We start from the raw sequence: 54,673 nt of genomic DNA, 5'->3' as shown, positions 1-54,673 counted from the left end.
CGGCGCCGAGATCGATTTCACCCCGACCGGCACCTCGGCGACGATCACCAACACATTCCGCATGATACTCGACAACAATACCGTGCTCGACGGCATCGCCATGTGGACCGAAGGCTCGGCCGGCCGGCCGCACGGCTCGCTAATGTACAAATGCCCGACCGGCGACGTCACCGGCGAGGAGCTCGCCGCCTGCACAGTGTGGGAAGGCGTGATCTACGGTGTCGATGACCAAGGCACCATCGGCCTGCTGCCGGCCGAGGGTGCCGACGCGCCGAAGAGCCTGATTTTTCCCGATCTCGGGCCATCGCTCGAAATGTCGGCCGCTTACGGTCCCGCCGGCTTCTCCAAGGTGCCGTGGGACGTCTTTGCCCTGAAAGGCTGCCAGGAATGAATGCCGACAAGAAGACGCTGCTGGTCACCGGCGGCAGCCGCGGCATCGGCGCTGCCATCTGCCGGCAGGCCGGGCGGGCCGGCTATCGGGTGGCGATCAACTATGTCTCCGACCAGGCCGCTGCCGAGGCGCTTGCCGCCGAGCTCGAAGCCGCGGGCAGCGAGGCTTTCGCGGTCAAGGGCGATGTCGGCAACGAGGCCGATGTGGTGGCGATGTTCGAGGCGGTGGACAAGGCCTTCGGGCGGCTCGACGCCTTCGTCAACAATGCCGGCATCGTCGACGTCAAGGCGCGTGTCGACGAGATGAGCGCCGAGCGGGTCGAGCGCATGATGCGCATCAACGTCGTCGGCTCTTTCCTCTGCGCCCGCGAGGCTGTCAAGCGCATGTCGACACGGCACGGCGGCAAGGGCGGCGCCATCGTCAATCTCTCCTCGGCGGCGGCAAGACTGGGCTCGCCCGGCGAATATGTCGACTACGCCGCTTCCAAGGGCGCGATCGACACGCTGACCGTTGGTCTGGCGCGCGAGGTGGCCCTGGAAGGCATCCGCGTCAATGCCGTCAGTCCCGGCATCACCGAAACCGACATCCATGCCTCCGGCGGCCAGCCGGACCGCGTGGCGCGGATGCAGGATCTGCTGCCGATGAAGCGCGCGGGCACGGCCGACGAGGTCGCCAGCGCGGTTCTCTACCTTTTGTCGGACGCGGCCTCCTATATAACGGGCGCGATCCTGAATGTGAGCGGCGGCCGCTAGAGCAATTCCAGGAAAAGTGCTCAGCGGTTTTCCGTTTCGGAATTGCGTACAGAGAAATACCTGGAGCGGTTCGAACTCGAACCGCTCCAACGCCAGACCAGAAGGACACCATCATGGCTTATGACGTGGTAATCATCGGATCGGGACCGGGCGGCTATGTCTGCGCCATCAAGGCCGCACAGCTCGGCCTGAAGACGGCGGTGGTCGAGAAGAACGCCACCTTCGGCGGCACCTGCCTCAATATCGGCTGCATCCCCTCGAAAGCCCTGCTCCACGCCTCCGAGATGTTCGCCGAAGCCGGTCATGCCTTCGATATGCTCGGCATCGAGGTCGGCGCGCCGAAGCTGAATCTGAAGAAGATGCTGGCGCATAAGGACACGACCGTGGCCTCGAACGTCAACGGCGTCGCTTTTCTCTTCAAGAAGAACAAGATCGACTCTTTCCGCGGCACCGGCAAGGTGATCGGCGCCGGCAAGGTCTCGGTCACCGGCGAGGACGGCAAGGTCGAGGAGATCGAGACGAAGAACATCGTGATCGCCACCGGTTCCGATGTCGCCGGCATTCCGGGCGTCAAGGTCGACTTCGACGAGAAGGTGATCGTGTCCTCGACCGGTGCGCTGTCACTGGCCAAGGTGCCCGGCAGCCTTGTGGTGGTCGGCGGCGGCGTCATCGGGCTCGAGCTCGGCTCGGTCTGGGCCAGGCTCGGCGCCAAGGTCACGGTCGTCGAGTTCCTCGACACCATTCTCGGCGGCATGGACGGCGAGGTCTCGAAGCAGTTCCAGCGCCTGCTGTCCAAGCAGGGCTTCGAGTTCAAGCTCGGCGCCAAGGTCACCGGCGTCGCCAAATCCAAGAAGGGCGCCAGCGTGACGTTCGAGCCGGTCAAGGGCGGCGCGGCGGAAACCATCGAGGCCGATGTCGTGCTGGTCGCGACCGGACGTCGCCCCTATGCCGACAGCCTTGGATTGAAAGAAGCCGGCATCGAGATGGACGAGCGCGGCCGGGTCAACACCGACGGCCATCTGAGGACCAATGTGCCCGGCATCTATGCCATCGGCGACGTAATTGCCGGGCCGATGCTGGCGCACAAGGCCGAGGACGAGGGCGTGGCGGTAGCCGAGACGATCGCCGGCCAGGCCGGGCATGTGAATTACGACGTTATCCCGAGCGTCGTCTACACCAGCCCCGAAATCGCCTCCGTCGGCAAGACCGAAGAGGAGCTGAAGAAGGCCGGCATCGACTACAAGGTCGGCAAATTCCCGTTCAGCGCCAATGGTCGCGCGCGCGCCATGCTGCACACCGACGGCTTCGTGAAGATCCTCGCCGACAAGGCGAGCGACCGCGTGCTCGGCGTTCATATCGTCGGCTTCGGCGCCGGCGAGATGATCCACGAAGCCGCGGTGCTGATGGAGTTCGGCGGCTCTTCGGAAGACCTCGCCCGTACCTGCCACGCCCACCCGACCATGTCGGAAGCGGTCAAGGAAGCGGCGCTGGCCACGTTCTTCAAGCCCATTCATATCTGACCGCGCGTACTGCGCCGAACGCTCGCGAGTTCGTCATCCAGGGCGGAGCAAGGGAGCGAAGCGCCGCGCGCAGACCCGCCGCATCCCAAAACAAAACGGCCCGCCTTTCGGCGGGCCGTTCGTCGTTGAGCTATAGCCTGATCACGGAGACGGCGCAGGTGCCGGAGCCGGGGCAGGCGTCGGAGTGGGCGCAGGTGCCGGGGCTGGCGTAGGAGCTGGAGCAGGCGTTGCGGGCGCTGGTTCAGGCGTTGCAGGCGCCGGGGCCGGCGTCGTCGCGGCCGGCGGCTCGGAAGTCGTCGGGGCGTGCTCGCCGCCGGTTCTGCCAAAAACATAATACGCAACAATGGCCAGGATAATGACAACTAGGGCGATCAGCCACCCGCTGCCGCCACCTCCGCCCCGCGAGGGCGGCGTGCTCGACGGGGTGTAGGGGTCGTTAGGGTTCGCCATGAAACGTGTCCTCCTTGGAATGAAAGGCATCAATAGCAGCCATCAACGCGCGGATCCCGTAATGGGTTTCACGCAGGCGGACGGAAAGCGCTGAAAAACCGGCATTTTCCGCTCCCCAGCCGCCAGACGACTCAGTTGACGGCGGTAACACTATACCCCGCTTTGCGGAAATCTTCGACCAGTCCGTCAGGGCCGGGCAGATGCAGCGCGCCAACCGCCATGAAGGCATTGCCCTTGGTCAGAATCGGCATGGCATGCGCGACCATGACCTTGTTGCGGCTGGTGATCATGGTCTGCTCGAAGGCGGCATAGCCGGCCTGGTCGTCCGCTGTGTCGGGCAGCACGGTGCGAAATAGCGGCCAGAACATGCCGACCTCGCCACGTTGGTAGAGCACGATCATGGTTTCGTTGACGTCGTTCACCTTGTCGCCCAGCTTCAGCGTCTCGACCAACCCCTTCATGTGGTAGGCGAGCGGCAGCGAGGCCATGGCGCGCAGTTGGTCGACGGCGGTTTCCAGACCCTCGACGTTCTTGCCGGACGCTTTGGCGTCGGCGGCCAGCTTGACATCCAGCACCGGCGCGCCGGCGCTCTGGCGCGCCACCTCGCAGGCCGGCAGCGCCACCATGGCCGACAGGATCCACGGCTTCATCTTGGCCACCGTCAGAGGCGGAATGCCGCGTGCATCGAGCCCCTTGTTCAGGACCGCCGCATCCTCGGGCGACAGCAGCGAGGACAGCGTCGTGTTGTCCGTGAACATCATCAGGCCAGGCTCAGCGGCCATGGCGGCCATCATCTTGGCCTTGTCGAGGGCGTCGGTGGTTTCGATGATGATGGTGTCGGCACCGTCATAGGCTTTTTGGGCCGCGGCCGGCAGCGTGGTGACGCGCGCGTCCGTCATGTGCATGGTGCCGAAAAGATAGGACGGCTTCTCGCCCGGTTTCTCGAGCTTCCACAACAGGCCCCGGCCGTTCGGAACGGCGGCGGCTTCGGTCTCGACCTTCTTGAAGGCGGCGGGATCGCTCTTTGCAAGACTTGCCAGCAGGTCGCTGCCGCCACAGGCGGGCGCTTCGGCATGCGCGCGGCCGGCCAGCAGCAGCACGACCAGGAACGACAGGAAAAACAGCACGTTGAGCGCTGCGAGCAGCTTCAACGAGACGAGGGCCGCGCGGTCGGCGATGGCGATAACGCGTTTCATGGTGACCTTTTTAAGCGCAAAAAGCGGCAAAACGGTTAATCGAGAGCCGAAATTGTTGTCGATCCGTTCGGAGTCCCGGCGCGGGGTTTGACGGGTGGCCCTGCAGCGACATGGAAATCCGTGGCAAATCTCAATCCGCCGGTAGTTTCGATCCTCCCCTGCGGTCGAAGCGGCCCAACCCGCTGCTGGATTTGACGGGAGCGATTGCGCCGAAAACGCCGATCCCCTAGATCATGCGACCTGAAAGCGCCGGCAGGGGACCCCGTGTGATCATCGACAACGCCGCCTTCGAGCGCTACCGGCGCTCGCCGAACGACAAGACCACCCTGCTCCGGCTCCTGCTCGGAACCGCGATCGTCGTTCTCTTCTGGCTCGCCATGACGCTGGTCGTGCTCGTCGCCGGCACCGCCGCCTTCATCGTCTTGCGCCTCCCCGGCCCGGCGACCGGACAGCCGATCCAGGATTTCCTTGCCTCGCCCGCCGGCATCCTCACCGCGCTGGCGTCGTTTGCCGGCATATGGATCGGTCTTTGGGCGGCGATGCGCTTCGTTCATGGCGAGCCGCTCTCGGCGCTGATCGGCGCAGACCGCCGCATCTCGCGCGGCGGGTTCCTCAAAGGCCTGGTCGCGGTTCTGATCACCTCCTTGTTCTCCGAGGTGCTGCTCTATTGGCTGCAGCCGGAGATCGTCCGCGGATCGATCGCCTTCTCGTCCTGGCTGCTCTTCCTTCTAGCGATCGTGCCGCTCGCCTTTCTGCAGACCTCATCCGAGGAGGCTCTGTTTCGTGGCTATCTGCAGCGTGGCCTCGCCAGCCGCTTTGGCAGCCCGCTGATCTGGGCCGCGCTGCCGGGGCTTCTGTTCACCGCCTTGCACTGGAGTCCGGCCTCGACGCTTGCCATCAACGCCTGCGTGCTGGTCTCGATCGCCGCCTTCGCGCTGCTGCTGACGCTGCTGGTCTATGTGACCGGCAATCTCGGCGCTGCATTCGGTGCCCATCTCGGCAACAACCTGACCGGCTTCCTGCTCATCTCGCACCAGCAGAGCTACAATTCCTTCGCCCTGTTGAACGCCAAGCCGCTCGAAGGCCCTGGCTGGACCAATTGGGACGCCGTTCTGATCGCCGCGATCGGCATCGTAAGCACGCTGCTGACTCTGCTCTTGCTTCTGCATCGCCGCTCCCCCCTGAAGGTCGGGCCGGACGAGCCATGATCCAAAAAAGCGGAAACCGGTTTCTGGATCGGATCATAATCAAGCAGAAAACCTACGGGCTAACCTGATGCGCATCACGCTTGTGGCGGAGCGCACCATCCCCTGCAAAGGCTATGGCGGCACTGAGCGGCAGGTCGACTGGCTGGCAAAAGAGCTTTCGCGTCTCGGCCACAAGGTGGTCCTGATCGCCGGTCGCGGCTCGAGCCATCCGCTATGCGAAGTGCGGCAGGCGTCTTCGGCCGCCGAATGCCGCGCCGCGATTCCGGCCGACACCGACATCGTGCATTTCAATGGCTGGTACATCGAGGTTTCGCGACCGGCGCTCTATACGATGCACGGCTTTGACCCGAAATTCACGGAAAGCAGGCAGAACTGGAACTTCGTCAGCGCCAGCCATGCGCGCAACCACGGGCGGGCAACCTTCGTCTATAACGGCTTTCCGGTCGACGCCTACCGGCTGTCCGCCGGCAAGACGGACAGGCTGCTGTTTCTGGCTGGCATCGCCCGCGCCGGTAAGAACCTCAACCGGGCTGTCGATCTCGCGCGCGCCTTCGATTTCCAGCTCGATATCGCGGGCGGCTCGCGCTGGCAGCTCCTGCAGCGCACCAAGGTTCGCCGCCAGGGTGTCTTCTTCAAGAGCCTCGGCCGTCGGTTCCGCTACCACGGCACCATCGACGGCGATGAGAAGCTGCGCCTGCTCGGAGAAGCCAGGGCTTTTCTCAACCCGATCGCCTGGGAAGAGCCGTTCGGCATGGCGCCGGTCGAAGCGATGCTGTGCGGCACGCCGGTGCTGACGACGCCGCGCGGGGCGCTGCCCGAAATCGTCGACGACGCCACAGGACGCCTCTTCGACGCCGATGCCGAGTTCGCCCAGGCCTTGGCCGACATCGCCGGCTTGTCGCCTGAGCAGTGCCGTGCATCCGCCGCCGCGCGGTTTCCGATCGCGAAGACGGCAAACGGCTATCTCGATCTCTATGCGCGTATCCTGGATGGCGAAGAGCTGCCCTGAACCGCCTCTGGGCGCGGCGCTTTTGGTCTTCAAAACGCCCCCAGCCTTGACTCTGCCGCCGATTTCCTGTCTAGACACGCACGAATTCCGCGACGAGACCCTCTCCGCGAAAGCCGACCAGGACGCCGAAGCCTCTTTTGAGGCGAGAGCCGTAAACCGATCCTGGAGGCCAACACCCGGCAGCGCGATGCGCCCCCGGGTGCTTTTTGGCTTTGTGCTTTGCTTGGCGACCTGGCGCGAACGCACTACCTCTCGGGTCGAATGACCCGAGATCGAAGGAAGCAAGATGTTTGAATCACTGCAGGAGCGCACAAGAGGCGTGGAGGGCCGCAGGCCCGACAGGCATCGGCATGAATCCAAGGCGCTCTCGCACGGCGGTCTGATCAATGTTTGAGTCCCTGCAAGAGCGCCTTGGCTCCATCCTGAACGGCCTGACCGGCCGCGGTGCGCTGTCCGAGGCGGATGTCTCGGCGGCGCTGCGCGAGGTGCGCCGCGCGCTGCTTGAGGCCGATGTGGCGCTGGAGGTGGTTCGCTCTTTCACCGACAAGGTGCGCGAGAAGGCGGTCGGCGCCGCGGTGCTGAAGTCGATCAAGCCCGGACAGATGGTCGTCAAGATCGTCCATGACGAGCTGGTCGATATGCTCGGTGCCGAAGGCGTCGCCATCGACCTCAATGCGCCGGCGCCCGTCGTCGTCATGATGGTTGGCCTGCAGGGTTCCGGCAAGACGACGACCTCGGCCAAGATCGCAAAGCGCCTCACTGAGCGTCAGAACAAGAAAATCCTGATGGCCTCGCTCGACACGCGGCGTCCGGCCGCGCAGGAGCAGCTGCGCCAGCTCGGCGAGCAGACCAAGGTGGCCACGCTGCCGATCATCGCCGGCCAGAGCCCGGTCGATATCGCCAAACGCGCCGTGCAGGCGGCCAGGCTAGGCGGCCACGACGTCGTCATCCTCGACACCGCCGGCCGCACCCATATCGACGAGCCGCTGATGGTCGAGATGGCCGACATCAAGAAGGTGTCGTCGCCGCACGAGATCCTGCTCGTCGCAGACTCGCTGACCGGCCAGGATGCCGTCAATCTCGCCAAAAGCTTTGACGAGCGCGTCGGCATCACCGGCCTTGTGCTGACCCGCATGGACGGCGACGGCCGCGGCGGCGCCGCGCTTTCCATGCGCGCCGTCACCGGCAAGCCGATCAAGCTGATCGGCACCGGCGAAAAGATGGACGGGCTGGAGGAATTCCACCCCAAGCGCATCGCCGACCGCATCCTCGGCATGGGCGACATCGTCTCCCTCGTCGAGAAGGCCGCCGAGACCATCGACGCCGAGCAGGCGGCGGCGATGGCCAAGAAGATGCAGTCGGGCAAGTTCGACCTGAACGACCTTGCCGCGCAGCTTCAGCAGATGTCGAAGATGGGGGGCATGGGCGGCATCATGGGCATGATGCCCGGCATGGGCAAGATGAAGGATCAGCTCGCCGCGGCCGGCTTCGACGACAAGATGTTCCGCCGCCAGCTCGCCATCATCTCCTCGATGACCAGGGCCGAGCGCGCTAACCCCGATATCCTGAAGCACTCGCGCAAGAAGCGCATCGCCGCCGGCTCCGGCACCGACGCGGCCGAGATCAACAAGCTCTTGAAGATGCATCGCGGCATGGCCGACATGATGAAGGCGATGGGCGGCAAGGGCAAAGGCGGCGGCCTGATGCGCGGCATGATGGGCGGCCTGGCCTCGAAGATGGGCCTTGGCGGCATGATGCCCGGCGGCATGGGGGGTATGCCGGATCTCTCGAAGATGGATCCCAAGCAGCTGGAGGCGTTGCAGAAGCAGGCCCAGGCTGCCGGTCTCGGCAAAGGCCTGCCGGGCGGCCTGCCCGGCGGACTTCCGGGCGGCGGTGGGTTGCCGGGCCTGCCCGGCGGCATGAAACTCCCGGGCCTTCCCGGTCTCGGCGGCGGCGGGCTGCCTGGCCTTGGCAAGAAGAAGTGAGGGGGCAGATGAACGAGGAGAAGGACATGGCCGAGGCACGCGCCGTTCTGGCGGGCTACCGCGCTTCGATCGACAACATCGACGCCGCCCTCATCCATATGCTGGCCGAGCGCTTCCGCTGCACCAAGGCGGTCGGCGTGCTGAAGGCCGAGCATGGCCTGCCGCCCGCCGATCCGGCGCGCGAGCAGCAGCAGATCACCCGCCTGCGCCAACTGGCGAAGGATGCGCATCTCGATCCGGATTTCGCGGAGAAATTTCTGAACTTCGTCATCCGCGAAGTCATCCGGCATCACGAACAGATCGCCGCTAACAACGGCGTGACGAAAACCGGCTGAAGCTGGTGCATGTCGCCCAAAACTGAGCAGCGGTTTTGGGATAACGACTTGCACAAGGACAAAGCCGCAACCGATCAACGAACTCAGAGCTTGTTAGGAGATAAAGAATGGCACTGAAGATCAGACTGGCCCGTGCGGGCTCGAAGAAGCGTCCCTACTACCACGTCGTCGTCGCCGACGCCCGTTCGCCGCGCGACGGCCGTTTCATCGAGTCGCTCGGCTCGTGGAACCCGCTGCTGCCGAAGGACGGCGAGCGCGTCAAGGTTGACGCCGACCGCGTCAAGCACTGGCTCTCGCACGGCGCCCAGCCGACCGACCGCGTTCTGCGCTTCCTCGACGAGGCCGGTCTCGCCAAGCGCGAAGCCCGCTCGAACCCGAACAAGGCACAGCCCGGCAAGAAGGCGCAGGAGCGCGCCGCGCTGCTGAAGAAGGCGCAGGAAGACGCCGCCGCTGCCGTTGCGGCCGCGTCCGCAGCACCCGCCGAGGCGGAAGCCGCGACCGCCGAGTAATCTCGGCCCCGGTCAAAAGGACGGCGGGCTGACCCCGCCGTTCTTTTTTGATCGGACCTGTTGAAACCTCAATATCCCGACGGGCAACGAGCGATATAGACGCGCCCGTAGCGGTCCCGATAACGGCATTTGCCGCTTTCGCTGGCACGGCCGATCAACGCGCCGGCCACGGCGCCGACAGCGCCACCGACCACTGCGCCCTCGACCGGGTCATTGGCGACGGCCGCACCGACCGCAGCACCGCCCAAGCCGCCGATCGCCGCTCCTTTTTCCGTCTGCGAACAGGCGCCCAGCGCCACCGTCAGCACCAGAATGGTAATCGCTTTCTTCATTTCAGTTCCTCTCTCACGGGATCGCCGTCCTCGCCGCCAAGCTTTAACTCGCAAACGGCTAATTTGATCCCGAAGGGAACGAATATTGCTGTTTCGAACGCCGGCGCGAGTTGCGCCAACCGGCCTCGACAGCGTTGAGAGTGCTGACGAATTAGCGTTCGGTAACGCAGCTTGGCACAGCCGGCTTCAAAGCCCTTGCGGTCGCCGCAGCCGGTGGGATCGCCAGAATGAGCCGCCTCAGCGGCTGAACGGGATCAGCGCGCGCACTCTGGCGTCGCGCAGATAGAGGCCGCCCCACAGGACAACAGCAAGATAGACGCCGAACAGCGTGTGCGAGAGAAGCGGGTTTGCGATGCGCACATGCGTGGAAATGGCGCCGCCCATATAGGCGGTGAGCAGGATGGCGCCGAGCACGGACGTGCGCGGCAGCGCATAAAGCGCGGTCGAGATCAGCCCGACGATGCCGAGCAGCCGCGCGATGTTTGGGTCGGCTGGCCAGCCGAGCTGCGTCATCGTCTCGGTGACGACTTGCAGTGGCGGCAGCTTGATGAGCCCGTCGAAGATCATGAAAAGGATGACAATGGCGCTGAGCACGCGCCCGGTCCACAAGGCGCCGTTCGAAACCGGCGCGGCTTCTGAAATGCTCATCGGTGTTCCCTCCTTTGTTGGAGCCTGGCTGTTTTGCCAGCTTCGAGCCAAGGACGGCGGCCGGGGCGGCAATCCGACAAGGGTCGGTGCGCTTTTTTCAAACGCGTGGTTGAATGAGAATGGAAGGAGCGAAAATGACCGGCGAGACCAATCTGCAAAGGCTACTGGCGTCCATGACGCCGCAACTGCTTCCCGATGTCCATGTCTTCGCGACGCTGGCGCCGGGTTTGGCCGTGCCCGTCGGCCTCGACCCGGTGATGGTCTTTCGCGAGCGGGAGGGAACGACGCTGATCGTCGCCGAGGAGCAGGCCTGGGCGGCCGGCCTCGACGGCACGTTCCGCTGCCGGATGATCACGCTCGACATCCATTCCTCGCTGGAGGCCGTCGGCTTTCTCGCCGCGATCACGACGCGGCTCGCCGCCGCTGGCATGGGCGTCAATCCGGTCTCGGCCTTCTATCATGACCATCTGTTCGTCCCGGCCGACCGGGCCGAGGAGGCATTGGCGATGTTGAAGCAGTTGGCGCAGGACGGCGGTGCGGAAACTCAGCGTCGCAGCACGTAGAGAATATCTGGCGGCATCCGAGCTTCTGGCTAAGCGCAGCAAGATTAAGCTAAACTGGACATGCCGGCGCTGCCCCTCATCCGCCCTTCGGGCACCTTCTCCCCGTTGAACGGGGAGAAGGAAGAAGGCGCCCCGGCCGAAGGCCGAGCCCGCGACCGCGGGCCGCCGGTCGTCCGGCGCCCTCGCGGAGGGCCAGCCGCGAAGCGGCGGTGCGGCGCGTGAGCGAAATTAAGCCGCCTTCTTCTTCGGCTGGATGAGGCCCCGCTCGACCAGCAGCTCGGCGATCTGCACGGCGTTGAGCGCCGCGCCCTTGCGCAGATTGTCGGAGACGACCCACATCGACAGGCCGTTGTCGACGGTCGAATCCTCGCGGATGCGCGAGATGAAGGTTGCGTCCTCGCCGGCTGATTCCAGCGGCGTGATGTAGCCGCCGTTCTCGCGCTTGTCCAAGACCTGGCAGCCGGGAGCCTCGCGCAGGATCTCGCGCGCCTCGTCCGCGGTGATCGGCTTCTCGAACTCGATGTTGACCGCTTCCGAGTGGCCGATGAACACCGGCACGCGCACGCAGGTCGCCGTCAGCTTGATCTTGGGATCGAGCATCTTCTTGGTCTCGGCGACCATCTTCCACTCTTCCTTGGTGAAGCCGTCGTCGAGGAAGACGTCGATATGCGGGATGACGTTGAAGGCGATGCGCTTGGTGAACTTCTTGACGTCGACCTGGTCGGCGACGAAGACCGCGCGCGTCTGCGTGAACAGCTCGTCCATGCCTTCCTTGCCGGCGCCGGAGACCGACTGGTAGGTGGCGACGACGACGCGCTTGATGGTGGCGACATCGTGCAGCGGCTTCAGCGCCACCACCAGCTGCGCCGTCGAGCAGTTCGGATTGGCGATGATGTTCTTGCGCGAGAACAGCTCGACCGCGTCCGGATTCACTTCCGGCACGATCAGCGGCACGTCCGGGTCGTAGCGGAAGGCCGACGAATTATCGATGACGACGCAGCCCTGCTTGCCGATCTTGGGCGACCACTCCTTGGAGACATTGCCGCCGGCCGACATGACGCAGATGTCGGTGTCGGAAAAGTCGTAGGTGTCGAGCGCCTTGACCTTCAGCGTGCGGTCGCCGAAGGACACTTCGGTGCCCTGGCTGCGCCGCGAGGCCAGTGCCACCACTTCGCTTGCCGGGAAGCCGCGCTCGTCCAGAATGTTGAGCATTTCGCGGCCCACATTGCCCGTGGCGCCGACTACCGCAACCTTGAAACTCATCGAAATCTCCTGTCCCTCTCCGCTTGGTTGTTGGAGAAAACCCGCCGGCCTCATGCGGGTTCCGTCCCCCGGGCCGAACCCGGGAGAGGGTGGTTAGGCCAAGGGAATCACACCGTTTTGGTGGTGGTTTTGGCCGAAGTTTTGCGAGAACGGACGGACGCGTCGAAACGCCCGGCCCGATGCTGTGCATCTTGGCTGGGGGCATCGAATGCAAGAAGAGCCAGATGGCCGCGCATCGAAAGACGATCCCGTTCGCTGCCGGCTTTTACGCGCTTTGCGTAAAGAGTCAATTGGCGGCCATGGCGGCCGCCTTGAGCCCGGTCTTTATCGCCGCCCAGCTTTCGGCAGGCGATGTCGGCCTGTGCTTTTCGGCGATACGGACAGCGAGCAGATCGCGCCAGGCATCGTTCTCCGTCATCCGTCGGATTGCGCCATACCAGCCAGCCTGGTCGGTCGAACCGATCGCGGGCATCAGGCCGCCGGTCGCTTCGATCAGCGACGGCGTGGTCGAGACGATGACCGGGACGCCGAAATCCAGACACTCCGAAGCCGCATAGCCCCAGCCCTCGATATGCGAGGGGAAAACGCCGAAGGTGGCACTTCGATAATAGCCGATAAGCTCTTCGTCGCTGACCGGACCCGCGAAGACGATCTGCTCCTTCAGCCCCGGATGCGCCTTGAGATAGGCGCTGAGTTCCTCGACCATCCAGCCCCAGCGGCCGACGCAGACGAGCTTCGGCAACCGAACGCCTTCGTCGAGCGCCTGCTGCCAGATGCGGGCCAGCATGATGTGATTCTTCCGGATCTCGACGGTCGAGCAATAGAGGATGAAGGGCTCTCCGGCCTCGAGGCGGGACGTCATCCCCAGCCGTCCGGCCTTCTCATGCAGCAGCGAGGGCATCGGGAAGCGATGCACGACCGGCAGGTCGATGCCGGCCTTGCGCATGTGATCGGCAAGCATCGTCGCCGCGGTGTCGGAGGTGCAGAAGGCCGCCGCACCTGACCGCACCAGCCGTTCGAGATTGGGCCCGAAGGCGGCCTGCCATTTGTCCTTGGCGACAAGGTCGGGCCGCATGGTCGGGATCATGTCGTGGCAAAGAAAGGCTATATTATCGGGGCCGGCGCAAAGCGCCGCTAACTTCTCGCCGACCAGCAGCTGATTGCTGATCAGCACCGTTCGAGGCTCGACAGTCTTCGTCGGCTGCGCCGCATTGAGACGAAGCAAACCGGCCCAGAGGCCGGCTCGCCTACAGAAGCGATAAGCCCGCAGCAAAAACTTCGACACGGTGAAGATGAAGCCGGGTTGGCCGTTGGTCACCATTCCCGCAAGCTGGCGATCGGCTTCCTTCTTGGCCATTGGATGCCGCCGCACCGCTTCGAACCCCTGCCGCAACGCGGCAGCGGCTTGCAGTCGTGGCCGCTGCCGAAACGGCGCGACCTCGCTGACACCCAACTGCTCCATCTCGAATTTTTCGAGCGACCGGAAACGATGGCTGGAGAGATCGAGCGTCACGACCACGACATCCGGGTTGGGATCGGCGAGCGCTGCCCTGACCATGAAGTCTTCCAGCCGCTGGATGCCGGCCAGCGCGCCGCGCCAGGCGAGCAGGCCGGTCGCGTCGATGCAGATTTTCCGTCTTTGGCCGCCGGGAGCGTCGGCCGCTTCTGGCAGCAATATCGAGTCCTTTCGGGCCATTGCTTCGCGATCTGTGAGGCGACTTGCGGCTTCTATCCCGATTTGCCGCCTCTGCGATAGCCGGCTGAACGCCATCGCTCTTGCCCGCCGGCCCGCGCCCATGTCAAATCGAGTAAGGGAAAGAATTCGACGCTCGGGGGTCTGATGCGCGGCGAGGTTCTTCACTATGACGAGCAGCAGGGCTTCGGTTTCATCACCGGCGCCGACGGCAAGCGCTACAGTTTCGCGCGCGAGGATCTGCGCCGCGACATGGCGCTGACAAGGGGCGGTCGAGTTCCAGCCGAACGGCGAACGTGCCGGCAATGTCTTCTCGGCCCGCGCCCGGGGGATCGATCCGGCGGACAGCGTCGTCCCAGCCCCTGCCCGTCCGCTGCCGGGCAGCTCGCTTGCGGGGCAGCCGCATTTCGGCCGCAACGCCGAGGCCGGAACGGTGGAATCGACCAGCCTCTGGAGCTATTTTTGGCGTGGCGTGACGACGAACTACGTCAACTTCTCCGACCGCGCCCGGCGCAAGGAATTCTGGGCCTTTTGCCTGTTCTGGACGATCGGTCTTGTCGTCGCCATCGGCGTCGGCTTGTCCGCGGACCTGTCGCGCGGCGATGTCGAGGGCGGCGGCGACGAACCGGTCGTCATGTTCGGCCTTCTCGGCCTTTACGTCCTGCTCACGCTCCTGCCGTGGGTCGCGCTCGTCGTGCGCCGTTTGCATGATCTCGGCCTGACCGGCTGGCTCGCAATCCTCTGCTTCGTGCCTTATCTCGGCTGGCTCGCCACCCTGGTTTTCGGCCTGATCCCGACCCAGGCCGGCGACAACAAGTGGGGACCGGTGCCGACCGGAGTCAGATTCTAGCGGTCGCCGTCCTTAGTGCCTCGCCCGACAGCCTGAGGAAAACCTTCTGGCCCTGGCGTTGGGCGCCGAGCCGCTCGTAGAAGCGCAGCGCACCCTCGTTCCAGTCCTCGGTGGTGAGATCGATGCGGCCGATGCGCTTGTCGAGGCAATAGCCGGCGAGAAGCCGATCAGCGCCTCACCCACTCCCGCGTTTCGAGCCTCTTCGCGCACGAACAGGTCTTTCAAAAACATCAGCCGCTCGAGATCGATGCCGGGATGCGCGATCGCGACCGAGGCCAGGCCGGCCACCTCGCCACCCGCAAAGGCCAGCGCGAAATGCGGATAGGCCGGGCTTTCCTCGCCGAGCCACTGCCTTGCCGTGGCCGTCGCCCGAGCATGATCGATGTGCGCCGCCATTGCGCAAAGCACGGTGGCGAGCGCCTCGGCGTCTTCGGCAGTCGCCCAGCGGACGTCGACCGCCACCTCTGCCATGGCGTCAGCCGAGGAACTTGGCAATGATGGCGTCGCCCATCTGCACGGTGCCGACCTCGGTCATGCCCTCGGACATGATGTCCTTGGTGCGCAGGCCGTCGTCGAGCACGGCCGCGATCGCCGCTTCGACCTTGTCGGCTTCCGCCACCATGCCGAAGGAATAGCGCAGGCACATGGCGAAGGAGGCGATCATCGCGATCGGATTGGCGACGCCCTGGCCGGCGATGTCGGGCGCCGAGCCGTGCACCGGCTCGTAGAGCGCCTTGCGCTTCTTGGTCTTGACGTCCGGCGCGCCGAGCGAGGCCGAAGGCAGCATGCCGATCGAGCCGGTGAGCATGGCGGCGATGTCGGAGAGCATGTCGCCAAACAGGTTGTCGGTGACGATGACGTCGAACTGTTTTGGCCAGCGCACCAGCTGCATGCCGCCGGCATCGGCCAGCATGTGGTCGAGCTTGACGTCACTATACCTCGCCTTGTGCGTCTGGGTGACCACCTCGTTCCACAGCACGCCCGACTTCATGACGTTGCGCTTTTCCATCGAGGTGACATGGTTCTTGCGCGTGCGTGCCAGCTCGAAGGCGACGCCGGAGATACGCTCGATCTCGAAGGTGTCGTAGACCTGGGTGTCGATGCCGCGCTTCTGGCCGTTGCCGAGATCGATGATCTGCTTAGGCTCGCCGAAATAGACGCCGCCGGTGAGCTCGCGCACGATCAAAATGTCGAGACCCTCGACCACCTCCTGCTTGAGCGAGGAGGAGGCGGCTAAAGCCGGATAGCAGATCGCCGGACGCAGGTTGGCGAACAGCTCCATGTCCTTGCGCAGGCGCAGCAGCCCGGCCTCGGGGCGCACTTCGTAGGGCACCTTGTCCCATTTCGGCCCGCCGACGGCGCCGAACAGCACCGCATCCGCGGCAACAGCCTTTTCCATGTCGGCATCGGAGATCGCCGCGCCATGCGCGTCGTAAGCGCATCCGCCGACCAGCCCCTCATCGGTTGCAAAGCCGCTGCCGAGCTTCGCGTTCATGGCCGCGATCAGCTTCTTCACTTCGGCCATCGCCTCGGGGCCGATGCCGTCGCCGGCGAGCAGGAAGAGATTTTTCGAAGCCATGGAGAACCGTCCCGAGGAAATTGAACCGCGGCCTTGCTAAACGTCAGGCGGGCTGGACGCAAGGGGACGAGCGCCGAGATCCTTCACACCCCCCTCTGCCCTGCCGGGCATCTCCCCCGCAAGGGGGGAGATCGATGTCGCCACGGCTTTCGCCAATCTCCTAACGTCGCAGTAAGAAGCGAGGCGACCAAGCCGCCAATCTCCCCCCTTGCGGGGGAGATGTCCGGCAGGACAGAGGGGGGTGCTGTCCCGCCTGCATCTCGCAAGAGGCCGGCAGGCGCGCCCTCACAGATGCGACAGGATATTCACCAGCCGTCCGAACGGATCGCGCACGTAGAAGCGCCGAACGCCCCAGGGTTCGTCGGCCGGGCCGTATTCGACGGAAAAGCCGGCCTTGCGCATGCGATCCAGCGCATCATCGACATCGTCGACCTCGATCGAGAGGTCCGGCACCGGCGTGCCCGAGCCGCCTTGCTCCATGAAGCTGACCTGGACGGCCATGGTCTGTTGCGAGCCGTACGTGGCGATCCAGCCCATATCCATGAGCAGATCGAGGCCAAGCACGTCCTGATAGAAGCGCTTTGCCGCCGCAATGTCGGGCGTTTCGATATTGGCGACGATGCGCCTGACCTTGACCATGGGCCGATCCTCGCTTCACGCCCTCGTTGTGCCCAGCCGCTTCGCAGCCTGGGCGACAGACATCAGACAGTGCGCCTGAGCGCCGTCACCTCGATCTCGATCTTCATCTCCGGCTTGTTAAGCTGGCAGACGATCATCGTCGCCGCCGGGCGGATGTCCCCGAACGCCTCGCCGAGGATCGGGAAGACCACGTCAACATAGGCCTGGTCGGTGATATAGTAATGCGCCCGTACCACATCGGCCATGTCGAAGCCGCCGTCGCGCAATGCCTTAGCGATGGTGGCAAGACAATTGCGCGTCTGCGCCTCGACCGTGTCGGGCATCGTCATCGTGGCATAGTCGTAGCCGGTCGTTCCGGAGACGAAACACCAGCCGCCCTGCACCACCGCACGCGAATAGCCGGCGGTTTTCTCGAAGGGGGAACCGGTGGAGATCAGCTTGCGCATGGGCGGCCTCGCGATTGTTTTGGCGATTGTGAATCGCATCCGCGATCCGGTCGTGAGCCAGACGACGCGATGCTGGCGGGACAGCACCCCCCTCTGGCCTGCCGGCCATCTCCCCCGCAAGGGGGGAGATTGTACTTCGCCGCCGCTTTCGCCAATCGCCAACGTTGAAGGATGAGCGCCGTCGACGAAGCTGCTGATCTCCCCCCTTGCGGGGGAGATGCCCGGCAGGGCAGAGGGGGGTGTGAAGGATCGCGGCGGAACAGTCTTGTCCGCCGCGCGAAAAACCTAATTCCCCTGCGCCTCGTCCAGCGCTTTCTTGATATCCGCCGGCCAGTCCTTCACCGGCGGCCAGGCATCCGGCTCGGGATTGTCGCCGCGGCGGGCGAAATAGACCTTGTGCTTGACCGGGTCGACCGCCATGAAGCCGTCATTGCCGCCGCAGTCATGCGGCACGCAGCCGGTGGCGTAGAAGGCGCCGGAGGCGGTCTTTTCGGTGCCGCCGCCGACCAGCAGGCTGGTCGCCACGTCGGGCATGTCCTTGCCGAGCAGTGCCTGACCAGCCTTGTAGACGGCCTCGTTGTGGAAGGCGTCGATGACGTTCTCGTATTTCGACGGATCGACATCCTTCCAGTCGGTGCCGGGCTCCGGCGTGTAGGTCAGGTTTCCGGATGTCGTCAGCCCCTCGGTCGGCGACCATCGCAAGGCCGGCTTGGTCTCTCCGGGCAGCAGATAGGGCACGAAATAAATGGCGTCGTCGGAAACCGCGGCCGGTGGCGCGCCGCATTCGTCCTGCTCGACCGTCGTCGTCTGGATCTCGCCGTCCTTCGGCTTCCAGACGATGACCTTGGCCGGGCCGCACTGGTTGCCGCCGTCGCCGACATCGACCAGCGCCACGCTGACGTCGCCGATCTTGACGATCCTGTCGAACGAGACGTCGTAATTGCTGGCGAGCTCTTTGCCGTCATAGGCCAGCACCTTCTCGCCGTCCTGCTCCGGCTGCATGATGGTGAGCTGGCCGCCCTCGAACGGGATCGGCGCTTGGCTGTCAGCGTCGGCTAGGGCTGCATTGGAGGTGCTCGACGGGTCCTGGTCCGCGGCCCCGCCGGACGCATCGTCAGCCGGCACGAGCACCGGGTCGGTCTGCGCATGCGCGCCGGGCGCCGGCATGAGCAGCCACGCCAGCGCGCAGGCACCGGCAAGAAGCGAACGTGCCATGACTGTCCCTCCGTTCAGTCGCCACGAACCCGGCTTTATGCCGGCCAGGCTTGGAGCAGTTAGCTGAACCACTCCAAGTATTTGCTTTGCGCAATTTCCGAACGGAAAACTGCTTTTCTGGAATTGCTCTGTCGGTTCAAATCGTCCCGCTCAGGCCCAGGGGCGCAGCTCGGCGTTCTTCTTTTCGAAGGACGCGATGGCGCCGGCCTTCTCCATCGTCAGCCCGATGTCGTCGAGGCCGTTCAAGAGGCAATGGCGCTTGAAGTCGTCGAGATCGAACTTGACGACGCCGCCATCCGGGCCGCGGATCTCCTTGGCTTCGAGGTCGATCGACAGCGTCGCGTTCGAGCCGCGCGAGGCGTCGTCCATCAGCTTGTCGAGGTCTTCCGGGCTGACCGTGATCGGCAGGATGCCGTTCTTGAAGCAGTTGTTGTAGAAAATATCGGCGAATGAGGTCGAAATGACGCAGCGGATGCCGAAATCGAGCAGCGCCCAGGGCGCATGCTCGCGGCTCGAACCGCAGCCGAAATTGTCGCCGGCGACCAGGATCTGCGCCTTGCGATAGGCCGGCTTGTTGAGCACGAAATCCGGGTTCTCCGAACCGTCGTCCTTGTAGCGCATCTCGGCGAACAGGCCGGTGCCAAGCCCGGTGCGCTTGATCGTCTTCAGATAATCCTTCGGGATGATCATGTCGGTATCGACGTTGACGATCGGCATTGGCGCGGCGACGCCGGTGAGCTTGGTGAATTTGTCCATGGTCCTTACCCGTCTTCTCTCTGCGGGGAGTTTTGCGCACGCTTTACACAAAGCCGGCGGCAAATGAAAGGCAAGTGTTGGCGAGTGGCTTCGGCGATCGAACACAAGATCGGGATCGGCTGCTTTCAAAATCCCAGCCGATCGGGCACCTTGGCTGCATGGCGCCAACTTCGAAGATCCTTTACGCAAGCGAGCCCACGCTCGATGTCGCCGAGTTCCGCCGCGTGCTGGTGGAATCCGGTCTCGGCGAAACACGGCCGGTCGACGACGAAAAGCGGCTGAAGGCGATGCTCGGCAATGCCAATCTGGTGCTGACGGCACGGCTCGATATCGGCGGCAGTCCGCTTCTCGGCGTCGCGCGCGGCGTCACGGACTTCTCCTGGGTCTGCTACATCTCCGAGATCGCCGTATCGGCTTCGGCGCAAGGGCTGGGCATCGGCAAAGGCCTGATGGACGAGGCACGCCGCCTGCTCGGCACGTCCGTCGCCATCAGCCTGATCTCGATGCCCGAGGCCGTCGGCTTCTACGAGCGTATCGGCATGAAACGCATGCCCGACGCCTTCTGGTTCTCCCGCAAGCGCTGACGCCATTCACCCGCAAGTGATCGCTCGATCTGACGCAACGCTTGACATGCAACCAAATGGTTGCATATTGAGGCCATGAGCATGGATGCCGTCTTTCGCGCTTTGGCCGACCCGACCCGCCGGCAATTGCTGGATAGCCTCTATGCCAGGAACGGACAGACGCTGAACGCGCTCTGCGAACGGATGGACATGACGCGCCAGGCGGTGACCAAGCACCTGGCAATCCTCGAGGAGGCGAACCTCGTCACCACCGTCCGCCGTGGCCGCGAGAAGGAGCATTACCTCAATCCCGTTCCGATCAACGAGATCGCCGAGCGCTGGATCGGCAAATTCGAGCGCCATCGGCTGGATGCCTTGAGCGACCTGAAGAAACGACTTGAAAGGGAAGAGCCGTGAGCGACAACACTTTCGTCTACGTCACCTATATCCGCACGACGCCCGAAAAGCTTTGGACGGCGCTGACCGATCCGGAGTTCAACCGGCAGTTCTTCCTCTGCTCCTACCAGCAGAGCGACTGGAAGGTGGGTTCGAGCTGGAAGCTGATCTTCCCGGACGGCCGCGTGGCCGACTCGGGCGAGATCCTCGATATCGATCCGCCCAGGCGTCTGGTCATCAAATGGCGCAACGAATGGCTGCCCGAGGTGAAGGAAGACGGCTACACGCGCTGTACCTTCACCATCGAGCAGGACGGCGAGCTGATGAAACTTGCCGTCACCCACGAGGCCGACGGCCCGCACCGGCTGATCCCGAACGTGGCCAAGGGCTGGCCGCTGGTGTTGGCGAGCCTCAAGAGCCTGCTCGAGACCGGCAAGGGTTTCGAGCGTCCGCCGTCGAAGGGCTGAAACGCATAACGAGCCGCGGAGGAGGTTGGAATGATACTGCCGCATAGCTGGCCGCGGGCCATGGCGAACACCGAGACGGTCATGGCTTCGGCGGAACTTACCGCTTCACCGGAACAAGTCGTCACCGCGCTTCTCACCAGCGACGTCGAACGCTGGTGGGGGTCGGCCGAGACCTACCGGATGATCGGCTGGGCCGCCGATCTTCGCGTCGGCGGATCGTGGCGCGTCATCGTGAGGACGGCCGACGGCAGGGCCCTGCCCGCCAGCGGCAGCTTCCTCGAGATCGAGACGGGGCGCAGGATCGTACAGACGAGGCGCTACGATTGGGATCACCCGACGCTCGGCCATCACGAAACGACTGTCGCCTATCTGCTGGAACCGACCTCTGCCGGCACGCGGCTCACCGTCTGCCATGGCGGCTTCGCCGGCTTCCCGGACGCCGCGGCGGAGCACGCCGAGGGCTGGGCGCGCGTGCTCGGCTGGCTACAGGCACATCTGGGCTGCCGCCTCGCTGCCTGAGCCCCGCCTTGACCTGCAGGCGCCTCTGTCCAGATTGTTGACATGGTCGAAAACACGCCTTTTATCGGAACAGCCGGGTGGACCATACCGGCAGCGCACAGGTCCTCTGTTCCGGCGACAGGCTCGCAATTGGAGCGTTACGCTTCGCGTCTTCCTGTCGTGGAGATCAACTCCTCGTTCTACAAACCGCATCTGCGCGAAACCTATGAGCGCTGGGCGCGCTCGGTCCCGGATCATTTTCGGTTCTCTGTTAAAACCCCCAAAGCCGCGACCCATGAGCGCCGCCTGGAAGACTGCCATGATCTTCTGGATGCATTCATGGGTGAGGTCGGAGGGCTCGGTGAAAAGCTGTCCGCGCTCTTGGTCCAACTGCCGCCCAGTCTGCAGTTCGACAGGCGGATAGCCAAAAAGTTCTTCGCCTTGTTGCGCGACAAGACCGACTGCCGCTTGGTCTGCGAACCGCGTCACGCCAGCTGGTTCGAGCCGGGAGCGGATGCTTTGCTGAGCCGCCTCCGTGTCGGGCGCGTGGCGGCGGATCCCGCCCCAGTTCCCGCCGCTTCCGCGCCCGGCGGCTGGCATGAGCTCGCCTATTTCCGCTTTCATGGCGCGCCGCATGTCTATTTTTCGGACTACGCCGCCGGCCGGCTGTTGGAGATCAGCGCCCAGCTCGCCGACGCGGGCGCGTCAGCCGCCGAGGTGTGGTGCATTTTCGACAATACGGCGCGCGGGCATGCGCTCGGCAACGCGCTGTCGGTCGATGCGATTATGCGTCAGATGACGTTCAATTCCCTGAACGCCCGCCCCGCCGCGACGCGCTCATATCCGAACGCCGTGCAGTCGATCGTGCGATAGCCGCCATGCACGATGAGCTCCGAGAGCGCCTTGCCGACCGCCGGCGCCTGCTGCAGCCCGTGGCCGGAAAAGCCGTTGGCGAAGATGAAGTTTTCCACCTCCGGATGCGGGCCGATCACCGCGTTCTGGTCGAGCGTGTTGTAATCATAGTGCCCGACCCAGGCACGCGTCGGTTTGATCGCCTCGAAGGCCGGGATGCGGGTGGCTAAAGTCGGCCAGATCACGTCCTCGAACAGCGGCCACTCGACCTCGAAATCCTTGGGATCGGGTGCATGGTCGCCTTCCTCCGGCTCGGCGCCGCCGGTGAGGTAGACTGAGCCTTCCGGCCGCACATAGATGCCGGAGGGATCGACCAGCAGCGGCATGTCGGCATATTTTTCCCGCGCCTCGAAGACGAAGACGTTTCGCTTGCGCGGCTCGACCGGAAGCGCGAGCCCGGCAAAGGCTGCCACCTTGCCGGCGTTCGGGCCGGCGGCGTTGACGATGATGCCGGCCTCCAGCGTCTCGCCATTGTCGAGGGAGACACCGGTAACGCGATTGCCCTGACGCGTGATACCGGTGACCGACGCGGTAATGAAGTCGATCTTCCTCTCGCGCAGCGCCTTGCGGAACAGCATCAGCAGCGCATGCGCGTCGAACCAGCCCTCGCCGCCGCGGCCATAGGCGCCGGCGGAAATGCCTTCGGTCGAAAGCCAGGAGAAGCGGCGGGCGAGCTGGCCTGCGTCCTCCAGCACGATATCGGCGCCCTCGGCGATCTGCGCCTCATGATTGGCCTTGAGGATCGGCAGCCCCGCCTCGCCGGCGAGGATCAGATAGCCGCCCTCGCGAAAGCCGATATCGGCGTCGGCGCCGAAAGTCTCCTTCAGCCGCCGGAACAGCTTCAGCGTGAATTGCGACAGGCGGATGTTTTCGGGAATGGAAAATTGCTGGCGGATCGAGGCCAGGGACAGCGTCGTCGCCGCGTGCGAGAATTGCGGATCGCGCTCGATCAGCGCGATGGAGCCGGTAAAACCCTCTTGGCGCAGATAGTAGGCGACCGAGGACCCGACGATGGCCCCGCCGATGATGACGATGTCGTAACGCACTTTGTTCTCCGATTCGCCGGTCCTCACGCGACCGGCAAATTGATCTCGAAGCGCGCGCCGCGTTCGGAGTCAACCAGCGTTATCGTGCCATCATGCGCTTTCAGGAGGGCCAGCACGATGCCGAGGCCCATGCCGGTGCCGCCGGCCTCGCGCCTTGTGGTGAAGAACGGCTCGAATATTTTTGCGCGGTTGGCCGCCGAAATGCCGGCGCCGTCGTCGCCGACATGGAGAGCCACCCTTTCGCCTGCTCTTTCGGCACCGACGGTCACCTGCTTCGCGCCGTGCCGTGCGGAATTGTCGATGAGGTTGGCGAGCACGATCGCGAGATTCTCGCCCGAGATGCCGAGGCCGATATCGCTGCCCGATTCGACGCCCACCTCCAGCCTGGCGTCGACCGGCAGCAGCGCCAGCGCCGCGCCGATCGTCGTGCTGTCGCCGCTCGGCGCCAGGTTTTCCGCGCGCGCCAGTTCGAGCAGCCGGCGCACCAAGAGGTTGAGCCGCCCGGCATCGGTGACGATGTTGTTGGAAAAACGCCGCCGCTCGGTCTCGTCCATCGTCCCGCCGGAATCTCTGAGCAGCTCGGCCGCGCCCTGGATCGCCGTCAGCGGCGATTTCAGCTCGTGCGAGACATGGGTGGCGAAGGTCTGGATGCTGTCGGAGCGCGCCTGCAGTTTTTGCGCCATGTCGAGAAAGGCGGCCGACAGCGCCGCCATCTCGCGCGTGCCGTGATGGGCGAGCGGCCGCATTGCCTCGCGGTCGCCGGCGGCGATGCGTTTTGTCCGCTCGATCAGCGCATAGATCGGCCGGCTGACGGTGCGGATGAACACCAGCGCGATCAGCAGCGTGCCGCCGAGAATCGCGATCGCCGCGAGCGTGACCTTGCCGCGCTCGCCATAGAGGTGCTTGACGATGTTGTTCGGCGTTCGCGACATATAGACCACGCCGGCGACCCTGCCGTCGAGCTCGACCGGCAAGGCGACGAAGACGCGCACCTTGGTGCCGCGGCTCACCGAATAAAGCGGCGGCGGCGGCTGGTCGGGGATCCGCAAGCGAAGCTCGCTTGCATAGGCGCCTGCGAGCGCCTGCCGCACCTCCTCGACCTCACCGAACGACTGTCCGACCTCACCGCCGCCGGCAATCACCACGCCATGCGGATCGAGCAGCCGGAAGCCGGCAAGCGTCGTCTTCTGCGCCTCGTCCAGAATGCCGTCGAGCTTTGCGCCTATGGCGGCGAAGGCCGGATCGGCGGTCGCGGGAACGGCCGCCGGTCGCGACGGCATGACATTGTCGGAAGCAAGATCGAGCTGCGGCTCGATCGGCTGGTAGGGGTAATTACTGTCCCTTGCCGGATCGGCCGAGATCGGCGTTCCCAACCGTTCCGGAGCAATGCCGGCCGCGCGCACCGCATCGGCATAGACGGCGGCAATCACCGCGCCCTGTGCGATGAGCTCGCCCTCGGTCTGGCGGATCAGCTGGTTTTCATAGAGCCGGAAGAAGAACAGCCCGACCAGCGGCAGCGCCATCACCACGATCAGGATGGCGACGACCACGGTGGCGAGCCTGGGCCGCCATTTCTCCTTGCTCAGCCACCGCATCGGCCGAGCCGGAAGCCGACGCCATGCACGGTCGCGATCGCATCCGAACAGCCGACCGCCGCCAGCTTGGCGCGGATATTGCGGATATGGCTGTCGACGGTGCGCTCCGAGACGTGGATGGTGGATTGGTAAGCATTGGCCATCACCGCATCGCGGCCAAGCACATGCTGCGGGCGGCCGAGAAAACCCTTCAGAATCGCGAACTCGATCGCTGTCAGGGTGAGGGGCTTGCCTTCAAAGCTCGCAGCATGGCTTGCCGGAACAAGCACGAGCTTGCCATGCGCGAACTGACGGTCGTCAGTGTCTTCCTCCGCCGCCGCCGGGCGTGCGCGCCGCAGGATGACATTGACGCGGGCAACCAGCTCGCGCGGGCTGAACGGCTTTGTCACATAGTCGTCGCCGCCCATTTCAAGGCCGAGGACACGGTCGATCTCTTCATCCCGGGCCGATAGGAACAGCACCGGCACGTCGGAGCGCTGCCGCAGCCTGCGGCAGACCTCCAGCCCGTCCATCTCGGGCATGCCGATGTCGAGCACGATGAGGTCGGGCGAGCGACGCTCGACGGCCTGCAGCGCGGCGGCGCCATCGGCGACGGCGGCCGTCTTCATGCCGGCCTTTTCCAGCGCGAAGCAGATGATCTCGCGGATATGAGGATCGTCGTCGGCGACGAGGATGTTGTGCGGCATGGAATCAGCGGGCCCGGCATGTTGGGTTGAGTGACGGCAGGATTAGCAAGCACGCCGCGCTTGTCGAGAGTGCGGCGCAATCGCACGGTCGCGAAAATTCCAGGCGCACCGGTTTTGCCGGACGGCGCCAGACTGCGCCGTCATGGCCGGGCTTTCCTGGCCTTTCGAAGGCTACCTCGCGATCTCGGCATGAAAGGCAGCACGGTCGCCGAGGCGCGCATTCTTTGCGGCTCCAAGAGCCACCAGCCGTCACAACGCAGCCTGTAGGGCAGGACCCGGCGGGGTTTTGCATGAATTCGCATGCCGGTCTGTATGGCCGGCCGGAACGGAAAGCTCGCGGCGGATTGGAGGAGGTTTTCCGTAAGAATTTGCAGATCTTGTGCAGGCTGGCATCTTGCGGGGAGATCGCGCGCAGGCAATGAAGAACAGTGCCGGCTTTGACGGTTGGCTGCTTGCCACGCCTTGCCTCGCCCGCTGCAAGCCGGCATAGATCGGTCATGAGCGTTGAGACCTACCGCCCGCGCCGCTCGGTGCTTTACGTGCCCGCCTCCAACGACAAGGCGCTGGCCAAGATCGCCTCGCTCGCCTGCGATACCGTCATCATCGACCTCGAGGATGGCGTCGCGTCCGCCGACAAGATTGTCGCGCGCGACAAGCTGACCGGCATCCTCGCCGCGCGGCCCGCGCGCCGCTGCGAGATGGTGGTGCGCATCAATCCGCTCGGCAGTGAATGGGGCATCGACGACCTGTTGACCGTCGCCAAGGCAGAGCCCGACGGCATTCTTTTGCCCAAGATCGGCACGCCGCGCGACATCCTCGAGGCCGGCGACCTGCTCGACGACAATTTCGCGCCTGATACCGTGAAACTCTGGGCGATGATCGAGACGCCCAAGGCGCTCCTCAACATCGGCGCCATTGCCGAGCTTGGCCGCGATCCCGCATCCCGCCTTGCTTGTTGGGTGGCCGGAACGAACGATCTGGTGAAAGCCACCGGCATTTTGGCGACGCCCGACCGGCGCTATCTCACGTCCTGGCTGCTGCAGCTAGTGCTCGCCGCCCGCGCCGGCGGTCTCGACGTTATCGACGGCGTCGCCAATGATTTCCGCGACCTGGACGCCCTGGCGCGGGAATGCGCCGAGGCGGCCGCCATGGGTTTCGACGGCAAATCGCTGATCCACCCGGCCCAGATCGAACCGGCCAACCGCGCCTTTGCGCCCGCGCCGGAGGCGCTGGCCAGGGCGCGGGCGGTCAGGGAGGCGTTCTCACGGCCCGAAAATGCCGGCAAAAGCGTCATTGCGCTGGACGGCCGCATGGTCGAGCGGCTGCATCTGGCGGAAGCCGAGAAACTTCTGGCGAAGGCCGCAATCATCGGCGCATGATGCGGCAGAGCAATTCCAGGAAAAGCAGACAGGCATTGGTGACGACAGGGTCGAAAATGAAACTCTACCGCTTTCTGTCCGGTCCGGACGATTCCACTTTCTGCCATAAGGTCACGGCGGCCCTGAACAAGGGCTGGCACCTGTTCGGCTCGCCGACCTATGCCTACGACAAGACGACCAAGTCGATGCGCTGCGGCCAGGCCGTGGTGAAGGATATCGAGGGCCAGGAATATACGCCCGGCACCAAGCTCAGCGATTGGTAGCCCTCATCCCGCCGCTGCCTGCTCCGCCGCTTCCTCGATCCGCTCCATGTCGTCGTCCGACAGGCCGAAATGGTGGCCGATTTCGTGGATCAGCACATGGGTGACGATATCGCCCAGCGTCTCCTCGTTCTCGGCCCAATAGTCGAGGATGGCGCGGCGATAGAGCGTGATGCGGTTCGGCCCTTCGCCGGTCTGCGGGTTCCAGCGCTCGGCGATGCCGCGCCCCTCGAACAGGCCGAGCAGGTCGAAGGGCGTCTCCAGCGATAGGTCGTCCATGATCTCGTCGGTCGGAAAATCGGCGATCTGGATGATGATCTCGCCGGTGAGCTTGCGGAACTCCTCCGGCAGATGGGCGTAGGCCTCCAGCGCCAGAAGTTCCATCTCCTCCATCGAGGGTGAGAGTTGGTCGTGCCAGAGGCGGGTCTGATAGATACGGGCCATGAGGTTTCCTTTGACCTCGGCATATAGGCTTTCGTGCCGGTCGAGGCAAATGGGCCGGTTGGCACGGGTTCTTGGAGGCTAAACAGCGAAGGAATAAATCCGCATATTGTACTTCGCGTACCCACTGGCAAAGCCGGGGTGCCTAGGCTATGACTAGGCTAGCTAGCGGGTGGGGGGAGTGCAGATGGTTAAGCGTCTAAATCTCGATGCGATGATCAAGCGCGAAGATTTGGAAATTAGCACCACTGGCCGGGGATCAATCGGCTCTGGCGGCATTCCTGTTTCCGAACTGCAAACCAATCGCCTGCATTATGGGCTTCTGCGGAAGCCATCTTTCCAGCGCGTGACTAATGATTGGGATATCGACAACGTAGTCACGCTTATTAAGGCGTTCAGAAATGGCAGTCTGATCCCCGCGCTTATCCTATGGAAATCAGAAGCTGGCTATACCTTCGTGATCGACGGAGCCCATCGACTTAGCGCCTTCATTGCATGGGTAAACGACGACTACGGCGCGGGACCAATCTCGCGGCGTTTCTTCGAGGACAAAATCCCAAAGCAACAAAAGGACTATGCCGACGAATGCCGGCACCGCGTCGTAACCGAGGTCGGGAGCTACGCAGAAATCAGCACTATCCTCCAACAAGAAAACCCGACGAGAGAGCGGATCAAGTGGGCATCCAATATCGGCAAGCCGCTAGACGCTCAGTGGGTTGAAGGCGATGCAGATACAGCGGAGGACTCGTTCCTCGCCATCAATCAGCGAGCCGTCGAGATCAATGAGACGGAAAAATATATGATCGTCTCGCGGCGAAAGCCGAATGTAATCGCAGCCCGAGCGCTCGTTCGCGCCGCAACCGGCTATGAGTACTGGTCCAAGTTTGAGGAAACTCAGAGAGAGGAAATTAAGCGCAAGGCAAAGAAAATCTATGATGTCCTCTTTGAGCCTGAGAACGCCGACTTATCGCGGTCAATTGAGATGCCGATCGCCGGGAAGCCATATTCGGCTGAGGCTCTGCGTATCTCGCTCGATTTGGTAAATTTCGCCAACGACCTAAGGGCCAAAAAATCCCTTGATGAACTGCAAAATGATGAGGATGGAAGCAAGACGATCCGCTTTTTAGACAAGGTCTATGGCGTCGTGAAATACGTTTCTGGCGACGGCAAGGCGAGCCTTGGGCTGCATCCATCGGTCTATTTTTGGGGAGCCACCAAGCATCATCCATCCGCTTTCTTGGCGATGGTCAGCTTTATTCAGCACCTCAATTCATCCGGCCAAATGATCGATTTTTGCTTTCACAGAGCGGGATTCGAAGAGTTCCTTGTGGCTAACGACAACATCGTCAAACACATCTTGGGCAAGTATGGCGGGTGGACGAAAAGTGCGCCGTCCGTGTTCGAAATGTACAAGCTAATTTTTGACGGGCTTAGGAATGGCAAGGCGTCCAGCGAGATCCTGGCTGAACTGATTGCAGATCATCGCTTTAAAGGGCTTTCCGAGGTCGTCGAGATCGAAAATTCACCGGGTAAGCGCTTCACGAATGACAGCCGAGGCGCGACGCGGCGGCGCGAGTTGCTGAGGTCGGCGCTTCGCTGTCCGCTTTGCTACGCCAGACTGCCCATTTCAGCCTTGAGCGATGACCATATCGTTAGGGTACAAGACGGCGGGAGAGGTGATGCGGACAATGACCAGTTGACCCACCCCTACTGCAATACGGGGTTTAAGGAGTATTTGGTTTCTTCCGGACGTGAGTTCCCGTCGCGTCCTGCTTTTCTGGCAGAAGCCGCCGAATAGCACGCTCAAATTCAGCCCCTGTCTCGTCGGCCTCTAGCTCCCGAGCGATCTGCTTAAACCGCTCGGATTGCTCTTTATGACTAAGTGGCTTTGCCTTTTTGCCGCTTGGCTTTCGGGCGGTATTTGGATGGTCGCCAGACGCCATAAGGTGCCTCACCTCGCTTTAGTTGTTTCATAGGTCAGGCGCTTGCCAACGATGCCATCAAGAATGCGGTCAGCGCGCGTCTCGTCATCGACGCCAAGAGCTACGCGCTGATTGTGGCGGAAGTCGAATTCCGCCAGATAGCGGTGAAGGTGCTTCTCGGCGCAATGCTGATAGGTGCCCTTCATGCCGCGCTTGAAGACGCTGAAATAGCTCTCGATGGTGTTGGTGTGGGCGCCGCCGCGCACATACTCGCCAGCCGAATGCTTGACGATCCAGTGGCTGCTAAAGGTCGCGCCAACGGTCGGGTAAAGATTGCTCTCGTCGGTCATGAGAACGCTTTCGTGGGCGATATTGGCCGCGACCAGATCGGAAACATTGACCTTGGTCGCTTGCGCAACGTGGAAGGTGCGCACGATGCCGCCGCGCTCGACTAGGCCAAGGATGGCGCGCTTCTCAGCCGCCTTGCCCTTCTTGATGTAAGGACGGCCACGACGATGCTTAGACGGCTCTGGATTAGCCTTCTTGCCCCAATACGTTTCGTCAGCCTCGACAATCAGACCGTTGCCGCCAAGAGGACCAAGGTTGCCGTCGCGCATGGCTTCGCGAATGCGATGCGACATGAACCAAGCGGTTTTCAGGGTCACGCCAAGGGTGCGGTGAAGCTGGTTGCTCGAAATGCCCTTCTTGGATGAGGCGATAAGGAAAATCGCCTGCAACCAGAAATGCAGCGGCACGTGGCTGGACTCGAAGATGGTGCCGACCTTGACCGTAAAAGGCTTGCGGCACTGGTAGCACTTGTAGGTGCCAATCCGGGTGCTTTTGCCTGCCATCTTCGAGATGCGCTCGAAGCCGCCGCAATGCGGGCAAACGGGACCATTCGGCCAAATCCTGGCTTCAACGACCTTGTAGGCTTCGGCCTCGTCGTGGAAATGGCGGTCTGAAAGAACGGACATCGGTCTAACTCCTTATGGAATCAACCTAATCCGATTTCGTGGGTACGTCAAGTATAATATGAGGAATAAATTCCTTGCGACTCCGCTTGACTCTTCCAGGCCCCTCTGGAATCTATAAGAACATAACAGGAACAACTGCTGCCGGAAGTGAACGTCATGGCGATAAGCGCCGTGGCGCGGGAAACTGTTTTTGCCCTGCGCCGCCAGATCGCGAAGATCGAGGGAACGCTGCCCGAGCGCCTGGAAGCGCCGGCTTCCGGCGCGCCAAAAGCAATTTCAGAAAATGTGCGAAGCGGTTTTCCGTCCGGAATTGCTGAAAAACAAATACCTGGCGATGCCGCGGGATCAGACATCACCCCCGAAATCACCATAGTCCGGCGCGGCCTCGCTGTGGCCTCGCCGGATGCCTTCCTGCACACCGGCATAGAACGCCTCGACACTGCCCTCGGCGGCGGCCTGCCCAAGGCGGCGCTCAGTGAAATCCATGGGCTAGAGACCCGCGATGCCGGTGCCGTCGCCGGCTTGGCGCTGTCGCTCGCCAGCCTGATCCTCAAAGAGAAGCAGGGCCTGCCTGTCCTCTGGATCGGCACGGCGGAGATTTTCCGCGAGGCCGGCTTTCCGTATGCCAGGGGGATCCACGCCCTCTTCGGCATCGAGCCCGAACAATTGCTGTTTTCCGAAGCGCCGAAACTGCTCGACGCGCTGTGGATCGCCGAGGAGGCCGCCCGCATGACGGCCTTCGCCGCCGTCATCCTCGAGATCCGCGGCAGCCCGCGGCTTCTCGACCTTACCGCGACGCGGCGGCTGCACGCCCGCGCCCAGAGCGCCGGCCGGCCAGTGTTTTTGCTGCGCCAGTCCGGCCAGGCCGAGCCCACCGCGGCGCCTGTGCGCCTCATCGTTTCGGCTGCGCCCGCGGCCAGCCGCGAAACGCTCGCCGGCCCGCTGGCCGGCTCGATCGGCCGCCCCGCCTTCACCGTCGATATCGGCAAGAGCCGCACGGCCCTGCCCGGACAATTCACACTGGAGTGGAACCCCGATGAGCACGCTTTTGCAGAAAGAAGGTCCCGGGAAGAGCGGGCAACGAATTCTGTCGCTGTGGTTCCCCTATCTTTGCGCGGAGCGGATCCTGCGCCAGCGTCTGGGGCGGTCCTGGCGTTCCCGGCCCTCGCATCACCTGCCCCCGCCTCAGCCACCGCTTGTGATCAGCCATCGCGACAGCAACGCCCAGCGCATCGCAGCCCTCGACGAGCGGGCTGAGGCGCTGAAGCTGAAGCGCGGCATGGGCATTGCCGACGCGCGCGCCATGCATCCGTCGATCGATGTGGTGGAGGCCGACCCGGAGGCCGACCGCCGCCTGCTCGAAGGCCTCGCCGACTGGTGCGACCGCTACACGCCCCTGGTGGCGATCGACGGCGAGGACGGGCTGTTTCTCGACGTCACCGGCTGCACGCACCTGTTTGGTGGCGAGCGGGCCATGCAGGACGAGATCCTCACCCGTTTCTTCCAGCAGGGTTTCGATGTTCGCGCCGGCCTCGCCTCGACGCCGGGCGCCGCCTGGGCGGCGGCGCGTTTTCACGGCGACCGCATCGTTGCCGGCGGCGAGGAGGAGGCGCTGCTTTCGCCCCTGCCGCTTTCGGCGCTGCGCATCGCGCCGGAAACCCGCGCCAGCCTCGAAAGCGTCGGCCTGCGCACGGCGGGCGCGGTGATGGCCGCACCCCGCGCGCCGCTCGCCCGCCGCTTCGGTGCCACCTTGCTTCTGCGCCTCGACCAGGCGCTCGGCCGGCTCGACGAGGCGGTGTCGCCGCGCCTTCCCGTGGCGCCGCTCTCGGTCGAGCGCCATCTTGCCGAGCCGATCGTGCTCACCGACGACATCGAGCGGCTGGTGAGCCGGCTTGCCGTGGCCTTGAAGGCCGACCTCGAGCGCCGCGGCGAAGGCGCGCGGGCGCTCGCCCTTCTCCTCTTCCGCGTCGACGGCGTCGTCAGCCGCATCGCGGTCGGCACCTCGCGGCCCATGCGCGAGCCGCAGCTGATCCGAAAACTGTTCCACGAACGGCTGACCGCACTGGAACAGGCCATCGATGCCGGCTTCGGCTTCGACCTTGTGCGGCTGTCGGTGCTTTCGGTCGCCGCCTTCGACATGCTGCAGGGCGACCTCACCGGCGAGAGGAGCGACGATGATGCCGACATCGCTTTATTCGCCGACCGCGTGCGCGCCCGCCTCGGCGAAGCCGCCGTGCTGAAGCCGGTCGTCGTCGAAAGCCATCTGCCGGAGCGCGCCGTCGCAGCAGTTCCTTTCGCGGAAGCGCCGCAAAGGCGCATGCCGCCGAAGCCCGACCGGACAGCACCGCCGATGACCATCTTCCCGCCGGAGCGGCCGATACGTCTGTTCCGCTCGCCCGAGCCGATCGAGGTGCCGGCGACCGAGATCCCCGAGGGCCCGCCGATGAATTTCCGCTGGCGGCGCGCGCTTTACCGCGTCGCCCGCGCCGAAGGGCCGGAGCGCATCGCCGCGGAATGGTGGCGGCAGCTGCCCGGCGAGCAAGAGGCGCCGACGCGCGACTATTACCGCATCGAGGACAGCGAGGGGCGTCGCTATTGGCTCTACCGCCAGGGCCTCTACAGCAGCGCCTCGCAGGCCGCGCCGCGCTGGTTCATGCACGGGGTCTTCGCATGAACGCGCTGACCGCCATCCCCTATGCCGAGTTCGGCATCCAGTCGAACTTTTCCTTCCTGCGCGGCGCCTCCAAGCCCGAGGAGCTGGTGGTCACGGCGAAATTCTACGGCTTTTCCTCGATCGGCCTTGCCGACCGCAACACGGTCGCCGGCGTCGTGCGCGCCTGGCAGCAGGCCAAGGTCGAGAAACTTGCCTATCATCCCGGTTGCCGCCTGGTTTTTTCCGACGGCACGCCGGACATTCTGGCCTACCCCCGCGACCGCCAGGGCTGGGGGCATCTCTGCCGCATGCTGACGCAGGCCAATCTGCGCGACGAGAACGAGAAGGGCGTGACGCTGCTCGAACTCAGCGACCTTCTCGAATGGGGCGATCTGATGTCGCTGGCAATCCTGCCCAACCTGTCGGGGGGCGCAGAAGACAATCTGACGCTCATTAGCCGGCTTAAGGATCGTTTTGGCACCGCGCTTCGGCTTGCCGTGGCGCCTGATTACGGCGGCAACGACCGCTACCGCATCGAGCAGGCGGCGGCGATGGCCGAACATCTGCACATCCCGCTGATGGCGACCAACGACGTGCTCTATCATGCCGCCGACCGCCGCCCGTTGCAGGACGTGCTGACCGCGATCCGCCTCAACACGCCGGTTTCCGAGGTCGGGCTGGAGCTGACGGCAAATGCCGAGCGTCATCTGAAAACGCCGCTGGAGATGGCGCGGCTTTTCCGCCGCCATCTCCATGCGCTGACGGAGACGCTGCGCTTCGCCGACGAACTCACCTTCTCGCTCAGCGACCTCGAATACAACTATCCGGACGAGCCGACGGAATCCGGCCTCGGACCGCAGGCCGAGCTCGAACGCCTGGCGCGGGAAGGAGCGGCCGTGCGCTATCCGGCCGGGGTCCCCGAAGATGTGCTGCGGCGCATCGCCAGCGAGCTCGCTTTGATCGAGCGGCTGAACTATGCGCGCTATTTCCTGACCGTCCACGACATCGTGAAATTCGCCCGCAGCAAGGGCATCCTTTGCCAGGGGCGCGGCTCGGCCGCCAATTCGGTTATTTGCTTCTGCATCGGCATCACCGAGGTCGGCCCTGACCGGATCGATGCCCTCTTCGAACGCTTCATCTCCGAGAAACGCAACGAGCCTCCCGACATCGACGTCGACTTCGAGCATGAACGGCGCGACGAGGTCATCGCTTACATTTACGAGAAATACAGCGCCAAGCGCACGGCGCTGGCCGCCGCCGTCATCAGCTATCGCGGCCGCTCCGCCCTGCGCGAGGTGGCGAAGGCCATGGGCTTGTCCGAAGACGTCAGGAGCGCCCTGTCGAGCACCATCTGGGGCTGGTCGGCCTCGGAGCTCGGCGAGAGGGAAGCCAATGCCGGCGGCCTCGACCGCGCCGATCCGCTGTCGCGGCAGGTGCTGGAACGCGCCAACGAGATCATGGGCTTCCCGCGCCATCTCTCCCAGCATGTCGGCGGCTTCGTGATCACCCGCGACCGGCTCGACGAGGTCGTGCCCATCGTCAAGACGGCGATGGAAGAGCGCAAGATGGTCGAGTGGGACAAGGACGATCTTGACGCGGTCAAGATCCTCAAGGTGGATGTGCTGGCGCTCGGCATGCTGACCTGCCTGAAGCGAGCCCTGACCTTGCTCACCCAGCATTATCCGCAGGCGCGTGACAAGTACGGCCGGCCTCATCAATTGAGCTCTCTCCCACCGGAGCACCCTCGCGTCTACGACATGATCTGCCGGGCCGACACGCTGGGCGTCTTTCAGATCGAATCACGCGCCCAGATGTCGATGCTGCCGCGGCTTAAACCGCGTGAATTCTACGATCTCGTCATCGAGGTGGCGATCGTGCGGCCCGGCCCGATCCAGGGCGACATGGTGCACCCCTATTTGCGTAGACGGCAGGGCAAGGAGAAAGCTGAATACCCGAAGCCGGAACTGAAGGAGATTCTCGGCAAGACGCTGGGCGTGCCGCTGTTCCAGGAGCAGGCGATGAAGATCGCCATCGTTGCCGGCGGCTTCCAGCCGGGCGAGGCCGATGAGCTGCGGCGCGCCATGGCCACCTTCAAGCGCACCGGCACGATCGGCAACTACCGCCAGCGCATGATCGACGGCATGGTCGACAAGGGCTACCAAAAGGAATTCGCCGAGCGTTGCTTCAAGCAGATCGAAGGCTTTGGCGAATATGGCTTTCCGGAAAGCCATGCCGCTTCCTTCGCGCTGCTGGTCTATGCCTCCTGCTGGTTCAAGACCTTCTATCCCGACGTGTTCTGCGCCGCGATTTTGAACTCGCAGCCGATGGGGTTCTATCAGCCGGCTCAGCTCGTTCGCGACGCGCGCGACCATGGCGTGGAGGTGCGTGAGGTCGATATCAATCATTCCGTCTGGGATTGCACGCTGGAGGAGTCCGGTTTCGATCCTTCGCGCATCCTCGAACGCCATGCCTCGATGCGCGGCGTCATCGAGACGGCTCATGCGGTGCGGCTTGGCTTCCGTCAGATCAAGGGCCTGTCCGAGGAACGCATGGAGGCCGCCGTCACCCGGCGCGGCGACGGCTATCGATCGGTCAGGGATGTCTGGCTGCGTTCGGGCCTCGATGTCGGCGAGATCGAAAGGCTGGCCCAGGCCGACGCCTTCCGCTCGCTCGGCCTCGACCGACGCGCGGCGCTCTGGGAGGTGCGCGCGCTGGACGGCAGGAGCGCAGCCGAAAAACTGCCGCTGTTCGACCGGCCGACGCTGCGCCTGCGCGAGCTGGAGCCCGAGACGAAGCTGCCGAAAATGCCGCTCGGCGAGCATGTCGTCCACGACTACCGCTCGCTCGGCCTGTCGCTGAAGGAACATCCCGTCGCCTTCCTGCGCGAGCGGCTTGACCGCGCCGGCATCACCCCCAATGCCCGCCTGCCGTCGGTGCGCGACGGCCGCCGCGTCACCGTCGCCGGCCTGGTGCTGGTGCGCCAGCGCCCCGGCAAGGGCAATGCGATCTTCCTCACGCTGGAGGACGAAAAAGCGATCGCCAATGTCATCATCTGGCCGCGCGTCTTCGACCGCTTCCGCTCTATCGTGATGGGCGCGCGCCTCATTCGCGTCACCGGCAAGCTGCAGCAGGAATCGGACGTCATCCACATCGTCGCCGACAGGATCGAGGATTTGACTCCCTGGCTGAGCGTGCTCCTTGAGGAGGCGCCCACCATCGAGCATCAGCCGGCCGGGTCATCGAATGGACCGGAGCGCTCCACGAACCGCGGCCTGCCGGTGCGGCAGGATATCGACGCCCTGTCGGGCACGGCGCAACAGGTCATGCCCAAGGGGCGCAATTTCCAGTAGCGGCAAACGGACCGCCGGCGCCGTTCAGGACGGCCCGCCGAGCCGCGGCGGCGGCTTGAGCGCATCTTCGGCCGAGATCGTGCGCGCTTCCGAAGGCAGCATGATCGGGATGCCGTCGCGGACCGGATAGGCAAGCTTGGCCACGCGCGAGATCAGCTCGCTGCGTTCCGCGTCCCAGGTCAGCGGTCCCTTGGTCAGCGGGCAGGCGAGCAGTTCCAGCAGTTTCGGGTCAACCGTGGCTTTGCGCCCGTCACGTCCGTCCGCCGCCATCGCACTTTTCCATTGTCCAACTGCCGCCGGCCTAAGTGTTGAGATTCAGCCGGCCCGCCTCATCTGAATATCAGTACATTTATTGCAGGCTCGAGCCAAAATCCTCATCCTCGCGCGCCAGCGTTATTTCGGTGATGGCGATCAGCGTCTCGGCGCGCGTCTTCAAATCCGCCGCCTCGAGCAGGGCTTGCTTCTCGGCCGGCCCATAGGGCGCCATCATCGACAGCGCATTGACCAGCATGGCGTTCTCGGCGCGGCTGACGCTTTCCCAGTCGGCCTCGAGGTCGTTGGCCTGCAGATAGGCGCGGAATGCCTTGAGCAGTGCCGGGCGGTCGACCTCGGCGCCGGCCGGATCCTCCTCGAGATCGGCGAGGAAGGGCGCGATCCGGCATTGCCGGAACGGCGTCTTGACCGCCAGCTCATCCGTGACGCGGAAGCGGCAGACGCCTTGCAGCGAGATCAGGTAGCGCCCGTCGCCGGTCTCGGCAAGCGAGATGATGCGCCCGGCGCAACCGACGCTGCAAAGCTCGGGCTCGCCGTCGTCGCGCAACGCGCCGTCGAGGCTGGGCTGGATCATGCCGATCAACCGCGGCCCGGCCATCGCCTCATCGATCATCTGCAGGTAGCGCGGCTCGAAAATGTTGAGCGGCATGCGGCCGCCGGGCAGCAGCAGCGCCCCGGCGAGCGGAAACACCGGGATCCTTGACGGCACATCCCTCGCGAGCCGGTAGCGGGCGTTTCCGACCTGCACCTCAACCCTCCGCCTGCACTTCTCTCGAAAGCATCGCCGGGCAGCGTATCAATCTGCGATCTCCTCTTACGCAACCCATCCTGCTGTTTAGACCGTTAACCGGCAGGGGCACGCCGCTGGCGCCTATCTGGCGCAGTTGCCGCCTTGCGCAAGACCCTACCGGCAAAAGGGGCCGGCAACAAAGCCGGCAAAACGCTTAGGAGAACAACAGCGACGACAGCTTGCGCCGCGCCGACAGCGTCGCCTCGTCGGTCATCCCCCATGCCTCGAAGAACTTCAAGAGCTGCGCACGCGCGCCATCGTCGTTCCACGTCCGGTCGGCCTTGACGATCGCCAGCAGGTTGTCGGCGGCCTGCATCCGCTCGCCGCGCGCATTCTGCACCATCGCCAGGTCGAACCGCGCCTGGTGATCGTTCGGATTGGCCGCGAGCCGGCGTTCGAACTCGGCCGGATTGCCGAGCGCGGCGGCTTCCGCCGCGAGCGTCATCTTGGCGCGCAGAGCGGCAAGCGCCGGCGCGTCCTTCTTGTCCTCCGGCGCCTTGGCAAGCACCGCCTCTGCGCCTTGGCTGTCGCCGGCCTCGAACAGGATCTCGCCGAGCCCGGCGATTGCCTCGATGGTTTCGGGCGACTGCTCGAGGATCGCATCATAGATATCGGCCGCGGTCTGGGTATCGCCCGCCTCGCGCGCCTCGGCGGCCGCGGCCAGCGCTTCGGTGATCTGCGGCGCGCCGCCTCCGCCCTTGCCGCCGACCTTCTGGATGAACTGCGTGATCTGGCTTTCCGGAATGGCGCCCATGAAGCCGTCGACCGGCTGGCCGTCCTTGAAGGCGATGACCGCGGGAATGGACTGGATGCCGAGTTGGCCGGCGACCGAGGGATGGTCGTCGATGTTCATCTTGACCAGCTTGACCTTGCCGCCGGCAGCCTTGACCGCCTTTTCGAGCTGCGGCGTCAGCTGCTTGCACGGGCCGCACCAGGGCGCCCAGAAGTCGACCAGCACCGGCTGACGGCGCGATTCCTGGATGACGTCGGCCGCGAACGTCGCGGTCGTGGTGTCCTTGATGAGATCCGCGGCCGCAGCCGCCTCGCCGAGCGAGACCTTGCCGCGGTCGGCCCCGCCATATTGCACGGATTGGGCGTACTGGCCGGCATTGCCGCCAAATGAGCCGCTGAACGGATTGTTGTCACTCATGTCGTCGCCCTTTCGGTCGCGTCGTCGCCGGCTTCGGCGGGTGCGGCGCGTTATTGCCGGATTTCGGTTTCGCCATCCATGTGGCGATCAGCCCGAGACTTTCAAGATAACAGGATCGTGGCCGGTTGCCTCGACGAATCTGACGAGATCGGCGGCGGCGATGGACGTCGTCGCCTCATTCGTCAGCGGATGGCCGTTGATGACCTCGTGGCTCATCAACTCCTGGTCCAGAACCACCTTGATCCGCCCGGCCGTGTCGTTGATCAGGCCGAAGATGGTAACCGCGCCGGGAATGACGCCGAGCAGCTCCATCAGCATTTCCGGCTTGCCGAAGGAGACGCGGCTAGCGGCGCCGATCAGATGGTGGATCTGCTTGAGGTCCACCACGGCCTCCTCGCCGACGGTGACGAGAAAGTAATTGTCCTTCTTGTCCTTGAGGAAGAGGTTCTTGGTGTGGCCGCCCGCGATCTCTCCGCGCAGCGCCTGCGAATCGGCAACCGTGAACAAGGGCGGGTGACGCACCGTCGAGACGGAGATGCCGAGATCGGCAAGAAAGGCGTAAAGCTCGGCTTCGGTCTTCGGCATTGGTCCTCGCATCATCGGGAAAGCTTGTGCCGTTTACGGCCAACGATGCCCTTGGGGCAAGATCGCCAGAGCAATTCCAGGAAAAGTGCGAGGCAGTTTCCCGTCCGGAATTGCGTAAGACGCTTGGTGTGGAACAACGCAATCCGCCGGTTCGAAACCAACCTTCCCCATATGAAGAGCTAGCTCCAAAAAGACCGTCATTTCCCTGTTGCAATCGCCGCGCTCTTCGGCCATATAGGCGCGGCTTGCGGCCCAAGGCCGCGCGAGCGGGTGTAGCTCAGGGGTAGAGCACAACCTTGCCAAGGTTGGGGTCGGGCGTTCGAATCGCCTCACCCGCTCCAGTTTCCCTTCCGGGATCAAGCAAACGAAAAAGCCGCGGTTTTCCGCGGCTTTTTCGCGTTTGTAGCCTTCAGAACAAGATTCCGTTGCGCGCCATCCCCCATACCGTGGCGACGCAGTGAACGATCCCGATCGGCAGCGCCAGCAACGGCTTGGAGCGGATGAGAAGGATATAGTTCGTGAATTGGGCGCATGCGCTGAGCAGCCCGGGCACGGCGCCAATGCCCGCCATCATCAGCAGCATCATCCAGGGGACCACGATGAAGCCTGGAACATTCGTTCCGTGCCCTGCGCCCATCGTGAAAAGCGCGATCAGGAACCCGACAATTCCCAGGCCGACCCCAGCCGCGATCAACTTCAGCACCAGCTGCTCCCGCTGTTTTTAGCCCTCAGCAAACAGAGGATAATACCGCAAAGCCCTACAAGAAGGCTCGCCGCGGTCCATGCGGGTGTCCCCATTACCCAAGCCTCGCCCTCGTCGTCCTCGGCGTCGCCAAAAGCAGGCTGGTCTCGCTGCCGGTGATGCCAGGGATCAGCCTTATCCGCCGCAGCACGGCGTCGAAATCCGTGAGCGAGGCGGTGCCGAGCTCGACCACCAGGTCCCAGCGGCCGTTGGTGGTGTGGATGGTCGACACCTCGGGAAAACCGCCGAGCGCCCTGATCACGCGGTCCGCGGCATGGCCCTCGATCTCGATCATCATGACGCCGCGTATCCTCTGATCGACCGCATCGGCGCGCAGCACCACCGTGTAGCCGATGATCTCGCCGGATTTCTCCAGCCGCTCCATGCGCGCCCGGACCGTCGCGCGCGAGACGCCGAGATCGAGCGCGAGATCGGAGACGCTGCGCCGCGCATCGTGCCTCAGAAGCGTCACCAGTCTTTCGTCGAGCGCATCCATCCTGACCATTTCGAGCAGCCGATATGCCCAATATGATAGATCAGTCTTTTCGAAATGCCAATTTACCCTGTTCAAACCGCCAGGCAGCGGTGGTTCACTCCGGCAAATCAAACGCAAAGGCCAAAGAAGTGATGCGCTGCAGGATCGTCGGCGCGCCGGTGCAGGACGGCGCGGGCAGGATGGGATGCGAAATGGGACCGAGCGCGCTGCGCACCGCAGGGCTTGTTTCGGTGCTGTCGGAGCTCGGCCATGAGGTCGAGGACTGGGGCGCGGTCGAGAAGACGGCGGCGCGCGCTGTCGCACATGGCAATCTCGCCCTGAAGGCGCTGTCCGAAATCTCCGCCTGGACGGCGGCGATTTCCGAGGCCGCCTACGCGGCTTCGAAGGATGCGATGCCGATCTTCCTGGGCGGCGACCACTCGATTTCCGCCGGCACCGTCTCCGGCGTGGCGCGCCGCGCCGCCGAACGCGGCCGGCCGCTCTTCGTGCTGTGGCTCGACGCGCACCCGGATTTCCACACGCTCGACACCACCACAAGCGGCAATCTGCACGGCGTGCCGCTCGCCTATGCCAGCGGTCGCCCCGGCTTCAACGGCTATTTCCCCGACCTGCCCGCAGCCGTCGACCCCGCCCGCGTCTGTACCATGGGCCTGCGCAGCGTCGATCCGGCCGAGCGCCGCGCGCTGAAGGAAGCGGGCGTGACCGTGCACGACATGCGCACCATCGACGAGCACGGCATCGCCCCGCTGCTGCGCGCTTTCCTGGCCAGGATCGAAGAGGCAAACGGGCTGCTGCATGTCAGCCTCGACGTCGACTTCCTCGACCCGTCGATCGCGCCGGCCGTCGGCACCACCGTGCCGGGCGGCGCCACCTTCCGCGAGGCGCATCTGGTGATGGAGATGCTCTCCGACAGCGGCCTGGTCTCCAGCCTCGACCTGGTCGAGCTGAACCCGTTCCTCGACGAGCGCGGCCGCACCGCGACCCTGATGGTCGACCTTACCGCCAGCCTGATGGGCCGCCGCATCATGGACCGTCCGACCCGCAGCCATTCCGGAAGCCTCTGACCATGACCCAGCCTTCCCGCCTTGCCATCGTCCCCTTCGTCAGCGTCGACCGCATGATGAAGCTGGTCCTCGCCATCGGCGTCGAGCGCTTCCTCACCGAGCTCGCCGCCTATATCGAGGAGGATTTCCGCCGCTGGGAGCTGTTCGACAAGACGCCGCGCGTCGCCTCGCACAGCCATGACGGCGTCATCGAGCTGATGCCGACCAGCGACGGCCGTCTCTACGGCTTCAAATATGTCAACGGCCACCCGAAGAACATGCGCGAGGGCCGCCAGACGGTCACCGCCTTCGGCGTGCTCGCCGATGTCGGCTCCGGCTACCCGATGCTTTTGACCGAGATGACGATCCTGACGGCGCTGCGCACGGCTGCCACTTCCGCGGTCGCCGCCAAATATCTGGCTCCGAAAGGCTCGCGCGCCATGGCCATCATCGGCAACGGCGCCCAGTCCGAGTTCCAGGCCGTCGCTTTCAAGGCGCTGCTCGGCATCGACCGGCTGCAGCTCTACGACATCGACCGCCAAGCCTCGGAAAAATGCGCCCGCAACCTCGCCGGCAAGGGTTTCGACATCACCATCTGTTCGACCGGGCAGGACGCGGTGGAAGGCGTCGACATCATCACCACGGTGACCGCCGACAAGCAGTACGCCACCATCCTCACCGACAACATGGTCGGCTCCGGCGTCCACATCAACGCCGTCGGCGGCGACTGCCCCGGCAAGACCGAGCTGCACCGCGATATCCTTTTGCGCTCCGACATCTTCGTCGAGTTTCCGCCGCAGACGCGCATCGAGGGCGAGATCCAGCAGCTCGACGCCGACCATCCGGTGACCGAGCTGTGGCAGGTCATGACCGGCCAGGCTGAGGGCCGCAAGACGCCGGAGCAGATCACGCTGTTCGATTCCGTCGGCTTCGCCACGGAGGATTTTTCCGCGCTGCGCTATGTCCGCGACCAGCTCCAGGCCACCGGCCTCTATGAGGAGCTCGACCTGCTCGCCGACCCCGACGAGCCGCGCGACCTGTTCGGCATGCTGCTGCGGGCCGCCATGCAACCTGCGGCTTGAGGGAATGAGCGCGCGTAATCTCCCCCTTGAGGGACTCTTGAGGGGGAGATGGCCCAGGCCAGAGGGGGTCGGTCCGACTGGGCTCGGCTTGCTTCTGCGGATGGAGGTTGGCGCTTCACGCGCAGCGACCCCCTCTGTCGCCTTCGGCGACATCTCCCTCTCAAGGGCGGAGATAATGCGCTACTCGCGCACCGCCGCGCAGCTTTCCCTCTCCACCAGCACTGGCGCCAGCACCTCGCGGCGCGACGGCGCCTCGGGCTCGCCGACGCGCTCGAGCAGCAGGCTCACCGCCCGCGTTCCGATCTTATCGACCGGCTGGGCTATCGTCGTCAGCGGCGGCCAAGTGGTGACGGCATAGGGAATGTCGTCGAAACCGATCAGCGACATGTCGTCGGGTACCCGCAAGCCGCGCGTGCGCAGCGCGGTGATGGCGCCCATAGCCATCAGATCGTTGCAGGCGAACACCGCCGTGATATCCGGCGCCTGCGCCATCAGCCGCTCCATCGCCAGGCGGCCGCCGGCGAAATGATAGTCGGAATCGATCACCGACGAGGCAGGTAGATCGAGACCTGCCTCCGCGAGTGCCCGGGTAAAGCCGCTCAGGCGGGCAGGGCTGGAGCTCGAATCGCGCGGACCGCCGATGACGCCGATGCTTTGGTGGCCGAGCCCGACCAGATGGCGCCCGGCGAGATAGCCGCCGTGATCATGGTCGACCAGCACGGAATCGACATGGACGGAATGGATCTCGCGGTCGAGCAGCACCGCCGGCAGGGCGGCGGACAAATGTGAGAACACCCGCGCATGGTCGGACGAACCGGCGAAGATCAGCCCGTCGATCTGCTTTGCCATCAACACCGACAGATAGCGCTCTTCCTTCTCGGCGCTGCCATCCGAGTTGCACAGGATGACCGTATAGCCGGCCACGAAGCCGGCATCCTCGATCTGGCGCGCCACACTGGCGAAGAACGGGTTGGAATTGTCCGGGAGCAGCAGGCCGATGGTCTTGGTCTCCCCCCGCCTCAGACTCCGCGCCAGCGAGTTCGGACTGTAGCGCAGGGCGGTGATCGCCGCGCGCACGCGCTCGGCCGTCTCCGGCTCGACATGGCGCGTGCGGTTCATCACATGCGAAACCGTTGCGACGGATACCCCCGCATAGCGCGCGACATCGGCAATTGTGGTCATGGTTCCCTCTGACCCCTTAGCGGATCCTCCGCAACAGCCTCTCCCGATAAGCGTCTAGGATGACGGCGAGCACGATGACAAGGCCAATCACGATCGGTTTGAAATTGTCGCCGACGCCAAGCAGCTGCAGGCCGGTGCTGAGCACCTGCAGGATGCAGGCGCCGACCAGCGTCCCGATGATCGAGCCTTTGCCGCCGCTGAGACTGGTGCCGCCTATGATGACGGCGGCGATTGCGTTGAGCTCGTAGCCGACGCCGGCGATCGGGCTGCCGATGTTCAAGCGCAGCAGATAGACCATGGCCGCGATGCCGGCCGTCAGCCCGCTGATGGTGAAGGCCGCGACCTTGTAGAAATCCGGATTGTGCCCGGAGAGCCGCACCGCCTCGTCATTGGTGCCGACGGCGAAGATCATGCGGCCGAAGACGGTGAAGCGCAGCACGAACCAGCCGGCCGCGATCACCAGCACCGCGACCAGGAAGATCGACGGCAGGAAGCCGCCGATGATCAGATTGCCGAAATCGACGAAACTCTGCGGCAGGCCGGTGATGGTCGAATTGTCGCTGACCACGCGGGCGGCGCCCGCGGCCATGTTGAGCATGCCGAGCGTGACGATGAAGGACGGGATCTTCCACCGCGTCGAGATCCAGCCGTTGAGGAAGCCGCAGGCGGCACCGGTCGCCATGCAGGCAAGCAGCGCCAAAGTGATCGCGACGGCCGGCGACAGGCTCTCGTCGATCATGACGGTGGCGCCGACCACGGTGCAGAGCGCCAGCACCGAGCCGACCGAAAGGTCGATGCCGCCGGTGAGAATGACGAAGGTCATGCCGGCCGCGAGCACCGTGTTGATGGCGATCTGCACGAAGATCTTCAGCGCATTGCCGGGCGTGGCGAAGTAGGGTGCCGTGAGCGAGAAGAACAGCGTGATCAGCACCAGCGCCAGAAGCACGCCGGCGTCGCGGATCAGGAAGCGCAGGAACTTCGCCCTGCCGGGAGAGACAGGCGCCACCACGAGGCTTTCGGACGTCTCGCTCATGGTCGCACATACTCCTGATAGGCGAGCGACAGGATGCGCTCCTGGTCGAATTCGGCTCGCGGCACCTCGCCGACGATTTTGTTCCTGGAAAAGACGATGATGCGGTGGCACATGCCCATCAGCTCCGGCAGGTCGGAAGACACCATGATGATGCCTTTTTGAGCCGCCGCCAGCATCCACAGAAGCTGGTAAATCTCGCGCCGCGCGCCGATGTCGACGCCGCGGGTCGGCTCGTCGAGGATCAGCGTGGAGGTGCCGCGAAACAGCCATTTGGCGAGCACCACCTTCTGCTGGTTGCCGCCCGAGAGATTGCGCACCGCCTGCTCGATCGAGCTTGCCTTGACGCGCAGCTGGCCGATGAGATCGTTGGCTGCCCCGGCTTCGGCCCGGCGGTTGACCAGCCCGTGGCGCGACACCTTGCCGAGATCGGTGATGGTGATGTTCTTGTCCACGGCCAGGTCAAGTAGCAGGCCCTGGCCTTTGCGATCCTCGGTAAGCAGGCTGAGCCCGTGCCGCACGGCATCCTTGGGTGCCGTGATCGCCACCGGCTTGCCGTCGATCTCGACGACGCCGTCGAGCTTCGGATCGGCGCCGAACAGGGCCCGCATGGCTTCGGTCCGGCCGCTGCCGACCAGGCCGGCGACCCCCAGAATCTCGCCGTGGCGGACGTTGAAGGAAATTTCGGGCGTCGCAGCATCGCGCTTCAGATTGGTCACGCTGAGCGCGACCTTGCCCGGCACGATCGAGGTGTCGAAGCCGAATTCGTCGGCGATGTCGCGGCCGATCATCATACGCACGATATCCGGCACGCTGAGGCCGTGGAGGTCGCGGGTCGCGACCAGCCTGCCGTTGCGCAAGATGGTCACGCGGTCGCCGATCTCGAACACCTCGTGCAGCCGATGCGAGATGTAGATGATGGTGACGCCCCTGGCCTTCAGCCGCTTGATGATGGCGAACAGCCGCCCGATCTCCGGCGGCGTCAGCGTCGCCGTCGGCTCGTCGAGCACCAGCAGCTTCGAGTCGTAGCTCAGCGCCTTGGCGATCTCGACCAGCTGCATCTGCGCGACGCCGAGCGCCTCGACCCGCGTCCTCGGATCGACGTCGAGCCCGACCTCCTTGAGCAGCGCGACGGCGCGCCGGTTGAGCGCCTGGCGGTCGACGATGCCGAAGGCGCGGCGCGGCAGGTTTTCCAGCATCAGGTTCTCGGCGATGCTGAGATAGGGCAGAAGGTTCAGCTCCTGATGCACGATGCGGATGCCGCTTAGCTGCGCATCATGCGGCGTCTTCGGCTGATAGGACTGGCCGTTGAAGGCGATCGCTCCGGTGTCCGGCTGGTAGATGCCGGCCAAGAGCTTGATCAGCGTCGACTTGCCGGCGCCGTTCTCGCCGAGGACGATATGCGTCTCGCCGCGCGCGATCGACAGCGAGACGTCGCTCAGCGCGACCACGCCGAGAAAGATCTTTCCTACCCCTTCGAGGGAAAGAATCACATCGTCCATGCAGCAATCCTGAATGGCGCTCATCTGTCGCGAGACGGTGTGAGCGCGCCGCCATCGCCGCCGGCTGTTTGCCGGCGGCGATGATGAGACAAGCGAATGGATGGCGCCAGAGGGAGTCCCGGCGCCTCTGCTCGCCTCAAGCGGTGATCAGCTTGACGTCGGTCTTGACCCAGCCCGAGAACTTCTCGCCGGCAAGTTCGCGCAGGCCGTAGTCGATGCCCATGGCCGCCATTTGCGCGCCATACTGCTCGACCGTGGCGAGCATTTTGCCTTCCTTCAGCAACGGTCCGACGGCCGGGATATTGTCGAAGCCGACCACCTTGATCTGACCCGACTTGCCGGCCGCGTCGATCGCCTTGACCACGCCGAGCGCCATAGAATCGTTGGCCGCCATCACGCTCTGGATGTCGGGGTGTTGGGTCAGGAAGTTGGTCATCAGCGTGTTGGCTTCCTCGGTCTCCCAATGCGCGGTCTTTGAATCGAGCAGGTCGAGGCCGTACTCCTTCACCGAATCGTCGAAGCCGAGCTTGCGCTGCTTGGCGTTGTCGGCTTCCGGATTGCCTTCCAGAATCACGACCTTGCCGCCCTTGCCCAGCGCCTTGCCGAGCGCATCGCCGGCGAGCTTGGCGCCGGCGCGGTTGTCCGGCCCGAAGAAGGCGAGGTCGACGCCGGCCTTCTTCTTGGCCTCCTCGTCGAGCGCGACGTCGATGTTGATGACCTTGATGCCGGCCTTCAGCGCCTTGGCGATCGGCGTGACCATCGCCTTCGAATCGGCCGGCGCCACCACGATGATGTTGTAGTTCTGGGTGATGAAGTTCTCGATCGCGTCGACCTGGGCGGCGAAATCGCGCTCGTCCTTCATGCCGACGGCCGCGAAATCGAACTTGTCCTTGTTCTTGGCCGCATAGTCCTCTGCACCGGCCTGCATCTGCTTGAAGAACTCGTTGGCTAAAGACTTCATGACCAGGCCGACCTTCGGCTTGTCGGCTGCAAAGGCCGGGCCGAACGGCAGCGCAAGCGCGCCGGCCGCCAGCGCGCTGGTCTTGAGGAACCGACGACGCGACAACGAGCCCAGGTCGAGGCGGTGCGTGTTTGAAACCTTGCTCATGCTTTCCTCCACTTTTGATCCTCCGTAATCGGTTACGTAACCGATTACGCAAAGTAGGGCGACATTTTATCAGGTGTCAATATCGATGGTAAGGAGGCTCGCTGCGCCGTCGGGCAATAGCAGAGCGTGGCCGGCCCGAAGCTCCAGGTCGCGCGCCTTGCTCACCGCCACCCCATGGCCGGCGCGACGTGCTTCAGGATCGCCTCGATGACATGGGCGTTGTAGTCGACGCCGAGCTGGTTGGGCACGGTGAGCAGCAGCGTGTCGGCCTCGGCGATCGCCTCGTCTTGCCTGAGCTGCTCCACCAGCTTGTCCGGTTCGGCGGCGTAGGTGCGGCCGAACACGGCGCGCTTTTCCGGCTCGATATAGCCGAAATGATCCTCGCCCTCGCTGCCGCCGAAATAAGCGCGGTCCATGTCGTTGACGAGAGCAAAAATGCTGCGGCTGACCGACACGCGCGGCTCCCTCGCGTGGCCCGCTTCCTTCCAGGCGGCGCGGTAAGCCCTGATCTGCTTGGCCTGCTGGACATGCAGCGGCTCACCGCTTTCGTCGAACTTCAACGTCGAGCTCTGCAGGTTCATGCCAAGCTTGGCCGCCCACACGGCAGTGGCGTCGGTGGCCGCACCCCACCAGATGCGCTCGCGCAAGCCCGCCGAGAATGGTTCGAGCCTCAGCAGGCCAGGCGGATTGGGAAACATCGGCCGCGGATTTGGCTGGGCAAAGCCTTCGCCGCGCAACAGATCGAGGAAGATCTCGGCGTGGCGGCGCGCCATGTCGGCATCCGTCCTGCCCTCTTCCGGCACGTAGCCGAAATAGCGCCAGCCATCGATCACCTGCTCGGGCGAGCCGCGGCTGATGCCGAGCTGCAGCCGGCCGCCGGCGATGAGGTCGGCCGCACCGGCATCTTCGGCCATGTAGAGCGGGTTCTCGTAGCGCATGTCGATGACCGCGGTGCCGAGCTCGATGCGCTTGGTCTTCGCGCCGGCCGCGGCAAGCAGCGGAAACGGCGAGGCGAGCTGGCGGGCGAAATGGTGGACGCGGAAATAGGCGCCGTCGGCGCCGAGCTCCTCGGCCGCGACCGCAAGGTCGATCGATTGCAAGAGCGCGTCGGCGCCCGTGCGTGTGCCCGATTGCGGGGAGGGTGACCAGTGCCCGAACGACAGAAACCCGATCTTCTTCATGCGCTCCGTTCCGCGTCAGAGCGGCCCGCTGAGCCGCTCGTATTCTTGTGTTGCTCCAGCGCAATACCAGGAAAAACGTACGACGGCCTTCCGCTTCGGAATTGCGCAACGCAAATAGTTGAAGCCGTCCCGCTATTCAACGAAACGCGACCGGATACAGACCGTCAATCGATCCTGATCCAGACGCCCTTGGTGTTGAGATATTCGTCGAGATGCTCGGCGCCGCCCTCGCGTCCGTAACCGCTCATCTTGTAGCCGCCGAAGGGCACGGCCGGGTCGATCGCGTGATAGGTGTTGACCCAGACCGAGCCGGCGCGCAGCCGGTTGGCGAGCTGGTGCGCCTTGCCGACATCCTTGGTGAACACGCCGGCGCCGAGACCGTAGGGCGTGTCGTTGCCGCGCCGCACCGCCTCGTCGAGCGTGTCGAAGGGCAGCGCCGAGATGATCGGCCCGAAGATTTCCTCGCGCGCGATGCGCATGGCGTCGGTGACGCCGGAAAACACGCCGGGCGTGAGGAAGTTCCCGGCGGCCAAGGCGCCTTCGGTGATCCGCGTGCCGCCCGTCACCAGACGCGCGCCCTCGCGCGCGCCGTCCTCTATGAAGCCTGTGACGCGCTCGAGCTGTCTTGGCGAGATCAGCGGTCCGATCTCGGTCTCGGGGTCGGCGCCGTCGCCGATCCGCAGCTTTGCCGCGAAGGCCGCGACGCGTTCGACGAATTCGTCATAGATCGGCCGCTCGACGAAGAGCCGGGAGCCGGCGATGCAGACCTGGCCGGAATTGGCGAAGACCGACATGGCTGCCACCGGCACGGCGCGCTCGATGTCGGCATCGGCGAGAACGATCACCGGCGACTTGCCGCCAAGCTCCAGCGACACGCGCTTCATGTTGGCGGCCGAGGCGCGCAGGATTGCCTGGCCGGTGGCGGTCGAGCCGGTGAAGACCACCTTGTCGACATCCATATGCGCCGCGAGCGGCGCACCGGCCTCCGCGCCCGTGCCGGTCACGACATTGACGACGCCCGGCGGCACGCCGGCTTCCTGCATCAGGTCGGCGATCAGGAGCGGCGTCAGCGGTGCCTCTTCCGACGGTTTCAGCACGATGGTGCAGCCGGTGGCCAAGGCCGGGCCGATCTTCCAGATCGAGGCGGCGGTGGGCGCATTCCACGGAATGATCGCGCCGACCACGCCGACCGGTTCCTTGCGCGTATAGGAGACGATCTCGCCGGGCAGCGAATTGCCCATCGTCTGGCCGTGGATCGACGTCGCCATGCCGGCATAGAAGCGCAGCATGCCGAGCACGCGGTTCCTGTTGGCCAAGGTGCGGGTGATCGGCATGCCCATGTCGGTGGTGTCGGAAAGCGCCAGCTCTTCCCAATGCCGTTCCATCACATCGGCGATCTTCAACAGCAGCAGCTGGCGCTCATAGGGCTTGAAGCGGCTCCACGGTCCCTCGAAGGCGCGCCGTGCGGCGGCCACCGCCAGATCGATGTCCCTGGAATCCGCAAGCGGCACGGTGCCCAGCACCGCGCCGGTGGCGGGGTTGCGCGTCTCGAACGTCCGGCCGCTCGCCGAATCGCGCCATTCACCGTCGATCATCATCTGCCGGTGCCGGCCGTCGATCGGCGTGCGCAGGGGGAGGTGTCTCACCGATAACGTCATCTGAAGCCGCTTCCTCTGATGAGCATGGCCTTATGCCACCGGCATGCGCACGGGCGCAAGTTGGCCGCCGCGGTCGAGAATGTGCAGCCGGCGACGGCCGATTCATCCATCCGCCATACTTTGTGCGTCATCGCCTGTTGAACAAGGCTGGACCGGCCCCGCCTTCCCAAAAGGCGGCGAAACACGGACCTCGGTGCCCATTCATGCATGAACTGACGCCCGTTCTCTCCACCGTGGCCGCTTCCTTCCTGGCGTCCTTTGTCGAGGTGGTCGAAGCCTTCACCATCGTGCTGGCCGTCGGCGTGACGCGCGGCTGGCGCCAGGCGCTGACAGGCGCCGTCTCGGCGCTCGCCGTGCTGGCGGCGCTGGTGCTGGCTTTCCGACCGCTGCTGCAGCTGATCCCGATCACGCTCCTGCAATTCGCGGTCGGCGTGCTTCTTATCCTGTTCGGCATGCGCTGGCTGCGCAAGGCGATCCTGCGCAGCGCCGGCATCATCGCGCTCCGCGACGAAGACGCAGCCTTTTCCAGGGAAACCGACGCGCTGACCCGCCAGGCCAACGACCGTCGCGCCGGCTATCTGGCCGGCGTGGCGGCCTTCAAGGCGGTGCTGCTCGAAGGGGTCGAGGTGGTGTTCATCGTCATTGCGGTCGGCACCGCGCATGGCCAGACGCTCTATGCCAGTCTCGGAGCGCTGGCCGCATTCGTGCTGGTGATGCTGATCGGCCTCGCCGTGCACCGGCCGCTGGCGCGCGTGCCGGAAAACGCGCTCAAATTCGTCGTCGGCCTGATGCTGACCAGCTTCGGCGTGTTCTGGACAGGCGAAGGCCTCGGCTCCGAATGGCCGGGCGAGGATTTTGCTCTCCTTGCCATCTTCGTCGTCATCGCCGCGGCATCCTTTGCCATGGTGCGCTGGCTGCGCAACGTCCACGCCGCGGCCGCAAAAGCAATTCCAGGAAAAGTATGAACCCGGTTTTCCGTCCGGAATTGCGGTCAAAGAAGAAACAGCGCGGTTTGCCGTTGCCGTGAAATGGTGGACCGCTCTAAGGGAATTGCCCGATGAAAATCGTCCGCCTTGTCCTGAAGGAGCTCGTCGGCATGTTCGTCGACGACGGCAGCCTTGCGCTTCTGGCGCTGCTTCTGATCGCTTTGGTCGCTGGCGCCGTGAAGCTTCTGGCGCTGCCGCCGCTCCTCGGCGCTGTCCTGATCCTGATCGGCTGCCTGGCGATCCTTTTGGAAAGCACGAGGCGCGGCGCGCGCGGCGGAGGCAACGGCTAAGCCGACCTGATGGGTGGCGCGGGCGGAACTCGACGCGACGCCCTTTAGGCTCGGAGGACGCGACTTTCCTTGCCGATCGCGCTTTTGACGAAAAGCTCGGCGTGGTCGGCCCACTGGATTTCCGTGACGTTGTTCTCGCGAACCGATCGTTTGAACGCTTCTCGCAACGCGTCGAGTTCAAACACCGACAACCGTCCGCGCGTATTGTGTTTCGATGTGCGAACGTCCATCACGCAGCCCAACAGCCCAAGTCATAAAGAGGTATATGCTTCGCCAGCTTTGCCCCTGACTTCTTTTGGGGTGCAATCGCCGGGCTTTTTAGATCGGGCAGCGAAATGCCCAATCGCAATCAGTAGATTGTGAACAAGGTCGGCAGCATGCCGCTCATGCGAAAATGCTCGACCGCCTCGATAAGCGGAAAGAAGACCAGAAAATATAGACCGTCCCGGAACGTGCTTTTCAGCGCGCTGGTGGAAAAGACCCATTGGTCCTCGTCGCGGTAGAGCATCGGATTCGGCCAGAAACGCGGCGTCCGCTCGGCATAGGCCGTGTAGGCGGCGCCGAACTTGCCGGACAGGAACTCGGCCTCCCGGCCGGCGGTGAACCGGAAGACGAGGAAGCTTGCAAGACCAAGCATCGCGGCGGCCAGCACCGATCCGAACATCAGCCCGATGCCGACCGCTCCGATGGTCGAGAAGAAGTAGAGCGGGTTGCGGGTCATCGAGAACGGACCGGAGACGACCAGTTCGGCGTTCTTCTTGCCGCCGACATAAAGGATGCTCCATAGCCGGCCGAGAAAGCAGACGAGCACGAGGCCGAAGCCGGTCGTCTCCATCAGCTCGTGTCCGCTCGAGCCCTCACCGAGGAACGGCTTGGAGAACAACAGCAGGACGATGGCCGTCACGGCGGCGACCTGGAGGACGATCAGGCGCTTGTGCTGGTCGAAGGCTTTTGACGCCGACTTGAGCGATGTATAGGCCATTCGGTTTCAGCCACTCCGGCCAGGACGTTGCGCTGGCCTAGCCTTTCTCGCGCCCGGGGGCGAGGACTTCCCAGTATTTTCGATCATTCTTACGAATTTGTAAGGACCCGGACAGGCCCGCGTAAGTTCGGCTTGTGGGAATGGGTGCTCGCCGATGCTACCGTGCCGCTTGAACTCGACACCGGACGATAGGCCAAGATGCGACTGCTGCTGGTTGAGGATGACCCAAGGACTGCCGACTACATCGTCAGGGGGCTGAGCGAGGCCGGGCACGCCTGCGATCTCTTGCGCAATGGCCACGAAGCGCTCGCCGCGGCAACCCGCAATGCCTATGACGTCATCGTGGCCGACCGTATGGTTCCCGGTCTCGACGGCCTGTCCATGATCAAGGCGGTGCGAGCGGCGGGCATCAAGACGCCGGCCATATTCCTGACCTCGATCGGCGGGGTCGACGACCGGGTGGAAGGGCTGGAGGCCGGCGGCGACGACTATCTCGTCAAGCCCTTCGCCTTTTCGGAGCTGCTTGCCCGCATCAACGCGCTCGGCCGAAGGCCGGCGGCGCAGGAGCAGAAGACCAGCCTTCGCGTTGCCGACCTCGAAATGGATCTGATCATGCGGCGCGTGACCAGGCGGGGCCGGACCATCGACCTGCAGCCCCGGGAGTTCAGCCTGCTCGAGGTGCTGATGCGCGGCGAGGGCCGGGTGATTACCCGCACCATGCTTCTGGAGCGCGTCTGGGACTTCCATTTCGATCCCAAGACCAGCGTCGTCGAGACCCATATCAGCCGGCTCAGGGCCAAGGTCGACAGGCCGTTCGACGTGCCGCTCATCCATACCGTGCGCAACACCGGCTACAGCCTGCACGCGCAGGGTTGACGATCCATGCCAGATCGCATCTCGCGCCTCCCGCCGGCTCTCCGTATATAAGCGACATGTCGATGCTGGACTCCCCAAGGCAATGGGCGCTTCGCATGAAGCGCGACGTCGTGGCGCTCTGGCTTGCCGCCCGCGATCCACGCGTTCCCTGGTACGCGAAGGTCGTGGCCGGCGCGGTTGCAGCCTATGCGCTGAGCCCCGTCGACCTCATTCCGGATTTCATTCCGATCATCGGCTATCTGGACGATCTTGTGATCGTTCCGCTCGGCATCCTGCTTGCGGTAAAGCTGGTTCCGGCCGGGCTGATGCGGGAACTCCGCGACACCGCCACGCGCAGCACCAAGCCGGTCAGCAGGGCAGGGCTGATTTTCATGATTGCCGTCTGGATGGTGGCGGCCCTGGCCTTGCTGTGGCTGTTCTGGCCGATGCCTGCGTAGTGCAATGAAAGAGGCACGCCCCAGCCTGCTGCGCAGCACGCCGTTCCGGCTGGCGCTGACCTTTGCCTTCTTGTTCGTGCTCGCCTTCATCCTGTCCGGCGCGATCGTCTATCAGTTGATGAGCGCCGATCTGGCGAGACGGCTCGATAAGTCCATCAAGGAGACCTATTCGGTCGTCGCCCTGACCTATGTCGCGAACGACAAGGAAGCTCTTGTCGCCTCGGTCGACAACAACGCCGACCTCAGCCCCGACAAGGACCAGCTTTTCTCGCTGGCCGACCCGGCCGGCAACCGCCTGGCGGGAAACTTCATCGCGTCCGGCCTGCCCGACGGTTTCTCGATGTTCGCCGCCAGATTGCCGGGTGTGCCGCCCGACACGATGTACCGCGCCTATACCGGCGAGGTCGGCGGCAACAATCTGACGGTCGCCTTCTCGCTGGCCGAGACGGACGAGCTGAAGACCATCGTGCTGATGAGCTTCGGCTGGGGCACGCTGTTCATCACCGGGCTCGCCATTGCCGGCGGCGCCCTGCTCGCCTCGCGCGTCCAGCGGCGGCTCGACGGCATTGCCGCCACCATGGTCGACGTCTCGCACGGACGACTCGACGCGCGCATCCCGCTGACCGGCAATGACGACGACATCGACGCCGTTTCCACGCAGGTGAACGCAGCCCTCGACCGCCTGTCGGGCCTGGTCGACGGCATGCGGGAGGTGAGCGCCAACATCGCGCACGACCTGAAGACGCCGCTCAACCGCCTGCAGATGATCCTGGAGCAGGCCGCCGACAAGACCGCTTCC

At 64.4% G+C, this 54,673-nt stretch carries 58 protein-coding genes and 1 tRNA gene (2 of these 59 running past the window's edge); 29 read left to right on the top strand and 30 right to left on the bottom strand.

Annotation, left to right across the window (positions count from 1 at the left end):
* From CK220_RS00590 to lpdA, 3 genes are all read left to right on the top strand, one after another.
* Positions 1-391, top strand: partial view of a hypothetical protein gene (locus CK220_RS00590; protein WP_095810232.1) — the 3' portion only. The gene continues 92 nt to the left of window position 1, outside the view; the window shows 391 of its 483 coding nt (coding positions 93-483); the start codon falls outside the window, past its left edge; its stop codon occupies positions 389-391.
* Complete coding sequence (locus tag CK220_RS00585) at positions 388-1,143, top strand: glucose 1-dehydrogenase (RefSeq protein ID WP_095809710.1); 756 nt, start codon at positions 388-390, stop codon at positions 1,141-1,143. The genes CK220_RS00590 and CK220_RS00585 overlap by 4 nt, the downstream gene beginning before the upstream one ends.
* A gap of 113 nt (positions 1,144-1,256) precedes the next feature.
* Positions 1,257-2,663, top strand: a complete 1,407-nt coding sequence (gene lpdA / locus CK220_RS00580) for a dihydrolipoyl dehydrogenase (RefSeq protein ID WP_095809709.1) — start codon at positions 1,257-1,259, stop codon at positions 2,661-2,663.
* Positions 2,664-3,244: 581 nt separating this feature from the next.
* Here the strand turns inward: lpdA and CK220_RS00570 are convergent.
* Complete coding sequence (locus tag CK220_RS00570) at positions 3,245-4,309, bottom strand: TraB/GumN family protein (RefSeq protein WP_095810231.1); 1,065 nt, start codon at positions 4,307-4,309, stop codon at positions 3,245-3,247.
* Positions 4,310-4,575: 266 nt separating this feature from the next.
* Between CK220_RS00570 and CK220_RS00565 the strand changes: the two genes are divergently transcribed.
* The 5 genes from CK220_RS00565 (at position 4,576) to rpsP (ending at position 9,355) form a co-directional block, all read left to right on the top strand.
* Positions 4,576-5,517, top strand: coding sequence for a CPBP family intramembrane glutamic endopeptidase (locus tag CK220_RS00565; protein WP_095809707.1), 942 nt, complete (start codon positions 4,576-4,578; stop codon positions 5,515-5,517).
* A gap of 67 nt (positions 5,518-5,584) precedes the next feature.
* A complete protein-coding gene (locus CK220_RS00560; protein WP_095809706.1) occupies positions 5,585-6,526 on the top strand; it encodes a glycosyltransferase in 942 nt (313 codons plus the stop codon).
* A gap of 386 nt (positions 6,527-6,912) precedes the next feature.
* Positions 6,913-8,511 carry a signal recognition particle protein gene (gene ffh, locus CK220_RS00550; protein WP_095809705.1) on the top strand — a complete coding sequence of 533 codons (1,599 nt, stop codon included), beginning with the start codon at positions 6,913-6,915 and terminating at the stop codon, positions 8,509-8,511.
* Between the two features lie 8 nt (positions 8,512-8,519).
* Complete coding sequence (locus tag CK220_RS00545; RefSeq protein WP_095809704.1) at positions 8,520-8,846, top strand: chorismate mutase; 327 nt, start codon at positions 8,520-8,522, stop codon at positions 8,844-8,846.
* Between the two features lie 107 nt (positions 8,847-8,953).
* The gene (gene rpsP, locus CK220_RS00540) at positions 8,954-9,355 is read left to right on the top strand and encodes a 30S ribosomal protein S16 (RefSeq protein ID WP_095809703.1); all 402 of its coding nucleotides are present in this window, start codon (positions 8,954-8,956) and stop codon (positions 9,353-9,355) included.
* Between the two features lie 68 nt (positions 9,356-9,423).
* On the opposite strand, the gene CK220_RS00535 is transcribed toward rpsP, so the two are convergent.
* Both CK220_RS00535 and CK220_RS00530 read right to left on the bottom strand, forming a co-directional pair.
* Positions 9,424-9,687, bottom strand: coding sequence for a YMGG-like glycine zipper-containing protein (locus tag CK220_RS00535; protein ID WP_066991674.1), 264 nt, complete (start codon positions 9,685-9,687; stop codon positions 9,424-9,426).
* 237 nt (positions 9,688-9,924) lie between these two features.
* Positions 9,925-10,335 (bottom strand): DoxX family protein, encoded by a 411-nt coding sequence (locus tag CK220_RS00530; RefSeq protein ID WP_095809702.1) that lies wholly within the window; start codon positions 10,333-10,335, stop codon positions 9,925-9,927.
* A gap of 134 nt (positions 10,336-10,469) precedes the next feature.
* Here CK220_RS00530 and CK220_RS00525 point away from each other — a divergent pair, with 134 nt between their 5' ends.
* Positions 10,470-10,898 (top strand): ACT domain-containing protein, encoded by a 429-nt coding sequence (locus tag CK220_RS00525; protein WP_095810230.1) that lies wholly within the window; start codon positions 10,470-10,472, stop codon positions 10,896-10,898.
* Positions 10,899-11,126: 228 nt separating this feature from the next.
* Here CK220_RS00525 and CK220_RS00520 read toward each other — a convergent pair whose 3' ends face one another.
* Together CK220_RS00520 and CK220_RS00515 are read right to left on the bottom strand one after the other, a co-directional pair.
* Positions 11,127-12,161, bottom strand: a complete 1,035-nt coding sequence (locus tag CK220_RS00520; protein WP_067323616.1) for an aspartate-semialdehyde dehydrogenase — start codon at positions 12,159-12,161, stop codon at positions 11,127-11,129.
* Between the two features lie 286 nt (positions 12,162-12,447).
* Complete coding sequence (locus CK220_RS00515; protein ID WP_245428886.1) at positions 12,448-13,836, bottom strand: glycosyltransferase; 1,389 nt, start codon at positions 13,834-13,836, stop codon at positions 12,448-12,450.
* A gap of 451 nt (positions 13,837-14,287) precedes the next feature.
* On the opposite strand from CK220_RS00515, the gene CK220_RS32910 reads away from it, so the two are divergent.
* A complete protein-coding gene (locus CK220_RS32910) occupies positions 14,288-14,704 on the top strand; it encodes a DUF805 domain-containing protein (protein WP_348629637.1) in 417 nt (138 codons plus the stop codon).
* Between the two features lie 12 nt (positions 14,705-14,716).
* Here the strand turns inward: CK220_RS32910 and CK220_RS00505 are convergent, their stop codons facing one another.
* The 6 genes from CK220_RS00505 to leuD all read right to left on the bottom strand — a co-directional run bounded on the left by CK220_RS00505 (position 14,717) and on the right by leuD (position 19,339).
* The gene (locus CK220_RS00505) at positions 14,717-15,175 is read right to left on the bottom strand and encodes a GNAT family N-acetyltransferase (protein WP_245428883.1); all 459 of its coding nucleotides are present in this window, start codon (positions 15,173-15,175) and stop codon (positions 14,717-14,719) included.
* 4 nt (positions 15,176-15,179) lie between these two features.
* Positions 15,180-16,283 carry a 3-isopropylmalate dehydrogenase gene (gene leuB / locus CK220_RS00500; protein WP_095809700.1) on the bottom strand — a complete coding sequence of 368 codons (1,104 nt, stop codon included), beginning with the start codon at positions 16,281-16,283 and terminating at the stop codon, positions 15,180-15,182.
* Between the two features lie 285 nt (positions 16,284-16,568).
* On the bottom strand, positions 16,569-16,922 hold the full coding sequence (locus CK220_RS00490; protein ID WP_095809699.1) for a VOC family protein: 354 nt from the start codon (positions 16,920-16,922) through the stop codon (positions 16,569-16,571).
* 62 nt (positions 16,923-16,984) lie between these two features.
* Complete coding sequence (locus CK220_RS00485; RefSeq protein ID WP_095810229.1) at positions 16,985-17,368, bottom strand: RidA family protein; 384 nt, start codon at positions 17,366-17,368, stop codon at positions 16,985-16,987.
* Positions 17,369-17,653: 285 nt separating this feature from the next.
* Positions 17,654-18,583, bottom strand: a complete 930-nt coding sequence (locus tag CK220_RS00480; RefSeq protein WP_095809698.1) for a hypothetical protein — start codon at positions 18,581-18,583, stop codon at positions 17,654-17,656.
* A 150-nt stretch (positions 18,584-18,733) separates the two neighbouring features.
* Complete coding sequence (gene leuD, locus CK220_RS00475; protein ID WP_066991643.1) at positions 18,734-19,339, bottom strand: 3-isopropylmalate dehydratase small subunit; 606 nt, start codon at positions 19,337-19,339, stop codon at positions 18,734-18,736.
* A 158-nt stretch (positions 19,340-19,497) separates the two neighbouring features.
* On the opposite strand from leuD, the gene CK220_RS00470 reads away from it, so the two are divergent.
* From CK220_RS00470 to CK220_RS31755, 5 genes are all read left to right on the top strand, one after another.
* Complete coding sequence (locus CK220_RS00470) at positions 19,498-19,923, top strand: GNAT family N-acetyltransferase (RefSeq protein ID WP_095809697.1); 426 nt, start codon at positions 19,498-19,500, stop codon at positions 19,921-19,923.
* A gap of 75 nt (positions 19,924-19,998) precedes the next feature.
* Positions 19,999-20,319 (top strand): metalloregulator ArsR/SmtB family transcription factor, encoded by a 321-nt coding sequence (locus CK220_RS00465; protein WP_095809696.1) that lies wholly within the window; start codon positions 19,999-20,001, stop codon positions 20,317-20,319.
* Positions 20,316-20,765, top strand: a complete 450-nt coding sequence (locus tag CK220_RS00460; protein ID WP_095809695.1) for an SRPBCC family protein — start codon at positions 20,316-20,318, stop codon at positions 20,763-20,765. The genes CK220_RS00465 and CK220_RS00460 overlap by 4 nt, the downstream gene beginning before the upstream one ends.
* Positions 20,766-20,795: 30 nt before the next feature.
* Positions 20,796-21,284: an SRPBCC domain-containing protein gene (locus CK220_RS31760; protein ID WP_176478956.1), complete on the top strand. Its 489-nt coding sequence runs from the start codon at positions 20,796-20,798 to the stop codon at positions 21,282-21,284.
* 42 nt (positions 21,285-21,326) lie between these two features.
* Positions 21,327-22,136 (top strand): DUF72 domain-containing protein, encoded by an 810-nt coding sequence (locus CK220_RS31755; RefSeq protein ID WP_176478955.1) that lies wholly within the window; start codon positions 21,327-21,329, stop codon positions 22,134-22,136.
* Here the strand turns inward: CK220_RS31755 and CK220_RS00450 are convergent.
* Genes CK220_RS00450 through CK220_RS00440 form a run of 3 tightly spaced genes read right to left on the bottom strand, consistent with a single transcriptional unit; the run spans position 22,055 to position 25,502 of the window.
* Positions 22,055-23,221 (bottom strand): FAD-binding oxidoreductase, encoded by a 1,167-nt coding sequence (locus CK220_RS00450; RefSeq protein ID WP_095810228.1) that lies wholly within the window; start codon positions 23,219-23,221, stop codon positions 22,055-22,057. The genes CK220_RS31755 and CK220_RS00450 overlap by 82 nt on opposite strands.
* A gap of 23 nt (positions 23,222-23,244) precedes the next feature.
* The gene (locus tag CK220_RS00445) at positions 23,245-24,816 is read right to left on the bottom strand and encodes a HAMP domain-containing sensor histidine kinase (RefSeq protein WP_095809694.1); all 1,572 of its coding nucleotides are present in this window, start codon (positions 24,814-24,816) and stop codon (positions 23,245-23,247) included.
* A complete protein-coding gene (locus CK220_RS00440; protein ID WP_095809693.1) occupies positions 24,804-25,502 on the bottom strand; it encodes a response regulator transcription factor in 699 nt (232 codons plus the stop codon). The genes CK220_RS00445 and CK220_RS00440 overlap by 13 nt, the downstream gene beginning before the upstream one ends.
* 497 nt (positions 25,503-25,999) lie before the next feature.
* Here CK220_RS00440 and CK220_RS00435 point away from each other — a divergent pair, with 497 nt between their 5' ends.
* Positions 26,000-26,881 carry a CoA ester lyase gene (locus tag CK220_RS00435; protein ID WP_176478954.1) on the top strand — a complete coding sequence of 294 codons (882 nt, stop codon included), beginning with the start codon at positions 26,000-26,002 and terminating at the stop codon, positions 26,879-26,881.
* A 56-nt stretch (positions 26,882-26,937) separates the two neighbouring features.
* Positions 26,938-27,144, top strand: a complete 207-nt coding sequence (locus CK220_RS00430) for a DUF1737 domain-containing protein (RefSeq protein ID WP_095809692.1) — start codon at positions 26,938-26,940, stop codon at positions 27,142-27,144.
* A 3-nt stretch (positions 27,145-27,147) separates the two neighbouring features.
* Here CK220_RS00430 and CK220_RS00425 read toward each other — a convergent pair whose 3' ends face one another.
* Entirely contained in the window at positions 27,148-27,585 is a 438-nt protein-coding gene (locus tag CK220_RS00425; protein WP_095809691.1) for a metallopeptidase family protein, read from the bottom strand.
* A 184-nt stretch (positions 27,586-27,769) separates the two neighbouring features.
* Between CK220_RS00425 and CK220_RS00420 the strand changes: the two genes are divergently transcribed.
* Positions 27,770-29,380, top strand: coding sequence for a DUF262 domain-containing protein (locus CK220_RS00420; protein WP_095809690.1), 1,611 nt, complete (start codon positions 27,770-27,772; stop codon positions 29,378-29,380).
* A 153-nt stretch (positions 29,381-29,533) separates the two neighbouring features.
* Here the strand turns inward: CK220_RS00420 and CK220_RS00415 are convergent, their stop codons facing one another.
* Positions 29,534-30,478, bottom strand: coding sequence for an IS1595 family transposase (locus CK220_RS00415; RefSeq protein WP_095809689.1), 945 nt, complete (start codon positions 30,476-30,478; stop codon positions 29,534-29,536).
* Between the two features lie 156 nt (positions 30,479-30,634).
* On the opposite strand from CK220_RS00415, the gene CK220_RS32325 reads away from it, so the two are divergent.
* The 3 genes from CK220_RS32325 to CK220_RS00400 are packed head-to-tail and all read left to right on the top strand — an operon-like array spanning position 30,635 to position 36,481.
* A complete protein-coding gene (locus CK220_RS32325) occupies positions 30,635-31,735 on the top strand; it encodes a hypothetical protein (protein ID WP_095810226.1) in 1,101 nt (366 codons plus the stop codon).
* Positions 31,677-33,152 carry a DUF6504 family protein gene (locus CK220_RS00405; protein WP_095809688.1) on the top strand — a complete coding sequence of 492 codons (1,476 nt, stop codon included), beginning with the start codon at positions 31,677-31,679 and terminating at the stop codon, positions 33,150-33,152. Before CK220_RS32325 ends, CK220_RS00405 begins: the two co-directional genes overlap by 59 nt.
* Complete coding sequence (locus CK220_RS00400) at positions 33,149-36,481, top strand: error-prone DNA polymerase (RefSeq protein WP_095809687.1); 3,333 nt, start codon at positions 33,149-33,151, stop codon at positions 36,479-36,481. Before CK220_RS00405 ends, CK220_RS00400 begins: the two co-directional genes overlap by 4 nt.
* Positions 36,482-36,505: 24 nt before the next feature.
* Here the strand turns inward: CK220_RS00400 and CK220_RS00395 are convergent, their stop codons facing one another.
* The 4 genes from CK220_RS00395 to CK220_RS00380 all read right to left on the bottom strand — a co-directional run bounded on the left by CK220_RS00395 (position 36,506) and on the right by CK220_RS00380 (position 39,279).
* Positions 36,506-36,751, bottom strand: coding sequence for a Trm112 family protein (locus CK220_RS00395; RefSeq protein ID WP_066991609.1), 246 nt, complete (start codon positions 36,749-36,751; stop codon positions 36,506-36,508).
* Positions 36,752-36,830: 79 nt separating this feature from the next.
* Positions 36,831-37,502, bottom strand: a complete 672-nt coding sequence (locus tag CK220_RS00390; protein WP_095809686.1) for an LON peptidase substrate-binding domain-containing protein — start codon at positions 37,500-37,502, stop codon at positions 36,831-36,833.
* Positions 37,503-37,698: 196 nt separating this feature from the next.
* Positions 37,699-38,694 carry a thioredoxin gene (gene trxA / locus CK220_RS00385; protein WP_095809685.1) on the bottom strand — a complete coding sequence of 332 codons (996 nt, stop codon included), beginning with the start codon at positions 38,692-38,694 and terminating at the stop codon, positions 37,699-37,701.
* Between the two features lie 87 nt (positions 38,695-38,781).
* On the bottom strand, positions 38,782-39,279 hold the full coding sequence (locus CK220_RS00380; RefSeq protein ID WP_095809684.1) for a prolyl-tRNA synthetase associated domain-containing protein: 498 nt from the start codon (positions 39,277-39,279) through the stop codon (positions 38,782-38,784).
* Positions 39,280-39,545: 266 nt separating this feature from the next.
* Here CK220_RS00380 and CK220_RS00375 point away from each other — a divergent pair.
* Positions 39,546-39,620, top strand: a tRNA-Gly gene (locus CK220_RS00375).
* Between the two features lie 68 nt (positions 39,621-39,688).
* On the opposite strand, the gene CK220_RS00370 is transcribed toward CK220_RS00375, so the two are convergent.
* Together CK220_RS00370 and CK220_RS00365 are read right to left on the bottom strand one after the other, a co-directional pair.
* Positions 39,689-39,982 carry a hypothetical protein gene (locus CK220_RS00370; protein ID WP_095809683.1) on the bottom strand — a complete coding sequence of 98 codons (294 nt, stop codon included), beginning with the start codon at positions 39,980-39,982 and terminating at the stop codon, positions 39,689-39,691.
* A 94-nt stretch (positions 39,983-40,076) separates the two neighbouring features.
* The gene (locus CK220_RS00365; RefSeq protein WP_066991897.1) at positions 40,077-40,517 is read right to left on the bottom strand and encodes an Lrp/AsnC family transcriptional regulator; all 441 of its coding nucleotides are present in this window, start codon (positions 40,515-40,517) and stop codon (positions 40,077-40,079) included.
* A gap of 131 nt (positions 40,518-40,648) precedes the next feature.
* Between CK220_RS00365 and rocF the strand changes: the two genes are divergently transcribed.
* Positions 40,649-41,581 (top strand): arginase, encoded by a 933-nt coding sequence (gene rocF, locus CK220_RS00360; RefSeq protein ID WP_095810225.1) that lies wholly within the window; start codon positions 40,649-40,651, stop codon positions 41,579-41,581.
* Between the two features lie 2 nt (positions 41,582-41,583).
* Positions 41,584-42,642: an ornithine cyclodeaminase gene (locus tag CK220_RS00355; RefSeq protein ID WP_095809682.1), complete on the top strand. Its 1,059-nt coding sequence runs from the start codon at positions 41,584-41,586 to the stop codon at positions 42,640-42,642.
* 180 nt (positions 42,643-42,822) lie between these two features.
* Here CK220_RS00355 and CK220_RS00350 read toward each other — a convergent pair whose 3' ends face one another.
* The 6 genes from CK220_RS00350 to CK220_RS00325 all read right to left on the bottom strand — a co-directional run bounded on the left by CK220_RS00350 (position 42,823) and on the right by CK220_RS00325 (position 50,303).
* Entirely contained in the window at positions 42,823-43,824 is a 1,002-nt protein-coding gene (locus CK220_RS00350) for a substrate-binding domain-containing protein (RefSeq protein WP_095809681.1), read from the bottom strand.
* A 16-nt stretch (positions 43,825-43,840) separates the two neighbouring features.
* Positions 43,841-44,857 (bottom strand): ABC transporter permease, encoded by a 1,017-nt coding sequence (locus tag CK220_RS00345; protein ID WP_095809680.1) that lies wholly within the window; start codon positions 44,855-44,857, stop codon positions 43,841-43,843.
* A complete protein-coding gene (locus CK220_RS00340) occupies positions 44,854-46,356 on the bottom strand; it encodes a sugar ABC transporter ATP-binding protein (RefSeq protein ID WP_095809679.1) in 1,503 nt (500 codons plus the stop codon). The genes CK220_RS00345 and CK220_RS00340 overlap by 4 nt, the downstream gene beginning before the upstream one ends.
* A 136-nt stretch (positions 46,357-46,492) precedes the next feature.
* Positions 46,493-47,464 (bottom strand): sugar ABC transporter substrate-binding protein, encoded by a 972-nt coding sequence (locus tag CK220_RS00335; RefSeq protein ID WP_095809678.1) that lies wholly within the window; start codon positions 47,462-47,464, stop codon positions 46,493-46,495.
* A gap of 161 nt (positions 47,465-47,625) precedes the next feature.
* Positions 47,626-48,645: an LLM class flavin-dependent oxidoreductase gene (locus CK220_RS00330; RefSeq protein WP_095809677.1), complete on the bottom strand. Its 1,020-nt coding sequence runs from the start codon at positions 48,643-48,645 to the stop codon at positions 47,626-47,628.
* Between the two features lie 164 nt (positions 48,646-48,809).
* Positions 48,810-50,303 (bottom strand): aldehyde dehydrogenase family protein, encoded by a 1,494-nt coding sequence (locus CK220_RS00325; RefSeq protein WP_095809676.1) that lies wholly within the window; start codon positions 50,301-50,303, stop codon positions 48,810-48,812.
* Positions 50,304-50,506: 203 nt separating this feature from the next.
* On the opposite strand from CK220_RS00325, the gene CK220_RS00320 reads away from it, so the two are divergent.
* Complete coding sequence (locus CK220_RS00320; protein WP_095809675.1) at positions 50,507-51,268, top strand: COG4280 domain-containing protein; 762 nt, start codon at positions 50,507-50,509, stop codon at positions 51,266-51,268.
* A gap of 92 nt (positions 51,269-51,360) precedes the next feature.
* The gene (locus CK220_RS00315) at positions 51,361-51,579 is read left to right on the top strand and encodes a hypothetical protein (protein WP_095809674.1); all 219 of its coding nucleotides are present in this window, start codon (positions 51,361-51,363) and stop codon (positions 51,577-51,579) included.
* A gap of 44 nt (positions 51,580-51,623) precedes the next feature.
* Here CK220_RS00315 and CK220_RS31750 read toward each other — a convergent pair whose 3' ends face one another.
* Positions 51,624-51,764, bottom strand: a complete 141-nt coding sequence (locus CK220_RS31750; protein WP_176478952.1) for a hypothetical protein — start codon at positions 51,762-51,764, stop codon at positions 51,624-51,626.
* A 164-nt stretch (positions 51,765-51,928) separates the two neighbouring features.
* A complete protein-coding gene (locus CK220_RS00305) occupies positions 51,929-52,561 on the bottom strand; it encodes an isoprenylcysteine carboxylmethyltransferase family protein (RefSeq protein ID WP_095809672.1) in 633 nt (210 codons plus the stop codon).
* A 198-nt stretch (positions 52,562-52,759) separates the two neighbouring features.
* On the opposite strand from CK220_RS00305, the gene CK220_RS00300 reads away from it, so the two are divergent.
* The 3 genes in view from CK220_RS00300 to CK220_RS00290 are tightly spaced (at most 56 nt apart) and all read left to right on the top strand, a layout consistent with a single transcriptional unit that may run on beyond the window.
* Positions 52,760-53,437 (top strand): winged helix-turn-helix domain-containing protein, encoded by a 678-nt coding sequence (locus CK220_RS00300; protein WP_095809671.1) that lies wholly within the window; start codon positions 52,760-52,762, stop codon positions 53,435-53,437.
* A 56-nt stretch (positions 53,438-53,493) separates the two neighbouring features.
* The gene (locus tag CK220_RS00295; RefSeq protein ID WP_095809670.1) at positions 53,494-53,874 is read left to right on the top strand and encodes a YkvA family protein; all 381 of its coding nucleotides are present in this window, start codon (positions 53,494-53,496) and stop codon (positions 53,872-53,874) included.
* Positions 53,875-53,878: 4 nt separating this feature from the next.
* Positions 53,879-54,673, top strand: the 5' portion of a protein-coding gene (locus tag CK220_RS00290; RefSeq protein WP_095809669.1) for a HAMP domain-containing sensor histidine kinase. 585 nt of this gene lie beyond the right edge of the window; 795 of the gene's 1,380 nt are visible here — the first part of the coding sequence; its start codon is at positions 53,879-53,881; the stop codon falls past the right edge of the window.

Origin of the sequence: Mesorhizobium sp. WSM3860 (assembly GCF_002294995.1) — a bacterium.
Lineage (GTDB): Bacteria > Pseudomonadota > Alphaproteobacteria > Rhizobiales > Rhizobiaceae > Mesorhizobium.
The sequence above is the reverse complement of the archived record's forward strand: the minus strand, read 5'-3'. Positions and strand labels throughout refer to the sequence as shown.

What these genes read in the sequence shown, in the direction of transcription:
- CK220_RS00585 (WP_095809710.1), top strand. Translation starts at nt 388, where the DNA reads ATGAATGCCGACAAGAAGACGCTGCTGGTCACCGGCGGCAGCCGCGGC.
- lpdA (WP_095809709.1), top strand. Translation starts at nt 1,257, where the DNA reads ATGGCTTATGACGTGGTAATCATCGGATCGGGACCGGGCGGCTATGTC.
- CK220_RS00570 (WP_095810231.1), bottom strand. Translation starts at nt 4,309, where the DNA reads ATGAAACGCGTTATCGCCATCGCCGACCGCGCGGCCCTCGTCTCGTTG.
- CK220_RS00560 (WP_095809706.1), top strand. Translation starts at nt 5,585, where the DNA reads ATGCGCATCACGCTTGTGGCGGAGCGCACCATCCCCTGCAAAGGCTAT.
- ffh (WP_095809705.1), top strand. Translation starts at nt 6,913, where the DNA reads ATGTTTGAGTCCCTGCAAGAGCGCCTTGGCTCCATCCTGAACGGCCTG.
- CK220_RS00545 (WP_095809704.1), top strand. Translation starts at nt 8,520, where the DNA reads ATGAACGAGGAGAAGGACATGGCCGAGGCACGCGCCGTTCTGGCGGGC.
- rpsP (WP_095809703.1), top strand. Translation starts at nt 8,954, where the DNA reads ATGGCACTGAAGATCAGACTGGCCCGTGCGGGCTCGAAGAAGCGTCCC.
- CK220_RS00535 (WP_066991674.1), bottom strand. Translation starts at nt 9,687, where the DNA reads ATGAAGAAAGCGATTACCATTCTGGTGCTGACGGTGGCGCTGGGCGCC.
- CK220_RS00530 (WP_095809702.1), bottom strand. Translation starts at nt 10,335, where the DNA reads ATGAGCATTTCAGAAGCCGCGCCGGTTTCGAACGGCGCCTTGTGGACC.
- CK220_RS00525 (WP_095810230.1), top strand. Translation starts at nt 10,470, where the DNA reads ATGACCGGCGAGACCAATCTGCAAAGGCTACTGGCGTCCATGACGCCG.
- CK220_RS00520 (WP_067323616.1), bottom strand. Translation starts at nt 12,161, where the DNA reads ATGAGTTTCAAGGTTGCGGTAGTCGGCGCCACGGGCAATGTGGGCCGC.
- CK220_RS00505 (WP_245428883.1), bottom strand. Translation starts at nt 15,175, where the DNA reads ATGGCAGAGGTGGCGGTCGACGTCCGCTGGGCGACTGCCGAAGACGCC.
- leuB (WP_095809700.1), bottom strand. Translation starts at nt 16,283, where the DNA reads ATGGCTTCGAAAAATCTCTTCCTGCTCGCCGGCGACGGCATCGGCCCC.
- CK220_RS00490 (WP_095809699.1), bottom strand. Translation starts at nt 16,922, where the DNA reads ATGGTCAAGGTCAGGCGCATCGTCGCCAATATCGAAACGCCCGACATT.
- CK220_RS00485 (WP_095810229.1), bottom strand. Translation starts at nt 17,368, where the DNA reads ATGCGCAAGCTGATCTCCACCGGTTCCCCCTTCGAGAAAACCGCCGGC.
- CK220_RS00480 (WP_095809698.1), bottom strand. Translation starts at nt 18,583, where the DNA reads ATGGCACGTTCGCTTCTTGCCGGTGCCTGCGCGCTGGCGTGGCTGCTC.
- leuD (WP_066991643.1), bottom strand. Translation starts at nt 19,339, where the DNA reads ATGGACAAATTCACCAAGCTCACCGGCGTCGCCGCGCCAATGCCGATC.
- CK220_RS00470 (WP_095809697.1), top strand. Translation starts at nt 19,498, where the DNA reads ATGGCGCCAACTTCGAAGATCCTTTACGCAAGCGAGCCCACGCTCGAT.
- CK220_RS00465 (WP_095809696.1), top strand. Translation starts at nt 19,999, where the DNA reads ATGAGCATGGATGCCGTCTTTCGCGCTTTGGCCGACCCGACCCGCCGG.
- CK220_RS31760 (WP_176478956.1), top strand. Translation starts at nt 20,796, where the DNA reads ATGATACTGCCGCATAGCTGGCCGCGGGCCATGGCGAACACCGAGACG.
- CK220_RS31755 (WP_176478955.1), top strand. Translation starts at nt 21,327, where the DNA reads ATGGTCGAAAACACGCCTTTTATCGGAACAGCCGGGTGGACCATACCG.
- CK220_RS00445 (WP_095809694.1), bottom strand. Translation starts at nt 24,816, where the DNA reads ATGCGGTGGCTGAGCAAGGAGAAATGGCGGCCCAGGCTCGCCACCGTG.
- CK220_RS00440 (WP_095809693.1), bottom strand. Translation starts at nt 25,502, where the DNA reads ATGCCGCACAACATCCTCGTCGCCGACGACGATCCTCATATCCGCGAG.
- CK220_RS00435 (WP_176478954.1), top strand. Translation starts at nt 26,000, where the DNA reads ATGAGCGTTGAGACCTACCGCCCGCGCCGCTCGGTGCTTTACGTGCCC.
- CK220_RS00430 (WP_095809692.1), top strand. Translation starts at nt 26,938, where the DNA reads ATGAAACTCTACCGCTTTCTGTCCGGTCCGGACGATTCCACTTTCTGC.
- CK220_RS00425 (WP_095809691.1), bottom strand. Translation starts at nt 27,585, where the DNA reads ATGGCCCGTATCTATCAGACCCGCCTCTGGCACGACCAACTCTCACCC.
- CK220_RS00420 (WP_095809690.1), top strand. Translation starts at nt 27,770, where the DNA reads ATGGTTAAGCGTCTAAATCTCGATGCGATGATCAAGCGCGAAGATTTG.
- CK220_RS00415 (WP_095809689.1), bottom strand. Translation starts at nt 30,478, where the DNA reads ATGTCCGTTCTTTCAGACCGCCATTTCCACGACGAGGCCGAAGCCTAC.
- CK220_RS32325 (WP_095810226.1), top strand. Translation starts at nt 30,635, where the DNA reads ATGGCGATAAGCGCCGTGGCGCGGGAAACTGTTTTTGCCCTGCGCCGC.
- CK220_RS00400 (WP_095809687.1), top strand. Translation starts at nt 33,149, where the DNA reads ATGAACGCGCTGACCGCCATCCCCTATGCCGAGTTCGGCATCCAGTCG.
- CK220_RS00395 (WP_066991609.1), bottom strand. Translation starts at nt 36,751, where the DNA reads ATGGCGGCGGACGGACGTGACGGGCGCAAAGCCACGGTTGACCCGAAA.
- trxA (WP_095809685.1), bottom strand. Translation starts at nt 38,694, where the DNA reads ATGAGTGACAACAATCCGTTCAGCGGCTCATTTGGCGGCAATGCCGGC.
- CK220_RS00380 (WP_095809684.1), bottom strand. Translation starts at nt 39,279, where the DNA reads ATGCCGAAGACCGAAGCCGAGCTTTACGCCTTTCTTGCCGATCTCGGC.
- CK220_RS00365 (WP_066991897.1), bottom strand. Translation starts at nt 40,517, where the DNA reads ATGGATGCGCTCGACGAAAGACTGGTGACGCTTCTGAGGCACGATGCG.
- rocF (WP_095810225.1), top strand. Translation starts at nt 40,649, where the DNA reads ATGCGCTGCAGGATCGTCGGCGCGCCGGTGCAGGACGGCGCGGGCAGG.
- CK220_RS00355 (WP_095809682.1), top strand. Translation starts at nt 41,584, where the DNA reads ATGACCCAGCCTTCCCGCCTTGCCATCGTCCCCTTCGTCAGCGTCGAC.
- CK220_RS00350 (WP_095809681.1), bottom strand. Translation starts at nt 43,824, where the DNA reads ATGACCACAATTGCCGATGTCGCGCGCTATGCGGGGGTATCCGTCGCA.
- CK220_RS00345 (WP_095809680.1), bottom strand. Translation starts at nt 44,857, where the DNA reads ATGAGCGAGACGTCCGAAAGCCTCGTGGTGGCGCCTGTCTCTCCCGGC.
- CK220_RS00340 (WP_095809679.1), bottom strand. Translation starts at nt 46,356, where the DNA reads ATGGACGATGTGATTCTTTCCCTCGAAGGGGTAGGAAAGATCTTTCTC.
- CK220_RS00335 (WP_095809678.1), bottom strand. Translation starts at nt 47,464, where the DNA reads ATGAGCAAGGTTTCAAACACGCACCGCCTCGACCTGGGCTCGTTGTCG.
- CK220_RS00330 (WP_095809677.1), bottom strand. Translation starts at nt 48,645, where the DNA reads ATGAAGAAGATCGGGTTTCTGTCGTTCGGGCACTGGTCACCCTCCCCG.
- CK220_RS00325 (WP_095809676.1), bottom strand. Translation starts at nt 50,303, where the DNA reads ATGACGTTATCGGTGAGACACCTCCCCCTGCGCACGCCGATCGACGGC.
- CK220_RS00320 (WP_095809675.1), top strand. Translation starts at nt 50,507, where the DNA reads ATGCATGAACTGACGCCCGTTCTCTCCACCGTGGCCGCTTCCTTCCTG.
- CK220_RS00315 (WP_095809674.1), top strand. Translation starts at nt 51,361, where the DNA reads ATGAAAATCGTCCGCCTTGTCCTGAAGGAGCTCGTCGGCATGTTCGTC.
- CK220_RS00305 (WP_095809672.1), bottom strand. Translation starts at nt 52,561, where the DNA reads ATGGCCTATACATCGCTCAAGTCGGCGTCAAAAGCCTTCGACCAGCAC.
- CK220_RS00300 (WP_095809671.1), top strand. Translation starts at nt 52,760, where the DNA reads ATGCGACTGCTGCTGGTTGAGGATGACCCAAGGACTGCCGACTACATC.
- CK220_RS00295 (WP_095809670.1), top strand. Translation starts at nt 53,494, where the DNA reads ATGTCGATGCTGGACTCCCCAAGGCAATGGGCGCTTCGCATGAAGCGC.